Origin of the sequence: Sphingobacterium allocomposti (assembly GCF_008124885.1) — a bacterium.
Classification (GTDB): Bacteria; Bacteroidota; Bacteroidia; order Sphingobacteriales; family Sphingobacteriaceae; genus Sphingobacterium; species Sphingobacterium allocomposti.
The window spans coordinates 1-57671 of record NZ_VNHX01000019.1 but is presented as its reverse complement, the minus strand read 5'-3'; the positions used below and the strand labels follow the sequence as shown (position 1 = coordinate 57671).

Here is a 57671-nt window from a genome sequence, read left to right as displayed (position 1 = left end):
AATCGATGTGCAGCTGGTACGCCGGCTTCCTCGCTTTCGGAAAATCGGAAACCTCCAAAATGGTCCCCACCTTCAAGACTACCTTTTCAAAATCCTGCCACGAAATCAGTTCTTCCATATTATAGCCGGTTCGAGGTGAGATCATTTAATTCTTTCGAAAGGGTGAAGACAACATAATCCCTGTCCCTGCGCAAACGTTTAGCAAGCCTTTGCAGAAGATCTTCTTCCTGACCAGCAGCGTAAGCTAGATCCTCGGGCGTCAGATGATTATATTTACGCTGTAATTTTATCTTCAGCACTTCCCATTCGGTTTCTGATATTTTTAGTGAGCTCATATATCGATTATTAAAACAAATACGTTATTATTGTAGTTATTAAAATAAATAAATATTTTTCATATGAAAAAATCTATACTTACTTTAATTTGTTTGATTGCCGCTATCGGTATTTCGCAGGCACAATTATTCCCTACATTTAAAGTGGGATTAAAGGGCGGATTAGGCTTCTCCAGTCTGCGCTCCGAAGGAAGATTTCTTAACTCAGATACGAAAACAGGGTTCCAATTGGGTGCTTGGGGCCGTGTAGGCATCGCCGGATTCCACGTACAGCCCGAAGTTTACTACGCGAGTAAAAAGGCAGGTATCTCGTTAGAAAATGGAGAAGAAGGAGATGCAACATTTAAAAGTATGGATGTTCCTATCCTGTTGGGAACTAGAATCGGAATAGGCCCTATCGGTGCCCGCATACAGGCCGGACCGGTTTTCTCATTTGCTCAGGATGGTAAAGTAGTCAATCTAAGCGAAGCTACCAACTGGGACGCATATAAAAAGAATTCCACCGGTATCATCGGCGGCATCGGTGCCGACATCAGCAGTTTTACAGTGGATCTGCGTTACGAGCATGGCCTGACCAACCTCAACGAAACAGGCAATCAAAAAATCAGGATGTGGACCATCGGTGTCGGTTTCTCCTTCTTATAAAAAAATACAACTTAATTGCGGCTCGCTAACGAAACGCAAAACACCTTATTACAACGCCTTGCATGGAGTTTCTCCGGCAAGGCTTTTTTTGATTAGAAACGTTCTAAATTGCCTGTTTTTATTGCCGATTGTCAGATTTCTGTTAACAAATAAATAGATTTGCGAATCAAATAAAATATCAAGGATAATGAGTAATTCAAAGCCAGTTTTAAGTTCTTCACTAGGAAGAAAACTAATCATGAGCTTAACGGGAATTTTCCTATGTACATTCCTAGTAGTTCACTTGATTGGTAACTTGCAGTTATTTAAAAATGACGAGGGGTACGCGTTCAATAACTATGCGTATTTCATGACACATTTCACCCCCATTAAGGTAGTTTCTTATCTACTTTATGCCTCTATTATTATCCACGCAATCTACGCTTTGGTATTGACACTAAAGAATAGAGCTGCCCGCCCGATTGGCTATGCGCAATTCGACGGAAAGGCGAATAGTAAATGGAGTTCCCGCAATATGGGGATCTTAGGAACGGTTATTTTGGTTTTCCTCGCAACGCACATGCAGAACTTTTGGTGGAAGTACCATAACGACCAGGTGCCGTACATCGAGTACCGCACAGACCTGGCTACGGGAAAGACGACATCACAGGAACTCGATGCGGCCGACTTCAGGGACTATCAGGTTACTGTGGAAGACAACGTCGAAATTGTGAAAGCGCGCGATTTGTATAAGCAGGTTGATTTTGCTTTCCAGAACCTCGGCCTGGTTATTTTCTACGTCATTGCGATGATAGCCCTTTCGTTTCACCTTATACACGGCTTCAAGTCTGCATTTCAGACCTTGGGTGTGTCGCACAAAAAATATGTACCCTTGATCGAATTCCTGGGTGTTTGGGTATTCGGAGTCATCATTCCTGTGGCTTTCGCACTAATGCCCCTATATTTCTATTTCGTTAAATAATATTTAGGATATATACTCATATCTGTTAAATATAAAGTATTTAAATATGTTAGATTCAAAAGTACCAGCAGGCCCGTTAGCGGAGAAATGGTCAAAACATAAATTTGAAATGAAGTTGGTCAACCCAGCCAACAAACGTAAGTTTACGATAATCGTCGTGGGTACAGGGTTGGCTGGAGCGTCAGCAGCAGCTTCCTTGGCAGAACTAGGCTACAATGTGAAGACCTTCTGCTACCAAGATTCTCCTCGCCGTGCGCACTCCATCGCTGCGCAGGGAGGTATCAACGCCGCGAAAAATTATCAAAATGACGGCGACTCGGTATTCCGTCTATTCTACGATACAATCAAAGGAGGAGATTACCGTGCAAGAGAGGCTAACGTGTACCGTCTGGCAGAGGTGTCTGTCAATATCATCGACCAATGTGTCGCTCAGGGGGTGCCTTTCGCCCGCGAATACGGAGGTCTATTGGACAACCGCTCTTTCGGTGGTGCACAGGTGTCCCGTACGTTTTATGCACGGGGTCAAACAGGACAGCAGCTGCTACTGGGCGCATACTCGGCATTAAACCGTCAAATTAAGAAAGGCAAAGTACAGTCATACACCAGGCACGAAATGTTAGATCTTGTTAAGATCGATGGACACGCGCGTGGTATTATCACGAGAGATTTAGTAACCGGTAAAGTAGAAGCACACGAAGGACACGCGGTATTATTGTGTACCGGAGGCTACGGTAACGTGTTCTTCCTATCTACCAACGCTATGGGCTGTAACGTGACCGCGGCCTGGCGCGCGCATAAACGTGGAGCATTCTTTGCCAACCCATGTTATACACAGATTCACCCGACATGTATTCCTGTTACAGGAGATCACCAGTCGAAACTGACATTGATGTCAGAGTCTCTACGTAACGACGGCCGCGTATGGGTTCCCAAAACACAGGAGCTTGCTGCCAAACTGCGTAAAGGCGAACTGAAGCCTGCCGATATTAAAGAAGAAGACAGGGATTACTTCCTGGAAAGAAAATATCCGTCATTCGGAAACCTTGTACCTCGTGACGTCGCTTCACGTAACGCAAAAGAGATGGTCGACGAGGGTCGTGGTGTTGGTAAATCCGGCGTTGCAGTATTCTTAGACTTCGCCGACGCCATTAAGCGTTTAGGAAAAGATACTGTAGAAGCGAAATACGGAAACCTATTTGATATGTATTATCAAATTACCGACGAGAATCCTTACGAGCAGCCTATGCGTATCTACCCAGCGGTGCACTATACCATGGGCGGTATCTGGGTCGATTATAATCTCATGACGACTGTTCCTGGGCTTTACGCGCTTGGCGAGTGTAACTTCTCCGATCACGGTGCGAACCGTCTGGGCGCTTCAGCCTTAATGCAAGGCTTATCTGACGGATATTTCGTTATTCCTTATACTGTCGGGGATTACCTCGCAAACCTAGGCTCCTTCGCGCCGGTAGACAAAAATCACCCCGCATTCGAGCAGACCCGCAAGGAAGTTGAAGACAGAATCAATACCCTCCTTAGCCTGAAAGGATCAAAAACGGTAGACGATATCCATAAAGAGCTTGGAAAGATCATGTGGGAATATTGTGGTATGGCGAGAACCGCGGAAGGACTGACAAAAGCAAAGGGACTGATTCAGAACCTGAAGAGAGAGTTTTGGTCTGACGTTAAGGTGTTGGGCGAAAATGAAGAGCTTAACATGTCATTGGAAAAAGCAGGCCGCGTAGCTGACTTCCTGGAATTAGGCGAATTGATGGTTGATGACGCCTTGAACCGCGCCGAATCCTGTGGTGGCCACTTCCGCCTTGAATCCCAGACCGAAGAAGGAGAAGCTAAACGCGACGATGAGAACTTCGCTTATGTAGCAGCCTGGGAATTTAAAGGCGAAGACCAGCCTGAAGTTTTACACAAAGAAGAGTTAGTTTTCGAAAACGTTAAATTAACACAAAGAAGTTATAAATAGTAGTAGAGTAAGCAAGCGTGCTTGCTTACTTGTCATTACTTAACAATATTATCATGGCACAACATATGAATTTAACGCTAAAAGTCTGGCGTCAAAAAAATGATAAATCCAAAGGTCAGTTTGTGACAATTCAAGCGAACGACATTGCTGATGACATGTCATTCCTGGAAATGCTTGATGTTGTAAACGAAGACCTCACCCGCAAAGGAGAAGATCCTATTTACTTTGACCACGATTGTCGCGAAGGTATCTGCGGCATGTGTTCGCTAGTGATTAACGGACGCCCCCATGGACCGAAATACGGCATCACGACCTGTCAGCTTCACATGCGCTCGTTCCACGACGGGCAAACCATAGTGATCGAACCTTGGCGTGCAGCGGCATTTCCGGTACTAAAAGACCTGGCCGTAGACCGTACAGCCTTCGACCGTATCCAGCAAGCTGGCGGATATGTAAACGTCAACACAGGTGGCGTACCTGATGCCAACGCTATTCCTGTTCCGAAGCGTATCGCTGATGAGGCCTTTGAATCTGCTACATGTATCGGATGCGGAGCTTGCGTGGCAGCATGTAAAAATGCGTCGGCCATGTTATTTGTGTCCGCGAAGATCTCTCAGTTTGCACTTCTTCCGCAAGGACAGACAGAGCGCTACGAACGGGCACAGGCTATGGTAGACCAAATGGACGCAGAAGGATTCGGTAACTGTACAAATACCGGAGCATGTGAAGCAGAATGTCCAAAAGGTATCAAGCTATCGAACATCGCAAGAATGAACCGTGAATATTTCACAGCGAAATTCTTCCGCGAAGAAGATGTACATACCCACAATTAAATGCAAAAAACGTTATAAAACAAAGAATCCTCGTCAAAACCTGCACGGGGATTTTTTGTTTCTTTAAGTAGCTCTGGTAATCGGGCATACGGGCAAATCTTACACGGCCTATCCGAAGCTATTTGTATTGGATATAAGGCCAAATTTATCTAAGTTTACAGTTTAGGTAGTCAGAGGAATACATGTTAACGAAGATTCGATTCCTGCTTTTAGTTTTAACGCTCTCTTTGGTCGGGACCGCTGTCACGATCCATTTCACGATTTCGGACGAGGATATGCTTGGACTGGACGAAAAAAAGCTCACGAAAAGTATTCACCGGTTTGAAGATAGAATAGACGAGATACTGCAGGACAGTCTCACGCTAAAAACCTTTCAGAACGTCGACAAATATCCTGTACAAATAGCAAAACTTACCGACGACATTGCTAAGGAGTTCATCTTCTTCTATGTATACCGAAACAATCAGCTGGTGCACTGGTCCACCAACATCTATGTTCCGGTCACGGATGTCGGTCTAAGAAATAACACCTCCTACCTTCAATCCGAAAACAGATCGTTCCTCGTAAAGAAAAAACTGCTCGGGAACGGCATATCCGTTGTAGCGATGGTTCCAATCAAGCGAAACTTCGAAACGGTTAATTCCTATCTGACGAACAGCTTTCTTCCAACCATCGACGTCAAAAATGTGGAGATTGCCCAATACGACGATAACGGAAATATCCGAAATATCTACAGCAAGGACAATAACTACCTCTTCTCGATCAAACTGATCAGCGGTAAGAAAGATAACATTTATATCACCTTACAGTTTTTTTGCTGGGTGGCAGCGTTGATATGTATAGTCGTTCTGACTAACAGCGTCTGCCTACATTTTGCAAAGAAAGACCATGCCTGGCTCAGCGTTTTGCTCTTTACCGCCGTCCTGATACTTGTGCGTTACATCGATCTGAAATCGAACTGGCTATCCATCCATTCCAGTTTGGAGTTGTTCGATCCAAAGTATTATGCCTACAACGAGTTTCTTCCAAACATATGGTCTTATCTGATGACCACCGGTAGTATATTTTGGTTAATATGCTTTGTTAGAATAGTGCAAAACTACCTGCCCGTACCCGCCTGGACCCGAAAAAAAAACTGCTCCGTCGTTATCTCAATTCTGGGAATGGCCAGTCTGTACGTTGCCGCGCAGGTGATGTATTATTTTTTAGGCACGTTGCTCACCCACTCCCCTCTTTACGAGAACGATTTCACCAAAATATTGAATCTCGGCCTCTATGGCTGGCTATGCATCATCCTGTTCTGTTTCAACGTCGCTACCTTGGTGCTCTACACCGATAGCATTGTACAGATGGTACGCTATTTTCTGAACAACATTACGCTGATGTTGAACATCGAACTGATCTGTCTCGTGGTCGCATTGATATTCACCGCGATCATAGGATTCAACGTATTTTTCTGTATCCTTTTTGGGATTCTCGTGTTTTTAAGAACCTACAAAACGTATAATTTCTCGACTCCTTATCGCCTGTCAATTTTTATTACAACGGTTCTGCTGCTGTCCTGCATTTCGGTGATATCCTATAACCATTACAACAGCATCAAAAAGATCGACGGCATGAAGCAGTCGATATCGCACCTGCTGGCCGAAGACGATGTAAACGCCGTATCTCTCTTTATAGATCTTGAAAAGAACATCAACGAAGACTATAAGCTGGAGAAACTGCTAAGCCTGAATCGGGAGCGGCCGGATATTGATTATATCACGGACTACATCAAAACACGGTATTTAAGCGGCTACTTATCCAAGTTCGAATTCCAGGCTTATTACTATGACAACGAAGGGCTTCCCTTAGAAGACTACCCCGTAGACAAGGCAGCTGAATACCGCGAAAAGGTTATCAAAAGCGCGATCAAGATTCCCTTCACCAGCAACTTCTACCGCCTACGAAGCGAACTGGGAACGCACGAGTACTTCACCCACCTTTCCGTACCGTATGAAAACGCTCCGGACAAGTCGTATCATATTTATTTAAATTTAAAAAATCTCTCCTACAGCACCCTCCTGCCCTATCCGGACGTGCTGTCCGACAACAAAACATCCAGCTGGCAGCTGGACGCGTTCCGCAACAACTCATATGCGTTATACAAGGGTAATAATCTGGTTACCCAATACGGAACGTATAACTATCCCGAAAACGACATCCAGATTCCGAATGAGCTGAGACAGTATATAAACATTAAAGAGAACGATAGCTTCTTACATCTCGCGTACAGACCAGATCAGTATACGACCATCATATTCAGTAAACAGAAAACAACGCTGTGGGAATACCTTGCCTTAGGTTCAATTGTTTTTATTGTTCTCCTGACATTTTTTGGCTTATTCAACATCACCAACTACCTCGTCACGACATTCTCTGATAAGTCTTTCCGCTGGAACCGCATCCGCTACCATTTCAGGGTGCTTTTCAACAGTGTACAATACAGTACACGGATACAGACGCTCGTTATCATGTCGGTGTTATTGGGTATCTTGATCTCGGGAGCAATTGCATTTATTAGTATAAACCGGCAGCTGGAAGAAACAACCTCCGCAAATAGGCTGAAGGAGATTGCAGAGGTCACAAAAAAACTGGAAAACAATTTAGGGAGCCAAGGCGATGGATTTCAAAGCAAGCTGGTCGGGATGCTGAAAGAGATGGCCCCGTCTACGCTGACGAATTTCAACCTATACGATAAGTCGGGAAAGCTTCTGTACTCCTCCCAGCCTCGGATCTTTGATCTTAAGCTCGTTTCGGAATATATCAATCCGACTGCCCTCAACAAGCTCGCCGTCCTACGGAAGTCTGAGGCATATGAGCAGGAGCAGATTTCGAACTTCCGGTTTTCGTCGGCATATGCGGCCATAAAGAACGAAGAATACAAGACCGTTGCGTATCTAAACATCCCCTATTATACCACGGAGAAAGACGCAACGGCCAGCAAGAACCTGCTTTTGAATACCATCTTAAACATTTATACCTTTATCATTATCCTGTTTGGCTTTATCGCGGTGGCACTGTCCAGCAAAATTACAAAGCCGCTTGATATCGTCAGGCAGAAGCTCGCCGAGACGCAGCTTTCCAACAAGATTAACGAGCCCTTATATTGGGAACGGAATGACGAGATCGGAATGCTGATAAAAGAATATAACTACATGTTGATCAAGCTCGAAGAGAGTGCGAAGCAACTTCGCGATGCCGAGCGGGAAAAGGCATGGCGCGAGATGGCGAAGCAGGTCGCCCACGAAATTAAAAACCCGCTGACACCGATGAAGCTGGGCATTCAGCAGCTGGTGCGCTCCTACAACGAAGGCGACTCGCGGTTTGCCGAACGCTTCCACCGGATATCGAATTCGATCATCGAGCAGATCGACAGCTTGTCGAAAATTGCGACCGAGTTCTCGGCCTTTGCCAAACTTCCGGAAACCAACCTCGTCAAGATCAACCTCGTCGAAGAGATATTGAAGGTGATGAACCTCTTTAACAACTCATCGAACACGTCTATTATCCTAATCAACGAAACCAACGAGAAAAACATCTATATCCTTGGCGACCACGACCAGATATTAAGATCTTTCAATAACCTGTTCAAAAATGCCATCGAGGCAGCTGTGGGCCGAAAAAAAACACGGATTAGTGTAACTTTGAGCTATAAGGACAAAGGTTTTGTCCAGATACATATCCAGGATAATGGATATGGCATCTCCGAGGAGGTAATTCCAAATATATTTAAACCTAATTTTACGACAAAAAGTTCGGGGACGGGGCTCGGATTGGCGTTCGTCAAACAGACCGTAACGGGCATAGGTGGCAAGATTGAATTTATTACCAAAGCGAATACCGGCACCACATTTATTATCACACTGCCGATCTATAGACCCTAGGTGCCCGCTTTGCTTTCCCGTATTTCTAAAAACCATTGATCAAAAAAAAGAGCAACGCCATCAGCGCTGCTCTTATCACATGTTTTCCAAGGTATTACACGTATATACTCTTAAGTTTCGCCTACTTCAGAACAACTCCTCCGCGGCCCATAATAGCGTTGTCGTTATATAATAAGACGGTATACGCCCCTTTACGAAACTTATCCAACGGCCAGAGAAACTGGTATTCCTCTCCATTGTTGCTGAAGTTTATCACATCTTTAAATGTGTATTGCAATTTCTCGCCGTGTACATAAAAGATATTGTTCGCGTCGCCGAATAAATTGCCTACCGGATCAATTATCCGGACGAAGACCTCTTTGTCTCCAACTTTAGCCAAGGTGTTATCTGCAATGGAAAACAAGATCTGTAGCTGCTCTACCCGTCTTGCTCTGGACTCCGTCTCGATCTTGCCTTTCTTTGAGACCGACACGCCGTTAACCTGCATATTTGAAACCTTCAATGCAGAAGCAGCCACCACCTTATCCTTCAACCTGCTATTCTCCTGGGAAAGGACATCGACCTGTTTACCCGTCGACGAAACCTGATCAGAAAGATTTGCATTTTCCCGTTGCAGAAGTTCGTTTCGCATCTTGAGTTCGTTAAGGGCCGTCCGTAAGCCGGACACATCGTCTTTTAGTTTTGCCACCTCTCTTTTTGCAATGAGGATGTCTTCTTCGGTAATAGTCTGCGTTTCCAGCTTCGATCTTAATACACTGATTGCTTCTCTGGCCCGTTGTTCGGAGGCCTCTAACGAGGCATCGGTATCAGCCGCTCTGAGAGCAATAAGGTTATCAAGCTCCGCTTCTATACGGTCTATTTCTGTCTGCAGATCCTGCTTCTGGATAGCCATAGTATAAAGCTTCTCCCCAGAAGATTTAAATTTTACGTAAAAATATATGTTAGTGGCCAGCAGCGCCGCGATTGCTATGATGAAAAAGTAAATTTTCGAATTGTTCCGCTTGGGGGGTTCTTCATGATAAGCTTTCGCCGAATCGTAAGGTTCTACTTTCTCAATATCTTCTTGTTTGTACATTATCCTTTTAAACGTAAGTGCTACAAAGTAACATTATTATTAACAACATGTTACCATAACAAAAACTATTCCAAGTCCGACTCTTACCACAATAGGAGTGCGTTATTCGAAATAATTCAAGGTGGTGAAGCCTCCTCTTTTGAGGTATTCCTCTTTACGCATCAGTTGCAGATCACTATCCACCATTTCACTGACTAGCATAGGCAGCGTATATTTGGGTTCCCATCCCAGTTTTGCCTTTGCCTTTGACGGATCTCCAACGAGCAGGTCGACTTCCGTCGGACGGAAATAGCGTGGATCGATTTTAACCACAGTTTGCCCCAGCTTGACGTTCTCGGCGGGAATATCAAGAGCCGCAAGCCGCTCTTCGTCGCGATCTATGATCACGCCTTTTTCCGCTTCATTTTTTCCACTAAACTCCACTTCGATGCCGAGTTCCGCGAAAGCCATCCGAACAAAATCCCTGACAGTTGTTGTAATGCCCGTCGCGATTACAAAATCTTCCGGCTGCTCCTGCTGAAGGATCAACCACATGGCTTCCACGTAATCTTTTGCATGTCCCCAATCGCGCTTCGCCGAAAGATTTCCCAGATAGAGCTTGTCCTGCAATCCCAGCGCTATCTTGGCCACCGCACGCGTAATTTTCCGGGTCACAAAAGTTTCGCCCCGCACAGGACTTTCGTGATTAAACAGAATGCCGTTGCATGCATACATATTATAAGCTTCTCTATAGTTCACCGTAATCCAGTAACCATATAGCTTAGCTACCGCATAAGGACTGCGCGGATAAAAAGGAGTGGTCTCACGCTGCGGCACCTCCTGCACCAGTCCATACAGCTCCGAAGTAGACGCCTGATAGATTCTCGTTTTTTGTGTCAGCCCCAGCAGACGCACGGCGTCCAAGATACGCAAAGCACCGATTCCATCAGCGTTCGCCGTATACTCGGGCGCGTCAAAGCTGACCTTCACATGCGACTGGGCCGCGAGGTTATAGATTTCGTCCGGCTGAGCTTCCTGTATGATACGGATTAAGTTGCTCGAGTCCGTTAAGTCGCCATAGTGCAAAATAAAATTTCGCTGGCTTAGGTGAGGGTCCTGATATAGGTGATCTATACGGTCTGTGTTAAAAAGCGACGAACGCCTTTTTAGACCGTGAACGATATAACCTTTTCTCAGTAAAAATTCTGCGAGATATGCTCCGTCTTGCCCGGTTATTCCCGTTACAAAAGCGACCTTGGGTTTCCTTGCGTCCATATTTTTGAATATAAGACAAATTTAAAAATATTTGGGAGTTTAACTACATAGCGCTGCATGACAAAATCTGTTATTGAAAAAAGGCTGCATTGCGGGCCTTAAGCTTACAATAGAATAGACAAACCGGAGCAACGTTGTCGGGCTGAGCACTTCGGCAGGCTCGGTACGGTACAGCTATTGTCAAAGACTCAGGACGCGTATCTGGACTTTCAGGCTATAATGGGGCTCTATAAAGCACTACGGCTGTTCTGGAGCGGGTTAAAAAGACTGGTGGGGGGCCAACAGCAAAAAAAGCCACGCAGTTATACACTACAGTGGCTTTTTTATTATACTCCGGTATGGGAGATTTACTGTTCTGCTCTCGTGAAGTTAAATACGAGGTTGCCTGTACCGTTATCCAATGGAATCGGCATGCGCATCACCAGCGATTGACCATCTGAGTACGAAAGGTTCAGGCGATATCCGCTGGTTACATTCGCAGCCTTCTCTCCCGAATATATTTTTTTAAACTGGAACTGCGGATGCACGCCCTCGGTCCTCCCATCATAAACAGACCAGACTATAGTTCTAACGGCACCATCTGCACAGAGCGTACCCGACGCGTTAAATGTAATGCTTCCGCGGTAGTTTCCGCCCGGAAGGTTCCATATGCTTCCAATAAAACATTCCACAGGAGCTTCATCAAAGATATTTTTAACCGTGTAGGCCGAAGGGATGTTCTCCCGATCAACAGAGTTCAACACCCATTTACCTTTTAAGCCGCTTCTCCACTGCGCAGCAGAAGGTCCGCTGCCACCCGCCGACGTAGAAGCTCCATTATTCCCCCCAACCGGCGATTTACGCTGTGCGCCGCACGACGCCAACACGAGCACAAGAGCTACCAACGTGAATACAGACAAGATATGTTTTCGCATAATGTAAAAATTAGTTTTCTATTTTAAGTATATTCGCAAACTTAGATAAATTCATTTTTATGTGCAATATATTTACCTTCGCATATAAAAGGAATTTATGGTCATCTCCCCTACGATTAAGAATTATAGAGGAAATGTTAACTTTGCATTGATGAGTCTACCCAAAAATCATACCATAAGCAAAATTGTTGCGAAAGCTGTTGTGCGGATCGTGGTATTGCTCATAGCGCTTCCCGTCATCGCTTACTTCACCTCTCCAACCATCATGGCGCAGCGGGTTTCTTTTCCTAATTTATGGGCTGTGGCCGCTCCACTTCTGTTGTTACTTACATTTGTTGTACTGCTTACGCTAGTATTACGGCACAAATACGGCAAAATCGAATACAACTGGCTTCTTACATTATCCGGATTGTTCGTCTGCCTGTACCTTGTACTGTTCTACGTAAAAGTCCTCCATATATTTCACTAACAGCCTCCGCTGCCGTCGGAGCAACGATTCCTATGAAGAAAAACAAATACTGGTCTACGCTAAAAAACGGATTCAAAATAATCATCACGGTAGCCGCCCTATACTGGGTATCCAGAAAGATATCGCTGGACGATTTAAAAGAGGTGATGGAAAAAACGAATCCGCTTTATCTTTTTCTGGCGCTGATTTTCTATGCTATATCGCAGTTAGTGGCATCTTCACGATTAAACAGCTTCCTGAAGGTAATCGGTTTAAACCTTACGGAACGCTATAACCTACGGCTTTATCAACTCGGGCTACTCTATAATTTTTTCCTCCCCGGAGGAATCGGCGGGGATGGTTATAAGATTTACTTCTTAAAGAAGAATTATCCAGTAAAGGGCCGACGGGTATTAAGTGCGGTCTTCTTCGACCGTCTCAGCGGTCTGTGGGCGCTATCAGTCATCACAGGATGTCTCATCATCTTTATGCCCCGTCTTGCCATTCCGCCCATTGTCGTCGTCGGTGCACTTGTTATCGGCACGGTGACGTACGTCTATTTTTTACGCCTTTTCTTTAGGGAGTTTTTGTCCAGCTTTGTAATCACCCACATAAAAGCATTGGCTGTCCAGGGATTCCAGACCTTGAGCGCAATTACCATTCTTTATGCACTAAGTTTCGATGGTAAATTTTCGCCCTATTTATTGATTTTCCTGCTGTCGTCGCTCGTAGCCATTGTACCATCCATATTGGGCGGCCTCGGCCTGCGGGAAACCATCATGGACTTTGGCGCCCGCTATTTTCAGCTCGACCCTCACCTGGCCGTTTTAATGAGCTTGATATTTTACACTATATCGCTAGCCGTTGCCTCCACGGGTGTATACTATATTTTTAGAACGCAACGTCTCGGCGCAGATCGGCTACCATCCGTTGCGGAAGTTGAGAAAGAACTAGAAAACGAAGAATAACTATGGCAAATATTATCATTACCGGAGCAAGCAATGGGATTGGATTTGAGTCAGTCCTGGATTTAACTGCAAATAAAGACAATCAGGTTATTGCCCTGGCACGCTCAGCGGATAAACTGCGCAAACTGCACGAAATTGCAACCTCTCTGAACCCCGAAGGCGGAAAACTGTACCCCGCCCAGTTTGACATCGTATACGACAATTACCCGGACTCCCTGGTTCCATTCATACAGTCCAAGTTCGAAACTGTCGACGTTTTAATCAACAATGCGGGGGTGCTGATCAACAAGCCTTTTATGGAAACGTCGCTAGAAGATTTTGCACAGGTATTTCAGACCAATCTGCTCGGGCATGTAAACATGATCAAACATATCGTCCCGATGATGAAAAATGGTGGTCATATTGTAAATATCGGCAGTATGGGCGGTTATCAGGGCTCAGCAAAATTTGCCGGGCTGTCTGCTTACTCAGCAAGTAAAGGCGCTTTGGCAACATTAACAGAATGCCTTGCCGAAGAACTCAAGGATAGGAATATCAAAGTCAACTGCCTTGCGCTGGGTTCCTCCCAGACAGAGATGTTCGAGAAAGCCTTTCCCGGCCTGGAGGCAGGCACGCTCGCATTCGAAATGGGACGCTATGTTGCTGATTTCGCGCAGAATGGGCATAAATATTATAACGGCAAGATCCTACCTGTCGCCGGAACAACACCATAAATCAACCGGAGACGGTAAATGCCCCGGCATGGCTACCGTCGACTCCGCACAGATAGGAACCGTCATGACATTTAAGCCTGTTTTAGTCGACAAAAGCGCTATTCGGCCTCAATAAAAGTGCCGCCATCTGGACAATGCTGTTGTCGGCTACTTCAATCTTAGTATCCAGTCGGCCAGATCACGCATCACGTCGGTATCAAAGGTCTCCTCCAGTTCTGCATATTCGCTGATAGCGCCTGTCCTTGCATTCTGGAAAAGATGGTTGAGTCCTTCGTATACCTGTAATCGGTTCTGACGGTTCGGCGGTAGATTATCCGTCAAACTTTCCATGTTTGCCGCAAAGGGTACCTGAATGTCTTTTGTCCCAAACGCCGCAAAGACCGGTATCTTAATCTTACTTATAAACGGGACGGGGTTGATTCGCATAAAATACCGGTAGGAAGGCATAACCATCATCCTAAACTCGTTTTTCTGGGCCTGCGTGGGCTCCGGAATAATCGATGACATATTTGCCAATAGCTGCCGATAGGCATGTTCATCGCCCAGTTCGCTTTTCACAATAGCGAAGTTTTTCCGATTAATCACCTTTGCCTGTTGCAGCTGCCTTTCATTCATGCCCCCCAAACGTCCGATTTCATACGCCTGCAGCACCATTAAAGAGTCGATGGGAATAGCAGGCCCGGCGAGAAGGGCGATAAAATTTAGCTCCGCCGATTGCTGCCCTGCGATAAGTTTAGCGATCAGCGCACCTTCACTATGGCCAACAATACCGATTTTCTTCGGATTAACTTTGCTCTGCCCCCGCAAAAAGTCTATTGCAGCGATCGCATCTTTGCTGAAATCGCCAATCGTACTTTTCGTATAATTTCCCGTCGACTGCCCCACCCCGCGTTCATCATAGCGTAAGACCACAATACCGCGCTTGGTTAAGTAATCGGCAATCACCTTAAACGGTCTGTGTCCTTCAATGGTCTCGTCCCGATCCTGGGGCCCGCTTCCCGTGACGAGGATGACAGCCGGAAAACGGCCTTTGCCACGTGGTGTTGTAACCGTGCCTGCTAATGTTGTACCGTCGAAACTGTTGGTAAATTCCACATCGAGCGTGTCATACCCATACGGAGGCTCCGGTGTCTGCGGTCTTAGACGTACCTTTTCGACAAACCGCCGTAGCGTCAACGGTGCACGTAGAGGTCCCTGTGCGAAGACACCGTTGATCGTAGAATCGTCCACGCGCCGTCCTGTGTAAGATAAACCCAACGAAGCCGCGGCCAGCCGGAGGGAATCGCCGAAGACCTCCACCTTGCTCAACGGAAGATGTGCTGACGACTGTGCCGGGCTGACCAGTTTGCCCTGCCATGCGCCTCCATCATCCTCCGTCAAATGAAACACGAGAGGAAGCTGCGTACCCTGTACCTCGATACTGCCGCGCCAACTCCCTTTAAAAGACTGTGTAAATCCCAAACAAGACTGAAAAAAAAGCAAAACAATTAATAATATCCGTTCCATGAAATTTAATTATATCCACTAGCGTTAGAGAACGACCGCAACAACCCGTACTTCTCCCCTACGCCATTTCTTAAAAATACAATTATTTTTTAATTAGGCGAGCGACAACTGTCAGCTGTACACTCTGGCGATGATGCGGGGCATGCATCCCGCAGTGGTAGCATACCGCCGTATTGCATATAAAGTCAATTTTATATATGTTTGCAGAATTTAGAATATGAGAAAACTACTGGGCTTTATCCTTACACCGATTTTTTATCTGTGCTTTTCTTTGTCATTAATTGTATTCCACCCTATTCAATGGCTCTGCCTAAAACTGGGCGGGTACCGTGCGCACAAAAAAAGCGTGGACATTTTGAACGGTTTTCTGGTAGCTTGCAACTATACACTTTTCAATCGAACACGTTTTATCGACAACAAAAGGCTCCCCATCGGTCGTCCTATAATTTTTGTTGCAAACCACCAAAGTACGTTTGACATTCCTCCCCTTATATATTTCCTGCGTAGGTTCCATGGAAAATTTATCTCTAAAATAGAATTGGCCCAGGCAGGTATTCCGAGCATATCGTTCAACCTCGTGCACGGAGGCGCTGCTAATATAGACAGGAAAGACGCCAAGCAGTCCATTGCAGAGATACTAAAGCTTGCCAACAATATGAAGATGAAAAACTGGTCGGCCTTTATCTTTCCGGAAGGAACGAGAACGAAAACAGGCAAAATGAAACCATTCTCGGTGGGCGGTATTGCTACCTTACTAAAGAAAAATCCGGAGGCGCTTGTTGTGCCCGTCGCCATCAAAGGCTCTTATCTCATGGTAAAATATGGCATGTTTCCTTTACGCCCCTTTACATCGATGAGCTGGGAAGTCCTGGATCCGATCGACACCACCGGTCTAAACGCCGAAGAGATCGTTAAAAAGGCGGAAGAAGTGATTAGGGTACAGGTAGAAGGGTAATTAATGAACCTTCCTACCCTTCCAGTCGTATTTTCCTACGTTACCCGCTACGCCAATATATACTAAATATACGGCATGGGCAAAAGACAGTAGCGGCAGGTTCCACAGCAACTCCATTCGGCCGGCAAAGCGGCAAAGCGGACGGATAAATAAGTATTCGGCGAATATTTTCAGGGCAAGAGCCGCTGCAAAGAGCCAGTGGACATCAGGAAGGTACACGAAGAAGAGTACCGCTGCGCTTACCAGCGCCAGATTGAATGCCCATATGCTGATACCCAACCATACAACACGCTTATCTTTGTATTTCGTACTTTTCGAGGCCCATCGCTTACGCTGACTGATGAAGGCAGAAACCGTAGGTTTAGCGTCCGTAAAAACGGCCGCTGCAATAGACTTGCAAAACTTAATTCTGTCGGCGTAACGCTCGGCAACCTTATGTAAAAACAGCTCGTCGTCGCCCGACGCTACATTATCTATGCCGCGAAAACCTCCCATTTCATAGAAAACATCCCTACGGTAAGCGAGGTTCGCTCCATTGCAGGTCGTCGGACTGCCATTTCCGATCCCCGCTGCTCCGAGGCCGATTAAATATAAAAACTCAAGGGTCTGCAGTCTTTCGAAATAGCTTTTTTCTTCCGAGTATATGACAGGAGAAGAAACCATATAGGCGCCGGTCCGCTCAAAATAAGAAACAATGGTAAGCAACCATTCCGGCCCCATCCTGCAGTCGGCGTCGGTAGTTACAATCAGCTCGCCCGTCGCCCCGGAGATGGCCCGGCTTATTGCCAGTTTTTTATACGAGTTGAGCTTATCCCCCTCATTAAGTTGAATCAACCTGACACCTCTATCGGCATAAGAAGCAATGATGGCTGCAGTCCGGTCAGTAGAATGATCGTCTACCACAATGATCTCCAACAGATTCTGCGGGTAAGTCTGTGCCAATATCGCCTCTATTGTTCTACCGATATTTTCTTCCTCATTTCGGGCCGCTATCAATACCGATACCTGCGTCTTTACATCTTCCCCGGTCCTTCTGAAATACGGAATAAGGAACCAACCGCGCCGCATATAGAGAACGAGCCCTATATAGATCACCGTCATCAGGATTAAAAATGTATTAAGACTTGTTACCGCCGACATAGTTCACATTAAAAACAAAAACAGCCCCAACGATCGCGGGTAAAATAAGATTGACAAACCAAATACAGGACACGATCGCCATAACAGCAATGTCCTGTGTCGTGATATAGCTGTATAGATTGCTCGCAACAAAACTTCTCACGCTGAAGTCAAAGATATCCAACGAAGGCACGGCCGACTGGATGAAAAATAGGATAAAAATCATCAGCACCATCGACAGGAAAGGCATCTCTGGCAGGAACACCGACATCAATAAGATATACTGCGATGTGAAGATGATGAAGCGTGCCAGCGACAACACAAGCACATGCAGTAGCTCGCGCGCCTTAAAATCTTCCAGAACCGCGAAGAAAGGTTTAATCGTTTTTAAAAACCCAAACTTCCCTACAAGAGCGTCCACCCAGTGGACATTGAAATAAAGCACCAGAAAAGCCGCCGCATATATGATCGCCAACAACCAGATTCCAAATTTTACGGAATCTGGCGTGGGTAAAAAGGTAGACACAAACCATGCAATACTTAACGCACCGAAAACGCTCGTCAACACGAGCTGCGCAAAAAGGCCGACACCCATCGCCACAGCGCCGGAAGCCCGGTTCTGCGGCTTAAGCAACAGCACACGCCCCCCATATTCCCCAATTCGATTTGGCGTAAAAATCGCCCAGGTAAGACCACAAAAGACAGATTTTATGGCTTTCCACCACCCGATGTGCTCTACACGCCGGCTCAGGTATTTCCACTTTACAACCTCGAGTGCCCAATTCATCAGCATCAGCAGCATAACCGCAGCCAACGTTCCGCGGACTACCCAAGGCTGGATGCCCTGCAGCAGCATCTGGAACTCGCGAAGGTTTTTCTGATTATTGACTTTCGTAAAGATAAACCACGTTGCAAGACCTACTATCGCAAGTTTGATCCCGAAGTTTAAGTATTTTTTCTGCTGTTTTGTCAATGGTTTCAAAATCGAAGCACAATGTTACTAATTTTTAACGAAATCTTAACGCAACCTTCTGTGATAAATTCCCACCGATGCCCATTCACAGTTTTTCATATTTAATACAAGCATAAAATCGTAATATTGCACCATGCAGCGAGAGAAAGCAAAGGAAAGAATTATACTGGGCATCGACCCCGGAACAGCCATCCTGGGCTACGGGGTCATTAAACAGACAGGGCAGCAGCTGACATTGGTTTCATTGGGGGTGGTAAAGATGGGGCATCTGGAAGACCATGCGCTCAAACTACAGCGCATATTCAAAAAAACTTCGGCGCTGGTCGAGGAATATAAACCCGACTACGTTGCATTGGAATCCCCTTTCTACGGAAAAAACATACAGGTCATGCTTAAGCTGGGAAGAGCTCAGGGCGTTGCCATGGCCGCCGCACTGAATTATGACATACCCATCGCAGAATACTCTCCGCGCAGAATCAAACAATCTGTTACCGGCAACGGAAATGCCAGCAAAGAGCAGGTCGCAGCCATGCTAAAGACGATCCTGAAATTTAATGAAACACCTGAATTTTTAGATGCAACGGATGGCCTCGCTGTCGCCGTATGCCATGCCTTCCAACAAAACAACGCGGTGGAATCTAAAGGTTATTCAGGGTGGGCTGCTTTTGTCAAAGAGAATCAAAAACGCATCCGCTAAAGTTTAACCTGCCGTATAACGTTCTTCACATTCAGTTCTACAATATCCGTCATTGTACGGCAGTTAAAATAAGCTTCGTTGTTATAAAACTTTGCATACCCCTCGCGCAGGCGAAGTATGTTTCCGGGCGTGGATAGCTCCTGAAGCTGAGACGCATCCCGGAGGTCTTTGATCCGGTGGCGCTCACTCCTAACCCGATGAACTATAGAAGAGCGCTCCTCCTGCTGATATTGAAGAACGGTCTTTTCGTTCAGGTATTCCATTGCCAGTTTCACATACGGCAGGTTTTCCTTAAAATACTGGGGCATATAAACCTTAGGATTGCCTTCGTAGAACTGCTGATCGAAGTCGATTGCACGGATACGGAATTGAAAATCATCAAAATCCGGCGTGATCTGCATCACAAAATTATACGCCCGCATATCGCCCAGCAAGGAGATAATACAACGCTCATTAAATTTCACGAATTCCTTTGCTATGCGGGTCTGGTTGTAATCGGGGGTATGGATACCTCCTTTGCTGAATACATCCCCCGGAATGCCAACAATATGTTCTTCAACCAGCGTGTCACGATCGACCAGATAGTTCACCTGATTGGGGGACAGAATTTCTTCGAGCTCGAGCCCATAAATACGCGAGGCGTCTGCCTTCTTGATATAAAAATAATCATAAACATCGTTTAGCCTGTTGATAATACGGATGCGGAACGGCTTTGTATTGCCGAACGCACAGTACTCGATCCGATCAATTATCTTGTGCTGTACAATTTTCGTATTTCCCGACGCTTTCAAGATCGCGTACACCACTTTCAGCCCGTCGTATAGACGATCCTGCAGATGAGGCGGATACAGCGGCGTCTCCCAGAACGTATCGTTCCCGTATTTATCCATGACGGGTACCGTCTCCGTAAACTCAAGCAGATCCCGATAACATACCGGCAGCTTAGCATCCCGCTGGTAAATACGAAGATATTTGGCCAATCCGGGACCGACCGGATATACCGGCTTTTTCCGCGATATTGTTACATCTTCTATTTGCATATGTTTCCCTTGCCTTCTGTGCGTCACAGCCTAGGGCAACGCTTCTCCTATAAATCTACATTTAATTTTTTAATTACACACAAGCGGATAAAAATCGAGGGGATGCCCCCCCCCAAAAAAGTCAGTCCTGCTGATTATCTTTATGTTGATAAAAAAAAGTCATATGAAAACAGCAGGACTTGACGTACACAAAGATAGTATTTTTTGTGCCGTATTTGATGGAAAACATTACTCGGATGTGGAGGTTTTCGAAACCTTCAGTACAAGCATTCGAAAGCTTGGTGAATACCTTAGAACTTCAGATGTGAAACGTGTCGCCATGGAGAGCACCAGTATCTACTGGATCCCGTTCTGGAATATTCTCAGTGAAATGGGGTTTGATCTGATGCTGGTGAACCCCTTTCTGATCAAGCAGCTTCCCGGCCGCAAAAGCGATGTAAAGGATGCACAGTGGATTGCCCAGCTGCTTCACAAGGATATGCTTGCCGGGAGTTTTGTGCCCGGGGAGCGGATACAGGAACTCAGGAGCTATACCCGGGCTTATGGTAAGCTACAGCAGCGGATAGCGCGCATGCTTACCAAAATGGACAATATCCTCGTACAGGCAGGTATCCGTTTGGGTAGTCTTGTGAGTGATATCGGAGGGAAAAGTATGCTGAGTGTCATTGATGCGCTGATAGCAGGCGAAACTGATCCTGCAAGATTTAGCAAACTGGTCTATGCCAGTAAGAAGAACAAAGAAAACGGAAAGCTGGCATCGGCCCTGACCGGCTGCATGAAGGAACACCACCGCTTCAACCTGCAGATGGCAAAAGCTGAATATGACCTGTTGAATAAGCAGTCGGGCGAATACCTGGAGAAGATCGAAGCCATCTGCAGACGTGATTTTCCACGGCAGAGTGCCCTGCTAAAGACGATTCCCGGGGTAAGCCGTATCAGTTCCGCTGTGATCATCGCCGAGACCGGCGCAGACATGAAAGTTTTTGAAAACAGCGGTAAACTCAGCGGATGGGTCGGATTACGACCAAAGAATGATGAAAGCGCAGGGAAATATAAAAGTACAGCGATCACTAAAGGAAACAGATATCTCAAGCCAATACTGGTACAGGTTGCCTGGGCGGCAAGCCGCTGTAAAGGCTCCTATTTTAAAGATAAATTCAACCGTCTAAGTATAAGAAAATCCTCGAAAAAGGCCCTGATCGCTATTGCACGAAAAATATCCGTTGTTGTATGGAATATCCTAAAAGACCTAACTCCTTATAATCCGGCACTACAGGTGATCTACGAACCAGCCAAACTAGATGTAAGGATACGGTATCACCAAAAGGAAATGGAACGCATAGCGAAACTTAAACCATGACATTTTTTTGCGTAAAGGCCGGGTATCTTTATGGTGGCTAAAAGACCCCGTTTTTAAATTGGCCAATGCAACATGCCTGAAAAGGCTATAAGTACACAAGCATGAGTTAATGCCACACTTTGGTAGACCAAACTCGAAGAGGAAAATCGCAAATCCCAATGCGCAAGGGACTGTTTTATAGTTAATTTATAGAGGAAAGATACGGAAATTTCCGTGCGTAATACGCCGAGGGGCCCAGAGGAAAGCCGGTAAAAATAAAACATTTACAATAATTCGACTTATTTTTGAAAAATATAAAATAACATTCGAAAAATACTTAGTATTTTTACAAAAAAAATAAAAATAAGCAGGTTTGTATAACGGTAGTTCAAAAAGGAAGAAGCTCCCCGGGCGAGGAGCTTCTACGCTAACCAATTATAAACCTATGTTATTTTGAGGGAAGTAACATGCCTTGTTAACAAAACTTTCAACTTTTATCCCGTTTTGTTAATACAAATATAAAATGTTCTCAAAATATCTGCAAACTTTATTTGATTTTTAGTTATTTTACAAAAAAGAGTAAAAATTTTAAACAAAAACACCATTTTTTATGGATAAAAAGTATTCAAATTACGATTTAGACAATTTAGATGTTCAAATTCTATCTATTTTAATGGAAGATGCCTCAATTCCATACACTGAAATAGCAAAAAAGCTAATAGTTTCGGGCGGAACAATCCATGTTCGCATGAAAAAGATGGAAGAACTCGGAATAATTAAAGGGTCGGAGCTAATTATTAACCCGCAAAAAGTCGGATTCGACATCACCGCGTTTCTGGGAATCTATCTCGAAAAAGGATCTCAATACGCTGACGCGGTAAAACAGCTGCGTGAAATCAAAGAGGTTGTCGAACTACATTATTGCACGGGGCAATACAGCATGTTCGCGAAAATCGTATGTCGGGACACCGCCCATTTACGGAAAGTTTTAAATGAAGACATTCAGGCCTTAACAGGAATACAGCGCACCGAGACGATCATTTCCCTGGAAGAAAGTATTAAACGACAAATCACATTGTAAGAGGTGTGAAACAGGAGATGTGAGATTGCAACATGATCTCACATCTCCTATCTATCATTCATAGCTACAGGACGCCTCCCAATAAGTCTATATAGAACATTATCCCTTGTCTGATTTCCGACAAAAAGATGAATTCGTCTGCCATATGAGAACGGGCAGAGTCGCCGGGCCCGACCTTCAATGAGGGCACGGACAGTAACGCCTGATCGCTCATCGTCGGGCTTCCATACGTGCTGGCCCCAAGCCGGATTCCCGACTGTACGAGGGGATGGTCCAGCGGAATCGTGGATGGCGTGAGCCTCGTAGATCTAGGCTTCACGTCGACGTGCACGTGCTCCCGGATGATTGCCAAAACCTCGTCATGGCTATACATTTCCGTCGTCCTTACGTCAACAACGAACTTGCACGACGCGGGCACTACGTTATGCTGCGAGCCGGCATTTATTACCGTGACCGACATCTTAACCGGTCCAAGGTAGGGCGACACCTTCGGAAACTGAAAGCCACGGAACCACCCTATAGCATCCATTGCCTTATAGATAGCATTTTCACCCTCCTCTCTCGCCGCATGTCCTGCCTTGCCGTACGCTTCGCAGTCCAGGACCATAAGGCCTTTCTCCGCGACCGCCAGATTCAACAGCGTAGGTTCGCCGACAATAGCAAAGGCCAACGGTCCGGTATGCCGGATAGCTTCTTCTATACCGTCCTTACCCGAAATTTCCTCCTCCGCCGACGCCAGCAAACACAGGTTATACGACAGATCTTCGGCCTTATGGTAATAAAGAAAGGCGGCGATAAGCGACACCAGGCAACCGCCGGCATCGTTGCTGCCTAAGCCGTACAGTCTGTCTTCCTCAATAACTGCAGCAAAAGGATCCCGGGTGTATCCCGGGTTAGGTTTTACGGTATCATGGTGCGAGTTCAATAAAATAGTGGGCTTGTCCGCATCTGCGTACCTGTTATATGCCCACACGTTGTTTCCGACCCGCTGGTAGGATACCTGTCTTTCATCAAAAAAAAGACACAGCAGATCTGCCGTGTCCTGTTCCTCTCTGCTGAAGGAGGGAATCTGTATAAGCTTCTTGAGCAGACCCAAAGCATCGTCGTAAAGCATGTCGATAGCGGCTTTGTCATTAATCATTATACAGCCCTCCCGCTTTTTTTGCCGATAGTTTAATTCCTTTGATAAAGGCGGAGCTAAAGCCATAGTGCTCCATTTCGTTAAGACCCGCAATGGTACATCCTTTGGGTGATGTAACCTTGTCAATTTCACCTTCCGGATGATTTTGCGTTTGCAACAGCAGGTCCGCAGCTCCCTTGGCCGTTTGAACTGCCATCTTCAGCGCGTCATGGGCATGGAAACCGATTTCAACGCCACCTTGAGATGCTGCCCGGATGGCGCGCAGGAAAAAGGCGATACCACATGCGCATAAGGCTGTCGCCGACGTCATCAGGTCTTCCTGAATGATAACAACTGAGCCTACTGCCTCGAAAAGACGTTCAACGACAGCCACCTTTTCGCCCGGCGCGTCATCGCTGGCGATACAGGTCATGGATTGCCCGATGGCGATAGCCGTATTCGGCATAGCTCTTACCACGATTTTGTCCTGGCCTAAAATTGCCTTCACGTCGGCACAGCTAACACCCGACACCACCGATACAATAACCTGGGTGGGCTGTACGACCGGCTTTAGCTCTTCCATCACTTTCTTCAGCTGCTGCGGCAATATGGCGAGTACGATAATATCGGCGTCGGACGATGCTTCCGGGTTGTTGTCACTCACGCGAAACCCTAATCCGGCCTCTTCCTTTAGCGCGGCAATGCTGCGTCGTGTTAACGTAATATCGTCCGGCTTAAACTGACCTGACGTCACCAGCCCCTTGGCCAGGGAAAAACCAATGTTTCCGCTGCCGATTATTGTTATTTTACTCATCTTAACTGTTTATTTGCCCAATAAGCAAGTGCCAAACTCTCCCTGTTGATAAAGATGTAGGTTTAAAGCATTGCCAATATATACATTTTTGACTCCTTTCCCAATAGCGTGAAAGGCGTTTTCCAGCTTCGGTATCATTCCTTCGTAAATAGTACCGCTGTCTACCAGCTGCTGAAACTCATCTGCGTGAATCGACTTTATAACCGAGTTGGGATCCTCTACATCACGAAGGACACCATTCTTTTCAAAGCAGTAAATTAAACGCGTTTCGAATATTTTCGACAGCGAGACCGCCAATGCCGAAGCAATAGTGTCGGCATTCGTATTCAATAGCTGGCCGAGTCCGTTATGCGTGATGGCCGAGAATACCGGCGTAAAGCCCGCCTCCAAAAATTTCTTTATGCTCAGCAGATTCACCGAGTCTACCAAAATATCCCCTACGTAGCCGTAGTCAATCTCTTTCACCGGCCGTTTTACGGCTTTAATTGTATTGCCGTCGGCCCCACTCAGCCCCACGGCATCACAACCGAACTTCTGGAGCGAAGAAACTACTTTTTTGTTGGTTAAGCCAGCATATACCATCGTCACGACATCCAGCATGGCTTCGTCTGTTATCCGCCGCCCGTTCACCATCTTTGCCTCTATGCCTAACCCCGATGCAACCCTCGTTGCTATCTTGCCTCCGCCATGAACTAAAATCTTCTTTCCCTGCAGGGCCGCAAACTTTTCGAGGAAACTTTGAAGCTGTTCCTCGTCATCAATGACATTTCCGCCTATCTTAATAATATTCAGCACACTTCCCATCGCTATAAGTATCTCTAAAGATTTTCCAACATACGTTTCAAGACGACCTGCGCAGCCCAGACGCGGTTCCCCGCTTCCTTAATTACCAGCGAATTCGGACCATCCAAAATTTCTGAAGACAGTTCCAGGTCACGTCGCACAGGCAGGCAGTGCATAACCTTGGCGTTGTTCGTCATCTGTAGCTTCCGATTGTCCATCATCCAGCTTTGCGCCACCGGATAAACCTGACCATAATCTACATAAGAAGACCAGTTTTTTACATAGACAAAGTCCGCCCCGCTCAATCCCTCTTCCAGATCGTTCGTTATTTTTGCCCCTTTCGTAAAATCCTCACACAGCTCATATCCCATAGGGTGGGCAATCGTAAACTCTACGAGCCCCTGTTCCTGTGCTTTACACATCCACTCTGAAAACGAGTTGGGAACTGCCTGGGGCAGGGCTTTCACGTGAGGCGCCCATGCCAGGACCACCTTAGGCTTCTCCACCGCTTTATGCTCTGTAATAGTTATAAGGTCGGTAAGACTCTGCAACGGGTGCCGTGTCGCACTTTCCAACGAGACAACAGGGACACCGCAGTAGCTGATAAACTTATTAAACAGGTCCTCCGTGTAATCGGCTTCCCTGTCTTTCAGCCCGGGAAAGGAACGAAGTCCGAGGATATCACAATATTCGCCCATCACAGCTGCCGCTTCCCGAATGTGTTCTACTGTCGTTCCATCCATCACTACACCGTCCTGTGTTTCCAATGCCCACCCGTCTTTGTCCATGTTCATCACCATGACGTTCATGCCAAGGTTCATTGCCGCCTTCTGCGTACTTAAACGTGTACGTAGGCTTGGATTCAAAAAAACAAGTCCCAATGTTTTGTTTTTACCTAAGTGCTCAAAGGCGTGAGGCGAACTTTTCAACGACAGCGCCTCCTGAACAACCCCATGTAAATCAGCTACGTCCGCTACGGAAAAAAATTTTTTCATATGTGTCTAATTATTCATTAGTGCTTACATCCAACTGTATTGGTGAATGCTTCGCATTCTGATTTTCGATTGCCCTATGGAATATTCTTGTGTTTTTGTGGCTGGAACACGAGTGATATTTCAAAGTAAAAAGCAAAAGTAAAACGTCCTTATCCCTTCAGCCGCTCATCAAGCGCGGTCAAAAATCTATCCGCTATCTCCTTCGTGATATTGAGCGCCGGCAAGATGCGGATGACGTTCGGCTTTGCCTCGCCCGTGAATATGCGATTCTTAACGAGGAGGTCTTTCTTAACGCTTCCTAATTCTTCAGGAAGCTCGATACCGATCATCAGCCCACGTCCTCTGACTTCCAGCACGCGCTCAAATTTGTTCAGCTCCTGAATAAGGTATTCGCCCACCGCCTTCGCATTATCCAATAGGTTTTCCTGTTTAATAACATCCAATACTGCTATACCGGCGGCACAAGCTAAATGATTTCCGCCAAACGTTGTTCCCAACATACCAAATGACGCTTGAAACGTTGGAGAAATTGCGATTCCCCCGATCGGAAAACCGTTTCCCATACCTTTAGCCATCGTATAGATGTCGGCATCCACACCGGCGTAATCATGTGAAAAGAAATTGCCGGTACGGCCGTATCCGCACTGCACAGAATCGGCGATAAATACAGCACCGTATTGATCACATAAACGACGGATCAGTCGCAAAAACGACACGGAGGCTTCGCGTATTCCTCCTACCCCTTGAATGCCCTCAATGATGACCGACGACACCAGATGGCCATATTCCTCAAAGGCTCTTGTTAAGGCTTCCTCATCGTTAAACGGCAAAAACGACACGTTATCGGTCTCATTGACCGGAGCCACGATATTCCGATTGTCAGTCGCCGCCACAGCTAACGATGTGCGCCCATGGAACGCTTTCGTAAAGGCAATAACCTTTTTTCGCTTATTATGGAAAGACGCCAGTTTCAGCGCGTTCTCGTTTGCTTCAGCACCCGAGTTACAAAGAAAGAGCGTATACGCTTCCTTACCCGACACTTCCCCCAACAGCTGGGCAAATTGCTTCTGAATCGGAATCTCAACCGAATTCGAATAAAAACCAATTCGGTTCAATTGCGACGTCAATGCTTCAACATAATGTGGATGCGTGTGTCCAATAGAAATCACCGCGTGACCACCATACAGATCAAGGTATTCGTTACCTTGGCTATCCCAGACTGTAGACCCCTCCGCTCTAACAATATTGATGGGATTGATTGGATAGACGTTAAATAAATCCATGTAAATTAAATGATTGCTAGCAAAGATAACGAAGAGCGGCTAAAAAACAGCAAGGTGGCCATAGTTAACACCATTAAATATTAAATTAACACCTACATAACACTAAGATCATATCAGCCTTTTACTTTTAAAGCTATTACCTCCATCTGATACAGGACACAATTTTAATATGGCTATTTTATCCCGATATTTATTTCTTCCGATACTCCTGTTGTGTGTGGGCAATCTGCTTTTTGCCCAGAAAAGCACGTCCTATGCGCCGCTGTCGCGGGAATCGATGCGTGAAAATCCGGATATGGCATTTAAGCAGATAAGACGGACGCTCCATGCCGCTTTAGCGGATGACAACGACTGCCAGGCCGCTGTCTGCTACGGGCAGATCGGCGAATTATACTATTTTCAGGCGGCCTATCTACAGGCGCTTGACAACTTTTATCGGGCCGAATCGCTATTTAGAAAACAAAACCAGATAGCGGAACTGGCCGCGATATGGATTAAAATCGGCGAAACGAGGTTTCATAACAAACAATATCCTTCGTCCCTGGAGGCCTTCGAACAGGGGCTTACTTTATATAAGTCGGCCGACGCACAGGAAGGTATCGCCGATGCCCTCGCACATATCGGACAGGTGCACGAGAAAAACGGCAACCTTGAAGAGGCTAAACACTACCAGCATATGGCACTGGCCCAACTGGACGAGAAAAATGATTCGGCCCTTGCCGCCAAAATCCATGAAAATATCGGTAGCATCTATGAAGATAAGCTTCAGCTGGACTCGGCCCGTTTGTACTTCAGCAGAGCGCTGGAAATTGCCATGAAGACAGATGATAAGACGCTCCATATCGAAATCACCAACAATATGGGCGACATCTATCGAAAAACAGGCGAATACAACACCGCCTTACGCTATACGCGCCAGGCGGCCTCTCTAGCAAAACGGATGAACGAGCATTATCAGCTGGCCAGCGCCTACCGCGATCTCGCCAAAATATTTTCCCTGATGGGGCAACACGACAGCGCCTACCACTACAGTGAGGCCGGCAGGAATATACATGCCGATATATTCTCGGAAGATAATGCCAAACAGCTGACGATACTGCAGACCTTATTTGAACTTGAACAGAAAGAAGACGCAATTACACAATACGAACGGGAACGGCGAATACACTTTACCCTATTACTGTTCGGCGCGGCGATTGTCCTGCTCTTATTATTCTTAGGCCTGAGCATCATCAGCCGGCAGCGGTTAAAAATTGCAAACGAACGCAAGCTTAATGAGCAAAACCAGAAGCTCTACGAGACACAGAAGATCGCGATGGAGACCGACCTCTATAACAAGCAGCTGAAAGCTGAAAACCTCCGCAACGAATTAGAGCTCAAAAGCAAAGAGCTGACAAGCCACACCCTCCACCTGATCCAGAAGAATCAACTACTCGAAGAGCTAAAGGAAAAACTCAGCGAAATCGTGAAAAGCGACAAGAGAGATCAGCGTAAAGAACTAAAACAACTTTTGAATCTCCTCCAGCTCAACCACAACCAGGACAAAAACTGGGAAGACTTCCGTGTTGTTTTTGAACGTGTGCACGAACATTTCTTCGATGGCCTAAAGGAACACTGCAGCAAACTAAGTTCGGCCGACCTGCGACTAGCCGCCTTGTTAAAAATGAACCTGAGTTCGGCCGACATATCAACGATGCTTGGCATATCACAAGATAGCCTTCGAATCGCCCGGTACCGGCTGCGAAAAAAGCTCGATCTTCCGGAAGGAAAAAGCTTAAGCGCATTTATCCAGGATCTTTAACTTCCGCTCAACGCAGCGCTGCTTTTACTTAACACAAACTTAATGGCTAAAAGTCAATAAGACAAATCACTCATAAACAATCGTTTATGAAACCCCAAAGACGTTATGTTGCCATGTTGTATATGATCCAAAAGAAGGTGTTAATGTTTTGTTTACGGCAGAAAATTGTGATTGCCGGCAAGGTCTTTAACCTTTGTCGAAGTATTAACTAACGTTATGTGCAACACATCAAACAATTCTTTATGAAACTTATTTACACCATTCTGCTATTATTATGCTGCTCTGCATCTTATGCGCAGACAACAATCCTGAAAGGTAAGGTCATGGATGCTTCCGATCGCTTTTCTTTACCGGGAGCTACCCTCCGTCTAGAGCAAGGCAACCGCCACACGGTCTCGAATGTTACTGGCGATTTCGAGTTTTTGAATCTTCCTGCGGGCACTTATACCCTCAGCGTAAACTATATGGGATATCAAACGTACACCATGCAGATTTCCGTGAACGGTAAGCAAGAGCAATTAGAAGTTCTGCTATCTCCCTCCACCCAGACCATCGGGGAAGTCAGCGTCATGGGAGATATCGCCAAGGGACAGGCCAGAGCCTTAAACCAGCAGAAAAATAACGGCAATATCACCAACATCATCTCGAGCGATCAAGTTGGACGTTTTCCTGACCAGAATATCGGTGATGCATTGAAACGTGTCCCTGGTATCACGATGCAAAACGACCAAGGGGAAGCACGCAACATCATCATACGCGGTCTATCACCCGAACTGAACTCCGTAACCCTGAACGGCGACCGTATTCCATCGGCTGAAGGCGATAACCGGAACGTACAGATGGATCTCATCCCTTCGGATATGATCTCGACGATTGAGGTCAATAAAACCCTAACACCGGATATGGATGCTGACGCTATTGGGGGCTCAGTAAACCTGATTACCCGGGCAGTGCCGAATAAACAACGTATCTCCGCTACCTTAGGCGGTGGATACATGCCAATCCGCGAACAGGGCATCTATAATGGATCACTCGTGTACGGTAATCGATTCGCAGATAACAAACTCGGCGTTGTATTAAGTGGTACCATCCAAACGCAAAATTTCGGTTCTGATAACATCGAGGCTGTTTGGGAAGAAGATGGCGGAAGAACCTTTGTGGAAGAAATGGATATCCGTAAATACGATGTACAGCGTATCCGCCGCAGTTTCTCCTTGGCTACCGATTACGCATTCAACTCCAGACACCGCTTGGAGTTAAATGCGATATATAACTGGCGCGACGATCGCGAGAACCGCTACCGCGCGCGCTACAGAGGAATAGAGTGGAATGAAGACGAGCAGGCTTATGTGGGCGATATTCGTCGGCAAACAAAAGGCGGTATTGGCGACAATAGCAATAAAAACACGCGTCTGGAGCGTCAAAAAGTACTGAACTTTTCCCTACGTGGTGAGCACCTTTTGAGCCCTAAACTCGACATGGATTGGGCCGCTTCTTACTCCAAAGCTTCGGAAGATCGTCCGAATGAGCGCTATATTGAATATGATCAAGGTGACGTAGTCCTCAACCAAGATTTATCCGACCCCCGCAAGCCTTTCATTACAGATACCTACCACGATTATTCACAATTCGGCTTCCGTGAGTTAACCGATAATCAAGACTATACAGAAGAAGATGAGTTTGGCGCGAAAATCAATTTCCGGGTGCCTTTAAGTGTCATCGCCGATCAAAAAGGCAGATTCCGCTTCGGTGCGCGGATACGTCTCAAAAACAAGAAAAGAGATAACATTTTCTACTCTTATACCCCAACGGAAGATTTCGGAGGGATGAACACTTTACCAATGGAAGATTGGTCAAATCTTACCTTTGCTCAAGGAAACCAATATAATCCGGGCGCTTTCGTCGATAAAAAATACCTAGGCGGACTGGATCTTAACAACACTTCCTTGTTTGAGCAAGAAACCGTCCCTGACGAGTACCTAGCAGAGAACTACCATGCCAAGGAGCAGATATATGCAGGCTATGTTCGTTGGGATCAGAACTTCACCGAGAAAACATCCATGATCGTCGGTGCCCGTGTGGAATACACTAAGATCGACTACACCGGTAATTACGTGCAGGACGAGGAAGAACTGCTTGGCCAAATCAACAACAAGAATGATTACATCAATGTGCTACCTAGCTTGACACTGCGTCACGATGTGACCAAAGACTTCATCATCCGCGCGGCAGTAACCACCAGCTTAGCCCGCCCGAATTACTATGCGCTGGCTCCATTCGTTAGCTCCATGCCCGGCGATTTTGAAATTGTAGCCGGTAATCCGGATTTGAAAGCAACTTACGCGACCAACTTCGATTTGATGCTGGAGAATTATTTCCAAAACATCGGTTTGGTTTCCGGCGGTCTCTTCTACAAAAACCTGAGCAACTTTATTTATACTTACAATGACCCAAACTATAGCCACGAGAAATTCGCGGCAGACTTCCCGAACGTAAGCAACCCCATTCCAGCAGGCAGCAGCGGACAATGGTCTTTCGTACAACACCGCAATGGGGACAAAGTAGATGTATACGGCGCGGAGGTAGCGTTTCAACGTCAATTGGATTTTCTTCCAGGAAAATTCCTAAAAGGCTTTGGCATCTACGCAAACTACACCTACACCCATTCGGTAGCGAAAGGCATCACCAGTGAGGATGGCGACGAAAGAGAAGGTCTCGGTTTACCAAAGACAGCACCACACATGCTGAACGGCTCGTTGTCTTGGGAAAACAGCAAATTCTCGGCAAGGGTATCGGCAAACTACACCGCGGCGTACTTGGATGAAATCACAGAATCTTCGTTCTATGATGCATACTACGACCGTCAATTCTTCCTAGACGCTAATGCATCCTATAAGATTACAAAGCAGTTCCGGATTTTCGGTGAAGCAAACAACTTAACGAACCAGCCCCTACGCTACTATCAAGGGAGCAAAGAACGCACTATGCAACTGGAATACTATCGCCCTCGCTTTAACTTAGGAGTGAAATTTGACTTATAATAACTCGATTATTGTACAAGTCAAAAACCAGCAAAGAATCGTCTTTGTTGGTTTTTGACATAAATAAAGCATGATGAAAAAATTACTTTTAGCGATTATAATCTCGCTCAACCTGTTCTTCGTATACGGACAGGTAATTCCGTTTGAATTCGAGAAGCAAACAGGTTACAAAGGCAACAATATTCCCGATTTGACCTATCTGGAAGACAGCTACAGTTTTTTAGTCTTGGGCGATTTCGGCCGTGTAGGCGACTACTACCAACAAGATGTAGCACGCGAACTAGGCCATGCCACCATTGTATTTGACGCTGAATTTATCGTTTCCGTGGGCGATAACTTCTACCCTAATGGCGTAGCAAGCGTAGCGGATTATCACTGGATCTCATCGTTCGAGTCTGTTTATAAAGACCCTAGCCTGTATCGCGATTGGTACGTAGCCCTAGGTAACCACGACTATCGAGGGAATGTACAAGCGCAGATCGACTACTCCAATGTAAGCAGACGATGGAATATGCCCGCGCGATACTATAGCAAAACGTTTGAAATAAACGGCAACGAGAAGATGCTTTTAATTGTTATGGATACCAATCCCTATATTGAGAGCTATCATAACAGCCCTGAAAAATATAACGGCTTAGCAGAACAGGACACTGCGAAACAAACCAAATGGCTCGTCGAACAGCTAAAAACAGACGACCCACAGGTAAAATGGAAGATTGTCGTAGGGCACCACCCGTTGTATTCCGGAGGGAAACGGAAAGATAGTGACGATACCAAACTATTTGAGAAAAGATTTGCTGACTTATTTGACGAATACCGGGTTGATGCCTATATCTGTGGCCATGAACACGATTTACAGATTATCAAGCCTAAAGGCCGCTTTACTACACAATTCCTTTCGGGAGCAGCCAGCGAAGTACGTGAAACAGGGCGTCGAGAAGGAACAATATTTTCTGCCGCCGAACCGGGTTTTATGACGTTTTCTATCCTAGGTAGCAAAATGCTCGTGCAGACTGTCCGCGCCGATAAGATAGGGGCGACCGTATTGTATAAATATGAAGTAACAAAATAACATCACCAAACACATATAACAATGAAGAAACTATTTTTCTGGCCCGCGTTAGTCCTATTAGTGACCTCATGTCAGAGCGGATTAGCACCGGTGGCGGATAACGCCATTCCACCGACCCTCATTACAGAACCAACCGAAAACGACACCGACGACCCTGCGATCTGGATCCATCCGGAAGACGCATCCAAAAGCTTGGTTATCGGCACGGACAAGGAAGTGGGCGGCGGACTTTACGTATACGATTTAGAAGGAAAGGTCGTTACCAAATTTCTAGGCATGCAACGCCCCAACAACGTAGACGTGGCCTATGGGCTATTGATCAATGGCGTGAAAACCGACATAGCGGTGGCCACCGAACGAAAAACCCAAACCATGCGTGTATTTGCACTGCCCCACTTAAAGCCCATAGATAATGGAGGCATTCCCATCTTCGAAGGAGAAGAAGAACGGGACGGCATGGGTATAGCGCTGTATACGAAACAAATTGACTCGGCATCCAACGAGATACATGCCATCGTCGGCAGGAAGTCGGGACCTTCGGGAAGCTATCTATGGCAATATAAACTACAGGCGGACACAGACGGAAGCGTGAAAGCAGAAGTCATCCGCAAATTTGGTGCCTACAGCGGCAAGAAAGAGATAGAAGCCATCGCGGTGGACAACGAGTTGGGTTACGTTTATTACTCGGATGAAACCGCCGGCATACGTAAGTACCATGCCGATCCGGACAAAGGGAATGAGGAACTTGCCTTTTTTGGACAGCATGATGCCAAACGTGATCACGAAGGCATCGCACTCTATAAGAAAGATAGGGAAACGGGGTATATTCTCGTTTCAAACCAGCAGAACAACACGTTCCTGGTATACAAACGGGAAGGCGAAGAAAATGATCCTCATGCACATACCCTCATCGCTGACATCCCGCTGTCGAGCATAGAGTGCGACGGCGCAGATGCCACATCCGTAGCATTAGGCGATAAGTTTCCGATGGGTATGTTTGTTGCCATGAGCAACGGGAAGGTTTTCCAGCTGTACGATTGGCGGTTATTGCAGGATTGGATCGATCAGAATCCTGCTCCTGAAAAAAAATAATGAAGATGTCCGATCCTTCGGATACGTACTGCGGCAAGCGCCACGCTGTCGCCGCGCAATACAGCGGATAATCCCACACAGCCCGTAATAGCCCTTTGGCCACTACGGGCTGTGTTGTTTCCTCAAGTCCTTCAGGATAACGGTAAGCGCACACCAACGACATTCGGTCAATTTCGGTGAGCGTGAAGACTTCAGAACCTCAGTTCGATAAAAATGACCTCGAAGCGGCCCGATGTGTATAGCCTATACGTGTTGGGACGGATACGACCCCGTCAGGGTCGAATTAAAATAGTACCGCGATTCCATCTGCCGAAACCGCGCCGGCCCTACAAAAATAGAAAAGCCGTCCCTTTTGAGGACGGCTATATCATTGACAAGATCTCAATTAATCTTTTTTCTCTTCCGTAGCTGGAGCTTCTGGAGCTTCAGTCGCAGGTGTTTCCTCTGCCACCGGAGTTTCTTCGGCCTTCACTTCTTCGGCCGCTTCTACAGCAGCAGTTTCAGCAGCCTTCTTTTTAGCACCGCCACGACGACGCGTAGACTTCTTCTCTGTTTTCGCTGTTTTACCGTATACTTCGTTATAGTCTACCAATTCAACAAACGCCATCTCAGCGTTGTCTCCTAGACGGTTTTCCAACTTGATAATACGTGTGTAGCCACCTGGACGTGACGCTACCTTTTCCGATATCTCGCGGAACAGAATCGTAACGGCTTCTTTGTCCTTCAAATACGCAAATACGGTACGACGTGAATGCGTCGTATCATTTTTTGATTTCGTGATCAACGGCTCAACATATGTACGCAACGCCTTTGCTTTCGCCAACGTTGTTGTAATACGTTTGTGTTTGATTAATGAAGTCGCCATATTAGCCAACATCGCCTTACGGTGACTGTCAGTGCGGCCTAAGTGATTTACTTTTTTTCCGTGTCTCATTTTTTTGTTGTTTTTTGTGCGTACCGTTCGCGGAAGTTAGAAGTAAGAAGGATGAAGTGAGAAAAATCGCTGACTTCTATTTTCTGACTTACGACTTCGTTCGAGGAATTACGCAACAGGTCGCTTATTTTGTTACTAGTTTTATTCTTCGTCTAATTTATACTTAGCTAAATTCATCCCAAAAGACAATCCTTTTGACTTCACTAGCTCCTGGATTTCGCTCAACGACTTCTTACCGAAGTTACGGAACTTCAACATGTCTGCCACATCGTATGTAACAAGCTCCGCCAACGTACGGATATCCGCAGCTTTCAGGCAGTTCAATGCGCGTACAGAAAGATCTAGATCCACCAACTCTGTTTTCAGAATTTTACGCATATGTAAAATCTCTTCATCAACAACTTTTGTCTCTTCTTTCGTCTGCGATTCCAACAGCATGTTCTCGTCAGAGAACAACATAAAGTGCTGAATCAGAATTTTGGCAGCTTCTTTCAAAGCTTCTTCAGGATGAATAGAGCCATCGGTAGAAATATCAAGCAATAACTTCTCGTAATCCGTTTTTTGCTCAACACGATAGTTCTCGATTGTATATTTTACATTTTTAATAGGCGTGTAGATGGAGTCGACGGCGATTACCCCTACAGGGCCATCAGCAACTTTATTCTCTTCAGCATTTACATAACCGCGTCCTTTGGCTACAGATAATTCCACTTCGATAGTTACGCTGCTATCCATATTGCAGATAACTAAGTCAGGATTTAATACCGTGAAGTTATTCGAGAACTTAGTAATGTCACCGGCTTTGAATTGTTCCTGACCATTGATTACTACAAAGATCTTTTCATTGTCACCCTGTTCACCTGTCTTTTTAAAACGCACCTGTTTCAAGTTCAGGATGATCTCCGTAACATCTTCAACCACACCTTTGATAGTAGAGAATTCGTGCGAAACGCCTGAAAACCTTACCGACGTAATTGCATATCCTTCAAGTGAGGACAATAAAATACGGCGCAAAGCATTACCAATAGTTACACCAAAACCTGGCTCTAATGGACGAAATTCGAAAGTACCATCAAAATCAGTCGATTTTTGCATGATAACTTTATCCGGTCTTTGAAATGCTAAAATTGCCATTTATTTCTTTTTAAAAGTTTTTATTAATAACGTAAAATATAACAGAGATAAGCATGCACTGTTTTAGCACACGCTTATCTCTATTAATTATTATTTAGAGTACAACTCTACGATTAAATTCTCTTTAATGTTTTCAGGAATATCAGCTCTCTCAGGGAAAGAAACAAAGGTTCCTGTTAATTCGTTCGCGTTCCACTCCAACCAACTGAATTTGTTGATCTTTCTGCCTTCTACAGAAGCCGTGATAGCTTCCAACGTTCTTGAACGCTCACGGACAGACACTACATCACCGGGACGTAGGCTATATGATGGGATGTTAACAACTTCGCCGTTAACAGTAATATGCTTATGGGAAACCAACTGGCGCGCTGCTGCACGGGTAGGTGCAATACCTAAACGGTAAACCACATTATCCAAACGAGCTTCCAACAATTTCAGGAAGTTCTCTCCCGTGATACCTTGTTTTGCAGACGCCTTACCAAACAATGTACGGAACTGACGCTCCAACACACCGTATGTATATTTTGCCTTTTGCTTTTCTAACAACTGAACAGCATATTCAGATTGTTTACCTCTTCTTTTTGAGGGACCATGTTGTCCCGGAGGATAATTTTTTTTCTCTAATGCTTTATCTGGACCAAAAATTGGTTCTCTGAATTTACGAGCTATTTTGGACTTAGGTCCGGTATATCTTGCCATTTTTTCGTTCTGTTTGAAGTATCTATCAGCCTATAGCTGACGAATCTTATCTTAAACAATAAATATTATTAAACTCTTCTGCGTTTTGGAGGACGACAACCGTTGTGTGGAAGTGGAGTGATATCCTTAATAGTTGTCACATCGATCCCAACAGTTTGCAATGTACGGATCGCTGACTCACGTCCTGCACCAGGTCCTTTCACAAAAACCTCAACTTTACGCAAACCAAGATCGTAGGCTACTTTACCACAATCGCCAGCTGCTTGAGATGCTGCATATGGAGTGTTCTTCTTAGAACCTCTGAAGCCCATTTTTCCAGCCGAAGACCATGAAATAGTTTGACCTTGATTATTTGTCAACGTAACAATAATGTTGTTAAAGGTAGCGTTGATATGAGCTTGACCTACAGGCTCAATAACGACGATACGCTTCTTAGTAACCTTTTTACTTTTAGCCATTTCTTAATTATTATTTAGTAGCTTTTTTCTTGTTTGCAACTGTTTTACGCTTACCTTTACGGGTACGGGAGTTGTTTTTCGTACGTTGACCACGAACAGGTAAGTGCTTACGGTGACGTAGGCCGCGGTAACAACCAATATCCATCAAGCGTTTAATGTTCAATTGAACTTCAGAACGTAAAGCACCTTCAACTTTGATCTCATCGTTAATGATGTTACGAATAGCTGTCAATTGATCATCATTCCATTCAGACACCTTAACGTCCTCACTGATACCTGCTTTATCCAAGATATAAGCAGCAGTAGCACGACCGATACCGAAAATATAGGTAAGGCCTATAACGCCTCTTTTGTTTTTAGGTAAATCTATACCTGCTATTCTTGCCATATAATACTTTAAGCGATTATGTTAATAACTACCCTTGACGTTGTTTAAACTTAGGGTTCTTTTTGTTGATTACAAAAACCTTTCCTTTGCGACGGATGATCTTGCAGTCCGCGCTACGTTTTTTTATTGATGCTCTTACTTTCATTGTAATAATATTTAAAAGCTAGTTATACCAAGAAAACACACCGTTACTTGTAGCGATATGTAATCCTTCCTTTTGTTAAATCATAAGGAGACATTTCCAATTTCACTTTGTCCCCCGGAAGAATCTTGATGTAATGCATACGCATCTTGCCAGAGATATGAGCAATAATCTCATGACCATTTTCCAATTCTACGCGGAACATAGCGTTTGAAAGCGCTTCTCTAATTATACCGTCTTGTTCTATTGAGGCTTGTTTAGCCATATGCTCTAACTTAATTTACATTTAGCCTGCACAAACAGGAGTGCAAAGATAAATAAAAAATATTGAAACCCAACTACTTTTTATCCAAAACTTTCTCTACGTGCTCGAACGTTAGCAAAACGTCGGGCTCCCCTTTGCGGATGGCTACCATCTGTTCGAAATGCGCAGATAGCTTCCCATCTACGGTACTCACGGTCCACCCGTCGTCCCAAAACTTCACGCCGGCTTTACCTGCATTAATCATTGGCTCTATACAGATAACCAAACCGGTCTCCAATTTCGGACCGGTGCCCCGTCTGCCATAATTTGGCACCTCGGGCTTTTCGTGCAGGTGTAAACCAACACCATGGCCAACCAGCTCTCTGACTATGCCGTAATTATACGGAGCCACATGCTCTTGGATAGCCGACGAGATATCGCCTATCCGCTTTCCTGCCACCGCCTGTTCGATTCCTTTGAACAATGAGGCCTTAGTAACATCCAAAAGCTGCTGGGCCTCCGGCGAAATCTCTCCCACGCCAAACGTATATGCCGAGTCACTGATAAAACCATTTAAGTTGACGCCACCGTCGACAGACACCAAGTCTCCATCCTTGATCACATAATCGCCCGGAAAACCATGAACGATCTGATCGTTAACTGAGATACAGAGCGAAAAAGGAAAACCATGGTAATTTAAAAACGCAGGAGTTCCGCCATGATCGTGAATAAAATCATAGGCTAACTTGTCGAGAGAAAGTGTCGTGATTCCAGGTTTAATTTCTCTGGCAATCTCACCAAGCAATAACGAGAGTACATTAGCAGACTCTCGTATTTGCTCGATTTGTTCTTCGGTTTTATAATAAACTTTAGACATTAATCCGTTTAAATCGCTGATTGATCCATACCTTCTACCGTGGCCGTCGAACGCCCCTTCACTCTTCCCGTTTTCATCAATCCGTCATAATGACGCATCAATAAATGGCTCTCGATCTGCTGAAGCGTATCTAAAACCACACCAACCAAAATCAATAACGATGTACCTCCGTAAAAGTGCGCAAACTGGTTGTTTACACCTAACTTACTTGCCAAGGCCGGCATAATAGCGATAATCGCTATAAAGATGGCACCTGGAAAAGTAATGCGCGAGATCACGTTGTCGATAAATATGTTCGTGTCGTAACCAGGCTTAATGCCGGGAATGAATCCGCCGTTCTTTTTCATATCCTCCGACATCTGTTGGGGATTCACCATGATAGCGGTATAAAAGAACGTGAACGCAATGATCAGCAACGCAAAAGTCACATTGTACGCGACTGACGTATAGTTGCTTAATGAAGTTAAAAACTCAGACTGTAAATTCGGAAAAAACTGAGACAAAGCCATTGGTAAGAACATAATCGCCTGAGCGAAAATGATCGGCATAACGCCCGCAGCATTAACCTTCAACGGAATATACTGACGGACACCACCAACCTGCTTGTTGCCAACGATCTTCTTGGCATATTGCACAGGCACCTTACGGATCCCCTGTACAACCAAAATAGCAAAGATGACGACAAAGAAAAGAGCCACAAACTCCAACAAGAGTGGAATAGGTCCTCCGCCGCTAGGACTCATCCGAGATCCCCACTCTGCTACGATACCGGCCGGCAACTGCGCGATGATACCCGCCATAATGATCAGCGAGATACCGTTACCAATACCTTTATCCGTAATTTTTTCACCAAGCCACATCACAAACAGGGTACCTGCTGTCAATACAATAGCCGAAAGAATAGTAAACATCGGTTCCGCCAACGTTTTGGCTTCGGCCGGAACTTGCGTTTTAACATACGCTACTGCCTGAACCAAGGTAATGGCCAATGTCAGATAACGTGTGATCTGATTCATCTTCTTGCGACCAGATTCACCTTCTTTCTGCATCTTCTGAAATGCAGGAACCGCGATCCCCAATAACTGAACAACGATAGATGCAGAAATGTACGGCATAACGCCTAGCGCAAAAATTGCCGAACGAGAGAATGAACCTCCGGCGAACATATTGATCAGATCTAATATGCTATTGCCCTCACTGTTCTTTGCTCCTAATGCATCTGGGTTGACACCTGGCAATACCACGTGACAACCGATACGGTAGATGAGAAGAAGTAGTAACGTCGTAATAATACGGTTACGTAAATCTTCAATTTTCCATATATTGGTTAAGGTTGTGATTAGTTTCTTCATGTAATATTAAAGTTTTACGATAGAACCACCTGCAGCTTCTATAGCTTTTTGAGCTGAAGCAGAAAACGCATGTGCTTTTACTTCAACTTTAGCAGAAAACTCACCACGACCTAAGATTTTCACTACATCGTTTTTAGAAACTAAACCGTAAGTTTTCAAGATATCGAAATCGATAGCTGTTAAATTGTGTTTCTCAACCAAACCTTGTAGTACGTCCAGGTTTACACCTACATACTCTACACGGTTAATGTTTTTGAAACCAAATTTAGGGACACGGCGCTGCAAAGGCATTTGACCTCCTTCGAAGCCGATCTTAGTGGAATGTCCTGAACGCGAACCTGCACCTTTGTGACCACGTGTCGATGTACCGCCACGGCCGGATCCTTGACCCCTACCAATACGTTTCTTGCCTTTTACAGAACCTTTAGCTGGTTTTAAACTACTTAAATTCATTTTGTTTTAAAATTGTGTTACGCCTTCGCTCTCACTAAACAGGTCGTAACGATGAATAATTAATTAATAAATAGAATAGAAAGATCCGTAGATCCTTCTATTATTATATTAAATAGTTTCGATAGCTACCAAGTGATTCACTTTTCTAACCATACCGATGATGGCAGGCGTAGCTTCGACTTCTACTGAGTGGTTGATACGTTTCAAACCTAAAGCCTCAATAGTTCTCTTTTGGCGCTCGCTTCTGTCGATAACGCTCTTTATCTGGGTGATTTTGATTTTTGCCATGATAATTAACCGTTAAATACTTTGTTCAAATCGACGCCGCGGTTGTGTGCAACAGTGTACGCATCGCGAAGATTAGCTAATGCATCAATTGTAGCCTTCACAACATTGTGAGGGTTCGATGATCCTAATGATTTAGCCAATACGTCCTTAATACCCGCACTTTCCAATACAGCGCGCATTGCACCTCCCGCAAGTACACCAGTACCGTGTACAGCAGGCTGCACCAAAACGCGACCACCGGAAAACTTACCATATTGCTCGTGAGGAACTGTACCGTTGATAACAGGAACTTTGATTAAGTTCTTTTTTGCATCATCGATCCCTTTGGTAATTGCCTCCGTAACCTCTTTGGCTTTACCAAGACCGTAGCCAACGATACCGTTTTCGTCACCAACAACAACGATAGCTGAGAAACTGAAAGTACGACCACCTTTAGTCACTTTCGCTACGCGTTGGATGCTTACTAAGCGATCTTTCAATTCAATTTCGCTTGATTTTACTCTTTTTATATTGCTTAATGCCATGTTCTTATTGATTAAAAGTCTAAACCGCCTTCGCGAGCACCTTCAGCCAATGATTTAACACGGCCATGGTATAAGTACCCATTACGGTCGAAAACTACTTTGCTAATACCTGCTGCTACCGCTTTTTCTGCTACCAGCTTACCTACAGCTTTTGACTGCTCAACCTTTGTACCTGCTGCAGCGAACTCCTTGGAAATAGATGATGCAGACACTAAAGTCTTACCGTTTACATCATCGATAATTTGTGCATAGATACCTTTATTGCTTCTAAAAACTGATAAACGTGGACGCTCAACTGTTCCAGTCAGGTGTTTTCTTATTCCTTTTTTGATTCGCTCTCTGCGAGATGTTTTATTTCCTGCCATGGTTATTATTTTTTAGCTGATTTACCTGCTTTTCTTCTTAACACTTCACCTTCAAACTTGATACCTTTTCCTTTGTAAGGCTCCGGTTTACGGAAGCTACGGATTTTCGCGGCAACCTGACCGATTAATTGTTTGTCCGCAGACTCCAGAATAATCGTCGGGTTCTTTCCTTTTTCAGCAGTTGTTGTTACTTTAATTTCCTTTGGCAATACAAAAACAATCTGGTGAGAGAAACCTAAAGTCAACTCCAATGTATTACCTGTGTTCGTTGCACGGTAACCTACACCGACTAGCTCTTGCGTAGTTTTGTAACCTTCTGTAACGCCTACAACCATGTTGTTAAGTAGGGCGCGGTACAAACCATGTAACGCTTTGTGTTTTTTCTGATCAGTAGGACGTGTAACCAAGATTTGCCCATCTTCTTGCTTAACCGTGATATCACGATCTACCTGTTGTGTTAATTCGCCTTTTGGTCCTTTTACTGTTACCAGATTCTTATCGGATACAGTGATCGTTACTCCCGAAGGAATAGCGATAGGCGCTTTTCCAATTCTTGACATTTCTTTGTGTTTTTACCTAGATTAATAAACGTAACATAAAACCTCACCACCTACGTTGTGTAAGCGAGCTTCTTTATCTGTCATTACTCCTTTGGAAGTCGACAAGATAGCAATGCCCAAGCCATTTAACACGCGAGGGAGGTTGTCCACACTTGCATATTTTCTTAAACCAGGTTTACTCACACGTGTCAAAGTGCGAATAGCCGGAATTTTGCTAATCGGATGGTATTTCAAGGCAATTTTAATGTTACCCTGAGGACCATTCTCTTCAAATTTGTAATTAGCAATGTAACCTTTGTCAAAAAGAACTTTCGTGATCTCTTTTTTAAGGTTCGATGCAGGAATTTCAACAACCCTGTGGTTGGCCTTAATGGCATTCCTTACTCGTGTAAGGTAATCCGCTATTGGATCTGTATTCATTATATGATTAAAATTATGACAATGGTTTCCCGCCCTAACCGAAGAACCGGACCTGTTGTCTGTTAATAAATTACTAGTAGGAAAACTACGCACCTCATGCCATCACATGACATGATTATGCAAGTCTCTCGTCCGTCAAAATAAATAACCTATTATCTTAACGAAAAAACCAGATAAACCCTTTCGGGGTTTATCCGGGCAAAAGTAAATCTTTTTTTTCTGATTACCAAGAAGCTTTTTTCACTCCCGGGATCTTGCCGTCTAATGCCATCTCGCGGAAAGTTACGCGGGAGATACCGAACTGACGCATATATCCTCTTGGACGACCAGTTAGTTTACAACGGTTGTGCAAACGTACCGGGGAAGCATTCTTTGGCAACTTATCCAAAGCTGCGTAGTCACCTGCTGCTTTTAATGCCGCACGTTTCTCTGCATATTTAGCTACCAATTTCTGACGCTTTAGTTCGCGTGCTTTTAATCCTTCTTTAGCCATTGTTGTTTGTGTTTTGATTTTTGAATGGTAAACCGAACTGCTTCAATAACTCCAACGCTTCAACATCGTTGTCTGCAGAAGTTACGAAAGTAATATCCATACCTTGGATCTTGTTGATTTTATCAATGTTGATCTCAGGGAAGATAATTTGTTCTGTAATACCCAAATTATAGTTACCTCTTCCATCAAATCCCTTGTCGTTAATACCACGGAAGTCGCGGATACGAGGCAACGACACAGAAATCAAACGGTCTAAGAACTCGTACATGTTATTGTCACGCAATGTTACACGTGCACCAATCGGCATGCCTTTACGCAATTTGAAGTTCGAAATATCCTTTTTAGATTTCGTAGGAACGGCTTGCTGACCGGTGATCAATGTCAACTCTGAAACAGAGTTATCGATCAATTTCTTATCAGCTGTAGCAGCACCAACACCTTGCGATACAACGATCTTCTCCAGTTTCGGAACTTGCATAACGCTTTTATACTGGAATTTTTCTTTAAGCGCAGTACGGATTTCCTCCGCATATTTCGCTTTTAATCTTGGTACGTAAGTCATTATTTAATTTCCTCCCCTGATTTTTTTGCGTAACGAACAATTTTGCCATCTGCATTAACTTTGCGACCGACACGGGTAGGTTCACCTGTTTTTGGATCGATCAAAGCTAAGTTTGAGATGTGGATTGCAGCTTCTTTTTCGATGATACCACCGTTAGGATTAGCTGCGCTAGGTTTAGTGTGTTTCTTAACGATGTTAGCGCCTTCAACGACTGCTCTGTTAGCATCCACTAAAACTTGCAATACTTTTCCTTGAACACCTTTAGAGTTTCCAGCGATAACTTTCACTAAATCACCTTTTTTAATTTTGATTTTGTGAGTTGTTTGTGTCTTCTGTGCCATAATTATAAAACCTCCGGTGCTAGTGATACAATCTTCATGAACTGCTTCTCGCGTAGCTCACGGGCTACTGGCCCGAAAATACGCGTACCGCGTGGTTCATCGTTATTATTTAATAATACTGCAGCGTTGTCATCAAAACGGATATAAGAACCATCTTTACGACGGATTTCTTTTTTCGTACGTACAACTACCGCTTTAGAAACTGATCCTTTTTTCACGTTTCCAGAAGGTAAAGCGCTTTTTACGGTAACAACAATTTTATCACCGATAGATGCATAACGCTTACGCGTACCGCCCAATACACGGATCACTAAAACCTCTTTAGCTCCTGAGTTGTCGGCCACATTTAATCTTGATTCCTGTTGTACCATTATTTAGCCCTTTCTAAAATTTCAACTAATCTCCAGTTCTTTGTCTTACTCAGCGGACGAGTTTCCATGATTAATACCGTATCGCCGATACCGCAGGTATTTGTTTCGTCATGAGCTTTGAATTTAGTAGTTTTTTTCACGAACTTACCGTAGATGGGGTGCTTCACTTTACGTTCAACAGCCACTACGATAGACTTGTCCATCTTGTTGCTAACTACTAAGCCGATTCTTGTTTTTCTTAATTTTCTTTCCATTTCGACTTTACTTTTTATGCCTCAGCGGCTGTTTCAGATTTAGCAGCAATTCTACGTTTCGATATCTCAGTTGAGATACGGGCGATAGTCTTGCGCGCTGCCTTGATCGCGTTAGGGTTCTCAATAGCAGAAACAGCATGTGCAAATTTCAACTTGTTAAGAGCAGCTTTCTCTTCCTTAAGACGAGCTGTAAGTTCCTCTTGTGATAATTCGATGATTTCTGAATTTTTCATTTTCTTTCAGTGTTGTGTCGGGTTATCAATTCGGTTGATGATAGTCTTGCGGGTAACGGCCACAAGACTTAAACCATTGACATTACCGACGATTTTTATGCTTCTACGTAATCTCTACGTATAACAAACTTAGTTTGAACCGGTAATTTTTGAGCAGCTAAACGCAAAGCTTCTTTAGCAACCTCTAAAGGCACGCCTTCTGCTTCAAATAACATACGGCCTGGGCGTACTACGGCTACCCAGTATTCAGGAGCACCCTTACCTTTACCCATACGTACCTCTGCAGGTTTTTTCGTAACGGGTTTGTCAGGGAAGATACGGATCCACACTTGACCTTCACGCTTCATATAACGTGTCACGGCAATACGTGCAGCCTCAATCTGACGGCTAGTGATCCATGCTGGCTCCAGTGACTTGATACCGAAAGAACCGAAAGCTAATTCCGCTCCACGGGAAGCGTTACCTTTCATGCGTCCTTTCTGCATCTTTCTGAACTTCGTTCTTTTTGGCTGTAACATGTTCGTATTATTAAAATCTGTAAAAACAGATAAAATTCAATCTAATAAATTAATTAACCTTTTCTCGCTCCACCACGGTTATTACCACCACGGTTTCCGCCACGACCACCGCCTTTGCGGTTATCACGGCGCTCGCCGCCTTCGATTCCGCCACGTGTCTTCGTGTTGGAAGTCTGTCCGATGTTCGGAGACAAATCACGTTTACCGTAAACTTCTCCTTTACAGATCCACACTTTCACACCGATCTTACCATATGTAGTCAACGCTTCTGCCAACGCATAATCGATATCTGCGCGCAACGTGTGTAGCGGAGTTCTTCCTTCCTTGTACTGCTCGGTACGCGCCATCTCGGCACCACCTAAACGGCCAGAACACATTACCTTGATACCTTCAGCCCCCATGCGCATCGTAGACGCGATAGCTGTCTTCATGGCACGACGGAATGAAATACGGGCTTCCAATTGTTTTGCAATACCTTCTGCAACCAATTTCGCGTCAAGCTCAGGACGTTTGATCTCAAAGATGTTGATTTGAACGTCTTTTTTTGTCAACTTCTTCAACTCTTCCTTGATCTTGTCAACTTCCTGACCGCCTTTACCGATAACGATACCTGGACGTGCCGTGTGAATTGTAACCGTGATGCGTTTCAAAGTTCTTTCAATAACAACTTTTGCTACACCACCTTTTGCGATACGTACAGAAAGATATTTTCTGATTTTTTCGTCCTCAACTAACTTATCAGAATAGTTGTTGCCTCCGAACCAATTAGAGTCCCATCCTTTGATGATACCTAATCTGCTACCTATTGGATTTGCTTTTTGTCCCATTCTTATAATAAATTAGTTGTTAACGTTGTTTAAACTGTCTACTACCAAAGTTACATGGTTTGAACGTTTACGGATTCTATAACCACGGCCTTGCGGAGCTGGACGTAACCTTTTCAGTTGACGACCTCCGCCTACCGATATCTCTTTTACAAATAAAGCACTGTCTTCCAACGAAGCACCTTCGTTTTTAGCTTCCCAGTTTTTAATAGCTGATAATAATAATTTCTCAACACGGGCAGCTGCTTCTTTTCCTGTGTGTTTCAAGATATAAAGAGCGGTCTCCACTTTCTCGCCACGGATAAGATCCACTACTAGGCGCATTTTACGCGGCGAAGTAGGGCAGTTCAATAACTTGGCAGTAGAAGCTCCTCCTACTTGAGCTTTTTCCTGCTCTTTGCGCTGTCTAATAAGGACAGATTTCTTAAGTTTCTTTGTTGCTTCCATTACCTAATTATTTTTTCTTTTCTGCGTGGCCTTTGAATGTACGCGTAGGCGCGAATTCACCAAGCTTGTGACCAACCATATTTTCTGTTACATAAACAGGGATAAATTTATTCCCGTTGTGCACTGCGAAGGTATGGCCAACAAAATCAGGTGAAATCATTGATCTACGAGACCAAGTCTTAATTACTGACTTCTTGTTTGTTTCATTCATAGAAAGAACTTTTCTTTCTAAGTTGTGATCGATATAAGGACCTTTTTTAATTGAACGAGCCATTATTTTTTCCTTCTCTCAATGATGTAACGATTCGATGTTTTCTTCTTGTAGCGTGTTTTGTAACCTTTAGCCAACACACCTGTACGTGAGCGAGGGTGACCTCCTGAAGCACGACCTTCACCACCACCCATTGGGTGATCTACTGGGTTCATTGCCACACCACGTACGCGAGGGCGACGGCCCAAGTGACGCTTGCGACCTGCTTTACCCAATACCTGGTTAGCACGCTCTGCATTTGATACAGAACCGATCGTTGCAACACACGTTGATAAAATCATACGTGTTTCGCCAGAAGGCAATTTAATGATGGCATACTTACCGTCACGAGCAGACAATTGCGCATATGTTCCTGCGGAACGTGCAATGGAACCTCCTTGACCTGGATTCAATTCAATGTTGTGAATGATAGAACCCAATGGGATGTTTGCCAGTGGCAATGTATTACCAACTTCCGGGGCTACTGTGTCTCCTGCTACCACTGTCTGACCTACTGTTAAACCAGCAGGAGCAATGATATAACGTTTCTCACCATCAGCGTAGTGCAATAAAGCAATACGTGCTGTACGATTTGGATCGTACTCGATAGTGGCAACTGTTGCAGGGACATCTTTTTTATCGCGTTTGAAATCAATTAATCGGTATGATTTTTTGTGTCCCCCACCGATGTAACGCATAGTCATTTTACCGGTATTGTTACGACCGCCTGACTTCTTGATGCTAACTACTAATGATTTCTCAGGAACGTTAGTTGTAACGTCTGAATAATCAGCACCTACTCTGAAACGAGTACCAGGGGTAACCGGTTTGAATCTTTTAACTGCCATTTCTTATTATAGTGTACTGTAAAAGTCAATAGTTTCACCATCTTTCACCGTGATGATGGCTTTTTTATACTTAGGGCTTCTTCCAGAAACGAAACCTGCTTTTGTGTAACGGCTTTTTGCTTTTCCAGCAACGACTGCAGTGTTTACAGCAACTACAGTTACGCCAAACATCTCTTCAACAGCTTGTTTGATCTGAATCTTATTAGCTCTGTGATCTACTTTGAAAGCATAACGGTTTAATTTCTCCGTTAATAACGAAGCTTTCTCAGTCAAAATAGGTTTTTTAATAATTTCCATATTACTTAGCGAATGCTTCCTCCAAAGTTTTAACAGAATCAGTCGTCAACAAAAGCTTTGTAGCGTTCAACACATCGTACGTGTTCAAATCGGAAGCTGCAATTACTTTCGTTTTCTTCAAGTTTCTGCTTGATAAATAAACATTGTTATTGTAAGCTGGCAATACCAATAAGGTTTTTTCGTCAGCTACGTTTAACGCGTTAATTAAAGCCACATAATTCTTGGTTTTGATAGTATCGAAGTTTACTTCGTCCAACACCAAAATATTGTTTTCCTGTGCTTTGTAGCTCAACGCTGATTTACGCGCAACCTGCTTTAATTTTTTATTCAATTTAAAGCTATAGTCGCGGGGTTGAGGTCCGAAGATACGACCACCACCGTTAAACAATGGAGATTTGATAGAACCCGCACGAGCACCACCAGTACCTTTTTGTTTGTGTAATTTACGAGTAGAACCCGCGATTTCATTACGTTGTTTTGATTTGTGAGTTCCTTGGCGCTGGTTCGCTAAGTATTGTTTCACATCCAAATAGATCGCATGGTCGTTTGGCTCTACACCGAATACCGACTCAGGTAGTTGCACCTTGGCACCTGTTTCTTTACCTGATAAATTTAATACGTTAACTTCCATCTCTACTATTTGTCTACGATTACATATGAACCCTTAGCTCCCGGAATGGAACCACTAACAACAATTAGGTTTTGCTCAGCGTACACTTTCAACACTTGTAAGTTTTGAACTTTTACCCTGTCACCACCTGTACGGCCCGCCATGCGCATCCCTTTGAATACACGCGAAGGCCAAGAAGAAGCACCTAATGAACCTGGAGCACGTAGCCTGTTGTGCTGACCGTGAGTCGCACCACCTACACCACCAAATCCGTGACGCTTCATTACACCCTGGAAACCTTTACCTTTGGAAGTACCGACTACGTCTACATACTCACCTTCGGCAAAAATAGTTACATCCACGATGTCTCCTAGTTGTTTCTCATCTTCAAAAGTTTTGAATTCAACTAGCTTACGCTTAGGAGTCACTCCCGCTTTTGCGAAGTGTCCTTTTAAAGGAGCCGTAGTGTTCTTTTCTTTGGCATCATCATAGCCAAGCTGAACAGCTGCATAGCCATCCTTTTCAACCGTACGTATCTGCGTTACCACGCACGGCCCAGCCTCAATTACTGTACAAGGGATATTCTTCCCTTCCGCATCGAACAGGCTGGTCATTCCTACTTTTTTACCAATAATTCCTGACATGTTATAAATTAAATTAATTAAAGTCCATCGAAGCAGTAGGGCTTCGCTCAAGACATACTTTTCCCAATAAGGGACTGCAAAAGTACAAACATTTTTATAACTGTCAAACAATTAGTTAATTATTTTTTTTTATTTATGTTCTCCAAAAGATCGTAACTCGGAAAAACCCTCGACTTCTTCCACGTTAAAGTGTAGTCCATTACACGCGATTACATTATATCTTTACGACTGTTCCGGCAAAAAAATACGGGGAAGGTACGAGCGTAGGCCATGCCCGTACCTTTGTAGTACCTCTCTAGTACCTTTTTAGTACCTTTTCCGTACACTCCCCGTACACTCCCCGTACACTAACTGCACCTTTTTTCGCTTACGCAACGGTTGCGTAAATAGTACTTCATCAGTACTTCAAGGAGTACTTAAAACCTACTGAAGGCATATGAGGTCTGTGGAGTAGAAATTTATCCGATTCGGTTGTGCTGTTCGGGTACGCTCCGAGGCGGCGTCGACTCCTATTCGGGACAGCTTCGGCAGCGCTTCGACTGTCCTTCGGGAGAGCTTCGACTGTCCTTCGACTCGCAGCCGAAGAGCAGTCGAACAGCTGTCGAAGCCCAGTCGAACAAGACTCGAACAGGTCTCGAACAACTCCCGAAGAAATCTCAATACAAATTCCAACAGGAGTTGGCAAAGAAATAAAAACCACCTCCTAAACAGAAAATTGAAAAATTAAAACCTATTTCGAACCCTATTATAATATCAGCGATCGACCAGGGTCTATGCAAGGCTATCAGATTATCAAGAAGAGCGTATCCCCTTAGCTACAGACGACGAGAGGTATAGGTCATGATTTCCGTCCCGTTAGCCATTCTTACAATTTCTTTTGTATTTCTAACTATCAATGTATGACTTCCGAGCTTACTGTATGAAACAAACTCCCCGTCCGGAGCTTGTCTGCAGACGACGAACATATGCCAGCCCGTGTCCGATGGAAGTGAGATAATTACCTTTTTACCAGACTTCAATTCGTTTTCTATAGTTTGAAAAAGACTATCTATCGGAAAGTTTGCATCCCGAGGCATAACAAACCGCTGAGAAAAAGTAAAGCCGTATAGTTCCTTATTGTCAAAGTCGCGGAAAGAACCATCGGCTTTGTTTTTCCATTCATTTTGCAAATCGTAATAATCAAATTTTACGACTTTATAGTACTTTAGAACCATTTCGACAGCTGATGGAATACAGGACAATTGAAAGATTTGATTGTGGTTATTCACGACGGTATCAAAAAAATAACAACTATCAACTTCTTGTGATTGGGCCTTCAAATGAAAAATAACAGGCGTGGATATTAACATGGCTAAACTAAAGAGCAGCTTTTTCATAACCTAGGTAATTTTTGATTATTATTTCAGTCCAGCTTTTACAAAGGACGTCTTTATTTCGCTTTTTTTTACTTCTATATCTATCACTTTTTGTTAGAAAGAAAAGCAACAGGTTCCAATGTGCCGTAAGAGAGGCGTCCTCTCGCTACAAACGAGGGGTGGTGTAAGTCATGATTTCCGTACCGTTAGACTTTCTCACCATTTCTTTTGTATTTCTAACTATTGTTGTATGGCTGCCATATTTGCTGTATGAAACGAATTCTCCATCCAGACTTTCTTTATAGACGACAAAAATAGACCAGCCCGTCTCCACCTGCAGAGCGATAACTACCTTTTTGCCAGATTTTAATTCATTTTCTATAGTTTGAAAAAGACTATCTATCGGAAAATTTGCATCCCGGGGTAAATTAAATTTTTGAGAAAAGGTAATACCATATAGTTCTTTATTGTCAAAGTCACGAAAAGAACCATCAGCTTTGTTTTTCCATTCATTTTGCAAATCGTAATAGTCAAAATAAACTGCTTTACAGTATTTTAAAATCACTTCAACGGCTGAAGGAATCCCTGAATACTGAAAGATCTGATTATGATTGTTTACTACAGCATCAAAAAAATCACAATTATCGACTTTTTGGGTTTGAGCCTTCCCATGAAAAATAACAGATGTAGATATTACCATGGCTACGCTAAAGGAAATCCTTTTCATAATTTAAATTGCTGGTTATCATTATCCTTATCATCAAAGGTAATAAAAAGATGGTATGTTTTACTTGCAAATCATCGAAAAGGAGCTCATGTGTGAAAAGGCTACTTTCTTCTACAGTCCGTTTGGACAATCCTTCTGAATTTATTGAAGGACAGTCTGACCACTTGAATGACTAGCTATAGAAGCATCGGCACATACCATCGTGGGTAAGTGCCGATGTCCGCTCGATCTACCGGATACTCCTGCCCCTCGTGTGGTATTGCCACGCTTCTGACAGGCAGGGCTCACAAAGATGTGCCGACAACGGGAGCATTAAATAGGCTGTCTGTCGTTAGTCGCCCCACTTCTCAGCCAACAGCTTCATATAAAAGCCTCCCACGACACTGCGTGCCTTGAAATTCTCCCGTATTCCGGTTGTTGCATCGTAAAAGTCATTTAGCGGAACGCGGCTTGGCGTCTCCAGCACATGACGGAATAGCGGATCAATGAATTTGTCAAACGTCTCCTGATCATCAGCGAGTGTTGCCGTCCATACGATCCAATCATTCTTTGTATAGTTCTTCCGGCTATCCAATGGTAAACCGTAACGCTTTATCCGCGGAAGGTAATAAGCAATCTCCCGATCAACCACATGCTTCGGGAACAGGCCGAAATCCAGCACTTTATCCCAAACTAAATTATATTTCTGACTCCAAGTGTTCGGGTCGTCGAAAGTTAATGCATAATGGTCGCCGGCGTCTGCCAGAACCATCCATTTCGACACCATGTTTTCTGCAATTTTCCGATATTTTAGGGCGACATCATCCAAGCCTAACATCTCTGCCAGGCGCGCATAGCTTGCTATTCCCATAATGGCCTTGACCGATAGGTTGGCATTGCGGGCAAGATGACCTGCAAAGTCGTCGGTGCACAGCTGGGTTTTCGGATCCAGCCCCTCCGCTACCAGATAATCCGCCCACTGGGTTAAAACCTTCCAATGCTTTTGTGCGTATTTTGCATTTCCTTCCGCGCGGGCTATAGCTGCTGTCAGGATCAGCATATTTCCGGACTCTTCCACCGGCATCGGTTCTCCGTATGTCTGTCCGTTTGCCAATGGATACGTGCCTAAATCGTGCGCGGCCCACGGATGCGGATATTTCCCACTCTCACTAAAGTAAAAAATACCATTCAACATGCCCTGTAATAGGATCGGGTTGTAGATTAGATATAAAGGTGCTGAGGGGTAAGTGACATCTACCGTATTGATGAACCCACCGCTGTTGTTCTCTTTGGAAAGCCAAAGCACCTCCTTTTTCGGACTTTCGACCAAGGTATGGGCGGCGATGCTTTGCCGATAAGCCAAGACAGCCAGATGTACATATTTCTCTCCGCCAGCCTCCTTTGCTTGTCGCTTCAACGTGCTATCAAAATCGGCACACTGTCGCATCAACTTTTTGTATTCCTTGGCCGCGGCATGTAGCTGTGTCTCGAAAGAGCGATTGCCGTTCTTGTTCCACCAAGGACGTAAATTCTCATTAAAATACTGGATGGCCGTAACTTCATCGTATCCTATCGTTAAAAAGCGGTGCACCGATTTAGCGCCCACCTGTCCTAACGAAAATTCAGTATGCAGGGATAACGATTTTCCACGGTACGCGGCCGACCCAGATGATTCCTGTCTGTCGTGTCCGGACACAGACTGTCTGACATTTTTGCCCGACGGAACCGCCACATATAAGTAGCCCCAATCAATGCGCATATCGTCGGCGGCCTTCTGCAAAATCGGCTGCTCAACAGTCCCCGTTTTTAATATGGAAAGTCCGCCATCATTGTAAGCCCATCCCTGCACCTCCTGTTGGTCGGCCATATAGACCGCTATATCCGAAGACACTTCTTGGTGAATCTTGACCGCATGTTGCTTTCCATCCGTCGAAACCACTTGGTATGAGATGTAAGAAACAGGCCTCGATAAGAGATCAAGATTTTCCATCAATAGCGGCGAGGTGAAAGTAACATTCAGAGCGACACCGCCGCATGCAAAGGTATAAATGGTCTGTGTAGCATGGACCTCCACCCCTGTTTGCTTTGCGACCGCAACCGCCTCCCTGTCCGACGGCAGTTTGGTTACCAAATCAAAATCCAGAAAGCGGCCACCGGCCGTATTTTTTAGGTGTATAGCCAACACATTTTTACCCGCGCGCAAAAGTGCTTTGCCTTTGGACGAAATGTCGAAGTATTCAAAGCGATGATTCCAGCCTTCTCTCTCAAAAATCGGTGAACCGTTCAGGTAGACCTCAATATTATCGTCGTGGTGTAATTTCAGATACAGTGGTTCGTCTATATTCACTTGGTCCAGCAAAAATTCCCGTCTTACCCAGATATTATCCGAATCCCAAAATGTCCCTCCTACGACTTTATTATCGGAAATGGGCAACGGTCCTTCCTTCCAGGCAGACGCTTTAAAGTCTAACGCACTCCATCCTTTATCTTGACCGTCCACTGTATAGCTCACCTGCGTTTTACCTTCTTCAGCATGCGGTATTATCGTTTTATAGTGAGGAGCGTCTTTACCCATGAAACGATATAAGGTACCATCCACCTCGATATAGCCGGTCAAGCCATGCGCAACGCCGGTCCAGTGTTCTGTCGCTTTATCCGTCAATACATCACTGGTCGACCAAATACTAAAATTTGGATTATGTGTAATCAGGGGATATGCCGGCGCTTTTCGAGCTTGGTTGTCCTGAGCATAAGCCGTTAATATACATAGCATCGAAGCGAAAAGCCAGAAGCATATGCCTTTTCCTTTCCTAAAATTGTTTGGTTCTATCATACTTTGATTTAATATAGTAACATATAGTTAATAACCGGTACGTAAAGATACAACAAGAAAGCCGCTTACAAGCACCACATAATATTCAAAAAATGGCAAAAATTGTTCATTTTTCCGGTTGCGGATAGACGCAGCCGCAGGACCAATAGCAGTGGTTGGATAAAAATCCTACCGGCCATGTTATCTTTCCCGGCTCCGATTATGCTGATGGCCGACGTAGGGGGAACGGTCTTTAGTGCCGCTTCTCCGCACAGGAAGGATGGTATAAACGATGACGGTAACATAGACTGCCACACGCCCTAAAAAAAGAATCCCCAGCACGTGAGTACCGGGGATCCGTCGTCCGACGTAAATCTGGATATGTTTTAATATTGTCCTGTATTCAGCATGACTAAGGTACAGGCCTCTACCGGTTCTATACCCGCTGCTTCGAGCTTCGCCTTTAGCTCTTCGTTTTCCGCCCCAGGATTGAATATAACCCGCTTCGGTTTGGTTTTCAGGATATAATCGTAATACGGAGCTTGATTCTGAGGCCCCACGTACATGGTGATGGTGTCTATATCGGGATGAATCTCGCCCATTTCCTCAATCTCCACGCCGGCGACCGATCCCTTTTTCCTTCCTACGTTAACAATCGGGTATCCTTTACGCACGAGTTTATTGGCAACCAGGTAAGCATACCGGGCAGGATTTGTACTTGCACCTAAAATAAGCGTCTTTTTCATCAGAATAGTTATAGTTATCTAAGCGTGTTTAAATTTTCAATTGTGTAGATGAGCTCGTAAGCTTTCAACACTTAGTGTCTCTCTCCTTGACAACAGTCCACATCAGTTAACGACAAAATCACCGTTGGCATTGTAAGCATTTTGCCTCAAAATAGGCATTTTTAAGATTTTATACAAGTCGTCCAATTTCACCAAACTTCCGTTAGCCATATTGGATAAGAGGACGATCGTAATATCATCTGTCAGGTCGCGGACATACAGGTTCCGGAAGCCATGCCACCACCCGGTATGATAGACAATCTGTGCCTCTTTGGGGGAAAATGTCCGCCATCCATACCCGTAGCTAAATAGGCTTTTCTTAGCATCATTTCGGGGAACGTATGCCGAATCGAGCATTGCTTTGCTGACAATACGCCCTTCTTTTAAGGCGATATCCAGCAAGAACAAGTCTTGAACGGTGCTATAAATGCCTTTGTCGCCAACGGGGCCGTCAAGATAGTTCTGCACGACGGAGCGGCGCCACACCTTGTCGTGGCCTACGACGTCTGTAGGTATCTTTTCGTATACCGCCTTCGAGAGTACCGCGGTATTTTTCATGCCGGCGGGATCAAATACGGTTTCTTTCATGTATACGCCAAAATCTTTACCTGTAGCCTTTTCGATAACCGAGGCTAAGACCATGAAATTCGAGTTGTTGTAATGAAACCGCCCGTTGGGCACACCATAGCGGGCGGGCTTGTGCTGGATAAGCAGATCCATGGCATCCATATTGCTCATACCTTTCTTTTTATCCTTCCATACGCCCTCCGCGAAATATATGTAGTTGGGCAGCCCACTGCGATGGGTCAACAGCATCTGCAGGGTTATACCGGGGTACGGAAAATCGGGAAAAAAGTCGTTTACGGTCTGATCTAGTTTCAGCGTACCATTTTCAACGAGCTTCAGTATCCCGAGGGCCGTTAAGGGCTTAGATACCGACGCCAACTCAAATTTAGAAGTGATTTTTAAACTGTCTTTCAACAGGTAGTCTGCCCAACCAAAAGAGTTCTGATAGATGATCTTCCCTTTCTTTGCGATAAGCACATTTCCATTAAAGGCCGATTTTTGATGAAGCTTCTGCATAAAAGCATCCACTTCCTTATCTGCGTCTGCAGGATCGTATTGCAACGCTATGCTGTCCTTTTCTTCCTGTCGTTGTTCTAACTGTCTTTGCTTTGCCTCGGGCGAAGAGCAGGCTCCCACCGCTACTACTACACTTATGACGGCGATGCTAAAAAAAAATCGTCTCACTAGTCTACCTCAAATTTACGTTACACATATCTGTTCTGAATTCTCCAAAATAGTATTAATAAACAGAAAAATCAACAAAAAGATCACAGTAAAGTGTTTACCGCATATTTTTTGCCGGAAATATCCGTGATGGAAGTTAGAAATTAGATGGGAGATGGGAGATGTGAGATTTGAGATTTGAGAAGTGAGTATTGAGAAGTGAGTATTGAGAAGTGAGAAATCTCACTCATCTAACTTCACCTCACGACTTTACAAATCCACTACTTTACGGCTTATAGCCATTTGCCAATAGCCATCTGCCATCCGCTATTAGCCTTTCACTTCACGACTTTACAAATCGACAACTTTACGGCTAAACTCTATGGAAAGGCAGCCTTGTGCGGGAGGAAAGGACCGGCATCGGTTCGACTGCGTCAGCGGGCCGCCATAATAGCCGTCAAGAACCGTTCCTTGTCTGAACGAAGTGAG

At 44.8% G+C, this 57671-nt stretch carries 65 protein-coding genes (1 of these 65 running past the window's edge); 17 read left to right on the top strand and 48 right to left on the bottom strand.

Annotated elements, in window-relative coordinates:
• Positions 1-118, bottom strand: the start of a protein-coding gene (locus BC792_RS13530) for a tRNA-binding protein (RefSeq protein WP_148909545.1). It extends 224 nt beyond the left edge of the window; only the first 118 of its 342 coding nucleotides appear in the window; the start codon lies at positions 116-118; its stop codon lies beyond the left edge, outside the window.
• 1 nt (position 119) lies between these two features.
• Entirely contained in the window at positions 120-335 is a 216-nt protein-coding gene (locus tag BC792_RS13525; protein WP_148909544.1) for a hypothetical protein, read from the bottom strand.
• A gap of 63 nt (positions 336-398) precedes the next feature.
• On the opposite strand from BC792_RS13525, the gene BC792_RS13520 reads away from it, so the two are divergent.
• From BC792_RS13520 to BC792_RS13500, 5 genes are all read left to right on the top strand, one after another.
• The gene (locus tag BC792_RS13520; protein WP_148909543.1) at positions 399-980 is read left to right on the top strand and encodes a porin family protein; all 582 of its coding nucleotides are present in this window, start codon (positions 399-401) and stop codon (positions 978-980) included.
• A gap of 187 nt (positions 981-1167) precedes the next feature.
• Entirely contained in the window at positions 1168-1941 is a 774-nt protein-coding gene (locus BC792_RS13515) for a succinate dehydrogenase cytochrome b subunit (RefSeq protein WP_148909542.1), read from the top strand.
• 46 nt (positions 1942-1987) lie between these two features.
• A complete protein-coding gene (locus BC792_RS13510; RefSeq protein ID WP_148909541.1) occupies positions 1988-3922 on the top strand; it encodes a fumarate reductase/succinate dehydrogenase flavoprotein subunit in 1935 nt (644 codons plus the stop codon).
• A gap of 53 nt (positions 3923-3975) precedes the next feature.
• Complete coding sequence (locus tag BC792_RS13505) at positions 3976-4755, top strand: succinate dehydrogenase/fumarate reductase iron-sulfur subunit (RefSeq protein ID WP_211357543.1); 780 nt, start codon at positions 3976-3978, stop codon at positions 4753-4755.
• 182 nt (positions 4756-4937) lie between these two features.
• Entirely contained in the window at positions 4938-8681 is a 3744-nt protein-coding gene (locus BC792_RS13500; protein WP_148909539.1) for an ATP-binding protein, read from the top strand.
• Positions 8682-8802: 121 nt separating this feature from the next.
• Here the strand turns inward: BC792_RS13500 and BC792_RS13495 are convergent, their stop codons facing one another.
• The 3 genes from BC792_RS13495 to BC792_RS13485 form a co-directional block, all read right to left on the bottom strand.
• The gene (locus BC792_RS13495; protein ID WP_148909538.1) at positions 8803-9756 is read right to left on the bottom strand and encodes a PspA/IM30 family protein; all 954 of its coding nucleotides are present in this window, start codon (positions 9754-9756) and stop codon (positions 8803-8805) included.
• A gap of 102 nt (positions 9757-9858) precedes the next feature.
• A complete protein-coding gene (gene gmd / locus BC792_RS13490) occupies positions 9859-11010 on the bottom strand; it encodes a GDP-mannose 4,6-dehydratase (RefSeq protein WP_148909537.1) in 1152 nt (383 codons plus the stop codon).
• Positions 11011-11357: 347 nt separating this feature from the next.
• Positions 11358-11924 carry a hypothetical protein gene (locus BC792_RS13485; RefSeq protein ID WP_148909536.1) on the bottom strand — a complete coding sequence of 189 codons (567 nt, stop codon included), beginning with the start codon at positions 11922-11924 and terminating at the stop codon, positions 11358-11360.
• A 151-nt stretch (positions 11925-12075) separates the two neighbouring features.
• On the opposite strand from BC792_RS13485, the gene BC792_RS13480 reads away from it, so the two are divergent.
• Genes BC792_RS13480 through BC792_RS13470 form a run of 3 tightly spaced genes read left to right on the top strand, consistent with a single transcriptional unit; the run spans position 12076 to position 14053 of the window.
• On the top strand, positions 12076-12393 hold the full coding sequence (locus BC792_RS13480) for a hypothetical protein (RefSeq protein WP_148909535.1): 318 nt from the start codon (positions 12076-12078) through the stop codon (positions 12391-12393).
• A gap of 32 nt (positions 12394-12425) precedes the next feature.
• Entirely contained in the window at positions 12426-13340 is a 915-nt protein-coding gene (locus tag BC792_RS13475; protein WP_148909534.1) for a lysylphosphatidylglycerol synthase transmembrane domain-containing protein, read from the top strand.
• A gap of 2 nt (positions 13341-13342) precedes the next feature.
• A complete protein-coding gene (locus BC792_RS13470; protein ID WP_148909533.1) occupies positions 13343-14053 on the top strand; it encodes an SDR family NAD(P)-dependent oxidoreductase in 711 nt (236 codons plus the stop codon).
• A gap of 147 nt (positions 14054-14200) precedes the next feature.
• Here the strand turns inward: BC792_RS13470 and BC792_RS13465 are convergent, their stop codons facing one another.
• Positions 14201-15559, bottom strand: coding sequence for an alpha/beta hydrolase family protein (locus BC792_RS13465; RefSeq protein WP_148909532.1), 1359 nt, complete (start codon positions 15557-15559; stop codon positions 14201-14203).
• A 217-nt stretch (positions 15560-15776) separates the two neighbouring features.
• Between BC792_RS13465 and BC792_RS13460 the strand changes: the two genes are divergently transcribed.
• Positions 15777-16514, top strand: a complete 738-nt coding sequence (locus tag BC792_RS13460; RefSeq protein ID WP_148909531.1) for a lysophospholipid acyltransferase family protein — start codon at positions 15777-15779, stop codon at positions 16512-16514.
• Here the strand turns inward: BC792_RS13460 and BC792_RS13455 are convergent, their stop codons facing one another.
• Both BC792_RS13455 and BC792_RS13450 read right to left on the bottom strand, forming a co-directional pair.
• Positions 16515-17654: a glycosyltransferase family 2 protein gene (locus BC792_RS13455; RefSeq protein ID WP_246155064.1), complete on the bottom strand. Its 1140-nt coding sequence runs from the start codon at positions 17652-17654 to the stop codon at positions 16515-16517.
• Positions 17632-18615, bottom strand: a complete 984-nt coding sequence (locus tag BC792_RS13450; protein WP_246155061.1) for a lysylphosphatidylglycerol synthase domain-containing protein — start codon at positions 18613-18615, stop codon at positions 17632-17634. The genes BC792_RS13455 and BC792_RS13450 overlap by 23 nt, the downstream gene beginning before the upstream one ends.
• A 124-nt stretch (positions 18616-18739) precedes the next feature.
• Here BC792_RS13450 and ruvC point away from each other — a divergent pair, with 124 nt between their 5' ends.
• Positions 18740-19303 (top strand): crossover junction endodeoxyribonuclease RuvC, encoded by a 564-nt coding sequence (gene ruvC, locus BC792_RS13445; protein WP_148909529.1) that lies wholly within the window; start codon positions 18740-18742, stop codon positions 19301-19303.
• On the opposite strand, the gene BC792_RS13440 is transcribed toward ruvC, so the two are convergent.
• Positions 19300-20343, bottom strand: a complete 1044-nt coding sequence (locus BC792_RS13440) for a hypothetical protein (RefSeq protein ID WP_148909528.1) — start codon at positions 20341-20343, stop codon at positions 19300-19302. The two genes, ruvC and BC792_RS13440, sit on opposite strands and share 4 nt — an antisense overlap.
• 163 nt (positions 20344-20506) lie before the next feature.
• Here BC792_RS13440 and BC792_RS13435 point away from each other — a divergent pair, with 163 nt between their 5' ends.
• Both BC792_RS13435 and BC792_RS13430 read left to right on the top strand, forming a co-directional pair.
• On the top strand, positions 20507-21703 hold the full coding sequence (locus tag BC792_RS13435) for an IS110 family RNA-guided transposase (protein WP_148909527.1): 1197 nt from the start codon (positions 20507-20509) through the stop codon (positions 21701-21703).
• A 589-nt stretch (positions 21704-22292) separates the two neighbouring features.
• Positions 22293-22763: an Lrp/AsnC ligand binding domain-containing protein gene (locus BC792_RS13430; RefSeq protein WP_148909526.1), complete on the top strand. Its 471-nt coding sequence runs from the start codon at positions 22293-22295 to the stop codon at positions 22761-22763.
• A gap of 64 nt (positions 22764-22827) precedes the next feature.
• Here BC792_RS13430 and BC792_RS13425 read toward each other — a convergent pair whose 3' ends face one another.
• The 5 genes from BC792_RS13425 to BC792_RS13405 all read right to left on the bottom strand — a co-directional run bounded on the left by BC792_RS13425 (position 22828) and on the right by BC792_RS13405 (position 27758).
• Entirely contained in the window at positions 22828-23904 is a 1077-nt protein-coding gene (locus tag BC792_RS13425; RefSeq protein ID WP_211357542.1) for a M20 family metallo-hydrolase, read from the bottom strand.
• Positions 23897-24697, bottom strand: coding sequence for a pyrroline-5-carboxylate reductase (gene proC / locus BC792_RS13420; protein ID WP_148909525.1), 801 nt, complete (start codon positions 24695-24697; stop codon positions 23897-23899). The genes BC792_RS13425 and proC overlap by 8 nt, the downstream gene beginning before the upstream one ends.
• Positions 24698-24706: 9 nt before the next feature.
• Positions 24707-25501, bottom strand: coding sequence for an acetylglutamate kinase (argB, locus tag BC792_RS13415; RefSeq protein WP_148909524.1), 795 nt, complete (start codon positions 25499-25501; stop codon positions 24707-24709).
• 14 nt (positions 25502-25515) lie between these two features.
• Positions 25516-26475: a Rossmann-fold NAD(P)-binding domain-containing protein gene (locus tag BC792_RS13410; protein WP_148909523.1), complete on the bottom strand. Its 960-nt coding sequence runs from the start codon at positions 26473-26475 to the stop codon at positions 25516-25518.
• A gap of 149 nt (positions 26476-26624) precedes the next feature.
• The gene (locus tag BC792_RS13405) at positions 26625-27758 is read right to left on the bottom strand and encodes an aspartate aminotransferase family protein (RefSeq protein WP_148909522.1); all 1134 of its coding nucleotides are present in this window, start codon (positions 27756-27758) and stop codon (positions 26625-26627) included.
• A 169-nt stretch (positions 27759-27927) separates the two neighbouring features.
• Between BC792_RS13405 and BC792_RS13400 the strand changes: the two genes are divergently transcribed.
• The 4 genes from BC792_RS13400 to BC792_RS13385 all read left to right on the top strand — a co-directional run bounded on the left by BC792_RS13400 (position 27928) and on the right by BC792_RS13385 (position 34764).
• Positions 27928-29559, top strand: coding sequence for a tetratricopeptide repeat protein (locus BC792_RS13400; RefSeq protein ID WP_148909521.1), 1632 nt, complete (start codon positions 27928-27930; stop codon positions 29557-29559).
• Between the two features lie 242 nt (positions 29560-29801).
• On the top strand, positions 29802-32600 hold the full coding sequence (locus tag BC792_RS13395; protein WP_148909520.1) for a TonB-dependent receptor: 2799 nt from the start codon (positions 29802-29804) through the stop codon (positions 32598-32600).
• Positions 32601-32670: 70 nt separating this feature from the next.
• Entirely contained in the window at positions 32671-33672 is a 1002-nt protein-coding gene (locus tag BC792_RS13390) for a metallophosphoesterase (RefSeq protein WP_211357541.1), read from the top strand.
• A 21-nt stretch (positions 33673-33693) separates the two neighbouring features.
• The gene (locus BC792_RS13385; protein WP_148909519.1) at positions 33694-34764 is read left to right on the top strand and encodes a phytase; all 1071 of its coding nucleotides are present in this window, start codon (positions 33694-33696) and stop codon (positions 34762-34764) included.
• A gap of 385 nt (positions 34765-35149) precedes the next feature.
• On the opposite strand, the gene rplQ is transcribed toward BC792_RS13385, so the two are convergent.
• From rplQ to BC792_RS13225, 32 genes are all read right to left on the bottom strand, one after another.
• Complete coding sequence (gene rplQ, locus BC792_RS13380; protein ID WP_148909518.1) at positions 35150-35698, bottom strand: 50S ribosomal protein L17; 549 nt, start codon at positions 35696-35698, stop codon at positions 35150-35152.
• Positions 35699-35839: 141 nt separating this feature from the next.
• Positions 35840-36832, bottom strand: a complete 993-nt coding sequence (locus BC792_RS13375; RefSeq protein ID WP_148909517.1) for a DNA-directed RNA polymerase subunit alpha — start codon at positions 36830-36832, stop codon at positions 35840-35842.
• A 90-nt stretch (positions 36833-36922) separates the two neighbouring features.
• Positions 36923-37531, bottom strand: a complete 609-nt coding sequence (gene rpsD, locus BC792_RS13370; RefSeq protein ID WP_148909516.1) for a 30S ribosomal protein S4 — start codon at positions 37529-37531, stop codon at positions 36923-36925.
• Positions 37532-37599: 68 nt separating this feature from the next.
• Complete coding sequence (rpsK, locus tag BC792_RS13365) at positions 37600-37989, bottom strand: 30S ribosomal protein S11 (protein WP_148909515.1); 390 nt, start codon at positions 37987-37989, stop codon at positions 37600-37602.
• Between the two features lie 10 nt (positions 37990-37999).
• A complete protein-coding gene (rpsM, locus tag BC792_RS13360) occupies positions 38000-38377 on the bottom strand; it encodes a 30S ribosomal protein S13 (RefSeq protein ID WP_148909514.1) in 378 nt (125 codons plus the stop codon).
• A 28-nt stretch (positions 38378-38405) separates the two neighbouring features.
• On the bottom strand, positions 38406-38522 hold the full coding sequence (ykgO, locus tag BC792_RS13355) for a type B 50S ribosomal protein L36 (protein WP_013665024.1): 117 nt from the start codon (positions 38520-38522) through the stop codon (positions 38406-38408).
• A 43-nt stretch (positions 38523-38565) separates the two neighbouring features.
• Entirely contained in the window at positions 38566-38784 is a 219-nt protein-coding gene (gene infA / locus BC792_RS13350; RefSeq protein ID WP_002997456.1) for a translation initiation factor IF-1, read from the bottom strand.
• Positions 38785-38857: 73 nt separating this feature from the next.
• Positions 38858-39640: a type I methionyl aminopeptidase gene (gene map / locus BC792_RS13345; RefSeq protein ID WP_148909513.1), complete on the bottom strand. Its 783-nt coding sequence runs from the start codon at positions 39638-39640 to the stop codon at positions 38858-38860.
• Positions 39641-39648: 8 nt separating this feature from the next.
• Positions 39649-40992 (bottom strand): preprotein translocase subunit SecY, encoded by a 1344-nt coding sequence (secY, locus tag BC792_RS13340; RefSeq protein ID WP_148909512.1) that lies wholly within the window; start codon positions 40990-40992, stop codon positions 39649-39651.
• 6 nt (positions 40993-40998) lie between these two features.
• Complete coding sequence (rplO, locus tag BC792_RS13335; RefSeq protein ID WP_148909511.1) at positions 40999-41445, bottom strand: 50S ribosomal protein L15; 447 nt, start codon at positions 41443-41445, stop codon at positions 40999-41001.
• Positions 41446-41553: 108 nt separating this feature from the next.
• Positions 41554-41733: a 50S ribosomal protein L30 gene (rpmD, locus tag BC792_RS13330; RefSeq protein ID WP_028071564.1), complete on the bottom strand. Its 180-nt coding sequence runs from the start codon at positions 41731-41733 to the stop codon at positions 41554-41556.
• Positions 41734-41738: 5 nt separating this feature from the next.
• Positions 41739-42257 (bottom strand): 30S ribosomal protein S5, encoded by a 519-nt coding sequence (gene rpsE / locus BC792_RS13325; RefSeq protein WP_148909510.1) that lies wholly within the window; start codon positions 42255-42257, stop codon positions 41739-41741.
• 11 nt (positions 42258-42268) lie between these two features.
• Positions 42269-42622, bottom strand: a complete 354-nt coding sequence (gene rplR, locus BC792_RS13320) for a 50S ribosomal protein L18 (RefSeq protein WP_148909509.1) — start codon at positions 42620-42622, stop codon at positions 42269-42271.
• Between the two features lie 5 nt (positions 42623-42627).
• Positions 42628-43182, bottom strand: coding sequence for a 50S ribosomal protein L6 (rplF, locus tag BC792_RS13315; RefSeq protein ID WP_148909508.1), 555 nt, complete (start codon positions 43180-43182; stop codon positions 42628-42630).
• Positions 43183-43203: 21 nt separating this feature from the next.
• Positions 43204-43602: a 30S ribosomal protein S8 gene (gene rpsH, locus BC792_RS13310; RefSeq protein ID WP_148909507.1), complete on the bottom strand. Its 399-nt coding sequence runs from the start codon at positions 43600-43602 to the stop codon at positions 43204-43206.
• A 223-nt stretch (positions 43603-43825) separates the two neighbouring features.
• On the bottom strand, positions 43826-44095 hold the full coding sequence (gene rpsN, locus BC792_RS13305) for a 30S ribosomal protein S14 (protein WP_148909506.1): 270 nt from the start codon (positions 44093-44095) through the stop codon (positions 43826-43828).
• Positions 44088-44657, bottom strand: a complete 570-nt coding sequence (gene rplE / locus BC792_RS13300) for a 50S ribosomal protein L5 (protein ID WP_148909505.1) — start codon at positions 44655-44657, stop codon at positions 44088-44090. The genes rpsN and rplE overlap by 8 nt, the downstream gene beginning before the upstream one ends.
• Positions 44657-44998 (bottom strand): 50S ribosomal protein L24, encoded by a 342-nt coding sequence (gene rplX, locus BC792_RS13295; protein ID WP_148909504.1) that lies wholly within the window; start codon positions 44996-44998, stop codon positions 44657-44659. Before rplX ends, rplE begins: the two co-directional genes overlap by 1 nt.
• Before the next feature lie 2 nt (positions 44999-45000).
• The gene (gene rplN, locus BC792_RS13290) at positions 45001-45369 is read right to left on the bottom strand and encodes a 50S ribosomal protein L14 (protein ID WP_002997484.1); all 369 of its coding nucleotides are present in this window, start codon (positions 45367-45369) and stop codon (positions 45001-45003) included.
• A complete protein-coding gene (rpsQ, locus tag BC792_RS13285) occupies positions 45369-45623 on the bottom strand; it encodes a 30S ribosomal protein S17 (protein WP_136900226.1) in 255 nt (84 codons plus the stop codon). Before rpsQ ends, rplN begins: the two co-directional genes overlap by 1 nt.
• 14 nt (positions 45624-45637) lie before the next feature.
• On the bottom strand, positions 45638-45856 hold the full coding sequence (gene rpmC, locus BC792_RS13280; RefSeq protein WP_148909503.1) for a 50S ribosomal protein L29: 219 nt from the start codon (positions 45854-45856) through the stop codon (positions 45638-45640).
• 95 nt (positions 45857-45951) lie between these two features.
• Complete coding sequence (gene rplP, locus BC792_RS13275; RefSeq protein ID WP_002997490.1) at positions 45952-46374, bottom strand: 50S ribosomal protein L16; 423 nt, start codon at positions 46372-46374, stop codon at positions 45952-45954.
• Positions 46375-46427: 53 nt separating this feature from the next.
• On the bottom strand, positions 46428-47201 hold the full coding sequence (gene rpsC / locus BC792_RS13270; protein WP_148909502.1) for a 30S ribosomal protein S3: 774 nt from the start codon (positions 47199-47201) through the stop codon (positions 46428-46430).
• 12 nt (positions 47202-47213) lie between these two features.
• Complete coding sequence (gene rplV / locus BC792_RS13265; RefSeq protein ID WP_148909501.1) at positions 47214-47645, bottom strand: 50S ribosomal protein L22; 432 nt, start codon at positions 47643-47645, stop codon at positions 47214-47216.
• A 7-nt stretch (positions 47646-47652) separates the two neighbouring features.
• Positions 47653-47919 carry a 30S ribosomal protein S19 gene (gene rpsS / locus BC792_RS13260; RefSeq protein ID WP_037498931.1) on the bottom strand — a complete coding sequence of 89 codons (267 nt, stop codon included), beginning with the start codon at positions 47917-47919 and terminating at the stop codon, positions 47653-47655.
• Positions 47919-48743 (bottom strand): 50S ribosomal protein L2, encoded by an 825-nt coding sequence (gene rplB / locus BC792_RS13255; RefSeq protein WP_148909500.1) that lies wholly within the window; start codon positions 48741-48743, stop codon positions 47919-47921. The genes rpsS and rplB overlap by 1 nt, the downstream gene beginning before the upstream one ends.
• Positions 48744-48749: 6 nt before the next feature.
• Positions 48750-49040 (bottom strand): 50S ribosomal protein L23, encoded by a 291-nt coding sequence (rplW, locus tag BC792_RS13250; RefSeq protein WP_148909499.1) that lies wholly within the window; start codon positions 49038-49040, stop codon positions 48750-48752.
• 1 nt (position 49041) lies between these two features.
• Positions 49042-49671, bottom strand: a complete 630-nt coding sequence (rplD, locus tag BC792_RS13245) for a 50S ribosomal protein L4 (protein WP_148909498.1) — start codon at positions 49669-49671, stop codon at positions 49042-49044.
• A 5-nt stretch (positions 49672-49676) separates the two neighbouring features.
• A complete protein-coding gene (gene rplC / locus BC792_RS13240; protein ID WP_148909577.1) occupies positions 49677-50294 on the bottom strand; it encodes a 50S ribosomal protein L3 in 618 nt (205 codons plus the stop codon).
• Positions 50295-51109: 815 nt separating this feature from the next.
• Positions 51110-51670: a hypothetical protein gene (locus BC792_RS13235; RefSeq protein ID WP_148909497.1), complete on the bottom strand. Its 561-nt coding sequence runs from the start codon at positions 51668-51670 to the stop codon at positions 51110-51112.
• A 145-nt stretch (positions 51671-51815) separates the two neighbouring features.
• The gene (locus BC792_RS13230) at positions 51816-52376 is read right to left on the bottom strand and encodes a hypothetical protein (protein WP_148909496.1); all 561 of its coding nucleotides are present in this window, start codon (positions 52374-52376) and stop codon (positions 51816-51818) included.
• A gap of 331 nt (positions 52377-52707) precedes the next feature.
• A complete protein-coding gene (locus BC792_RS13225; protein WP_246155059.1) occupies positions 52708-55188 on the bottom strand; it encodes a glutaminase family protein in 2481 nt (826 codons plus the stop codon).
• A gap of 177 nt (positions 55189-55365) precedes the next feature.
• Between BC792_RS13225 and BC792_RS18730 the strand changes: the two genes are divergently transcribed.
• On the top strand, positions 55366-55491 hold the full coding sequence (locus tag BC792_RS18730) for a hypothetical protein (protein WP_262713454.1): 126 nt from the start codon (positions 55366-55368) through the stop codon (positions 55489-55491).
• Positions 55492-55553: 62 nt separating this feature from the next.
• Here BC792_RS18730 and BC792_RS13220 read toward each other — a convergent pair whose 3' ends face one another.
• Positions 55554-55913: a CoA-binding protein gene (locus tag BC792_RS13220; RefSeq protein ID WP_148909495.1), complete on the bottom strand. Its 360-nt coding sequence runs from the start codon at positions 55911-55913 to the stop codon at positions 55554-55556.
• A 102-nt stretch (positions 55914-56015) separates the two neighbouring features.
• Positions 56016-57203 carry a serine hydrolase domain-containing protein gene (locus BC792_RS13215; protein ID WP_148909494.1) on the bottom strand — a complete coding sequence of 396 codons (1188 nt, stop codon included), beginning with the start codon at positions 57201-57203 and terminating at the stop codon, positions 56016-56018.
• Positions 57204-57671 lie beyond the last annotated feature (468 nt).

Coding starts and splice junctions, on each gene's coding strand:
- BC792_RS13525 (WP_148909544.1), bottom strand. CDS start 335: ATGAGCTCACTAAAAATATCAGAAACCGAATGGGAAGTGCTGAAGATA.
- BC792_RS13520 (WP_148909543.1), top strand. CDS start 399: ATGAAAAAATCTATACTTACTTTAATTTGTTTGATTGCCGCTATCGGT.
- BC792_RS13515 (WP_148909542.1), top strand. CDS start 1,168: ATGAGTAATTCAAAGCCAGTTTTAAGTTCTTCACTAGGAAGAAAACTA.
- BC792_RS13510 (WP_148909541.1), top strand. CDS start 1,988: ATGTTAGATTCAAAAGTACCAGCAGGCCCGTTAGCGGAGAAATGGTCA.
- BC792_RS13505 (WP_211357543.1), top strand. CDS start 3,976: ATGGCACAACATATGAATTTAACGCTAAAAGTCTGGCGTCAAAAAAAT.
- BC792_RS13500 (WP_148909539.1), top strand. CDS start 4,938: ATGTTAACGAAGATTCGATTCCTGCTTTTAGTTTTAACGCTCTCTTTG.
- BC792_RS13495 (WP_148909538.1), bottom strand. CDS start 9,756: ATGTACAAACAAGAAGATATTGAGAAAGTAGAACCTTACGATTCGGCG.
- gmd (WP_148909537.1), bottom strand. CDS start 11,010: ATGGACGCAAGGAAACCCAAGGTCGCTTTTGTAACGGGAATAACCGGG.
- BC792_RS13485 (WP_148909536.1), bottom strand. CDS start 11,924: ATGCGAAAACATATCTTGTCTGTATTCACGTTGGTAGCTCTTGTGCTC.
- BC792_RS13480 (WP_148909535.1), top strand. CDS start 12,076: ATGAGTCTACCCAAAAATCATACCATAAGCAAAATTGTTGCGAAAGCT.
- BC792_RS13475 (WP_148909534.1), top strand. CDS start 12,426: ATGAAGAAAAACAAATACTGGTCTACGCTAAAAAACGGATTCAAAATA.
- BC792_RS13470 (WP_148909533.1), top strand. CDS start 13,343: ATGGCAAATATTATCATTACCGGAGCAAGCAATGGGATTGGATTTGAG.
- BC792_RS13465 (WP_148909532.1), bottom strand. CDS start 15,559: ATGGAACGGATATTATTAATTGTTTTGCTTTTTTTTCAGTCTTGTTTG.
- BC792_RS13460 (WP_148909531.1), top strand. CDS start 15,777: ATGAGAAAACTACTGGGCTTTATCCTTACACCGATTTTTTATCTGTGC.
- BC792_RS13455 (WP_246155064.1), bottom strand. CDS start 17,654: ATGTCGGCGGTAACAAGTCTTAATACATTTTTAATCCTGATGACGGTG.
- ruvC (WP_148909529.1), top strand. CDS start 18,740: ATGCAGCGAGAGAAAGCAAAGGAAAGAATTATACTGGGCATCGACCCC.
- BC792_RS13440 (WP_148909528.1), bottom strand. CDS start 20,343: ATGCAAATAGAAGATGTAACAATATCGCGGAAAAAGCCGGTATATCCG.
- BC792_RS13435 (WP_148909527.1), top strand. CDS start 20,507: ATGAAAACAGCAGGACTTGACGTACACAAAGATAGTATTTTTTGTGCC.
- BC792_RS13430 (WP_148909526.1), top strand. CDS start 22,293: ATGGATAAAAAGTATTCAAATTACGATTTAGACAATTTAGATGTTCAA.
- BC792_RS13425 (WP_211357542.1), bottom strand. CDS start 23,904: ATGATTAATGACAAAGCCGCTATCGACATGCTTTACGACGATGCTTTG.
- proC (WP_148909525.1), bottom strand. CDS start 24,697: ATGAGTAAAATAACAATAATCGGCAGCGGAAACATTGGTTTTTCCCTG.
- argB (WP_148909524.1), bottom strand. CDS start 25,501: ATGGGAAGTGTGCTGAATATTATTAAGATAGGCGGAAATGTCATTGAT.
- BC792_RS13410 (WP_148909523.1), bottom strand. CDS start 26,475: ATGAAAAAATTTTTTTCCGTAGCGGACGTAGCTGATTTACATGGGGTT.
- BC792_RS13405 (WP_148909522.1), bottom strand. CDS start 27,758: ATGGATTTATTTAACGTCTATCCAATCAATCCCATCAATATTGTTAGA.
- BC792_RS13400 (WP_148909521.1), top strand. CDS start 27,928: ATGGCTATTTTATCCCGATATTTATTTCTTCCGATACTCCTGTTGTGT.
- BC792_RS13395 (WP_148909520.1), top strand. CDS start 29,802: ATGAAACTTATTTACACCATTCTGCTATTATTATGCTGCTCTGCATCT.
- BC792_RS13390 (WP_211357541.1), top strand. CDS start 32,671: ATGATGAAAAAATTACTTTTAGCGATTATAATCTCGCTCAACCTGTTC.
- BC792_RS13385 (WP_148909519.1), top strand. CDS start 33,694: ATGAAGAAACTATTTTTCTGGCCCGCGTTAGTCCTATTAGTGACCTCA.
- rplQ (WP_148909518.1), bottom strand. CDS start 35,698: ATGAGACACGGAAAAAAAGTAAATCACTTAGGCCGCACTGACAGTCAC.
- BC792_RS13375 (WP_148909517.1), bottom strand. CDS start 36,832: ATGGCAATTTTAGCATTTCAAAGACCGGATAAAGTTATCATGCAAAAA.
- rpsD (WP_148909516.1), bottom strand. CDS start 37,531: ATGGCAAGATATACCGGACCTAAGTCCAAAATAGCTCGTAAATTCAGA.
- rpsK (WP_148909515.1), bottom strand. CDS start 37,989: ATGGCTAAAAGTAAAAAGGTTACTAAGAAGCGTATCGTCGTTATTGAG.
- rpsM (WP_148909514.1), bottom strand. CDS start 38,377: ATGGCAAGAATAGCAGGTATAGATTTACCTAAAAACAAAAGAGGCGTT.
- ykgO (WP_013665024.1), bottom strand. CDS start 38,522: ATGAAAGTAAGAGCATCAATAAAAAAACGTAGCGCGGACTGCAAGATC.
- infA (WP_002997456.1), bottom strand. CDS start 38,784: ATGGCTAAACAAGCCTCAATAGAACAAGACGGTATAATTAGAGAAGCG.
- map (WP_148909513.1), bottom strand. CDS start 39,640: ATGTCTAAAGTTTATTATAAAACCGAAGAACAAATCGAGCAAATACGA.
- secY (WP_148909512.1), bottom strand. CDS start 40,992: ATGAAGAAACTAATCACAACCTTAACCAATATATGGAAAATTGAAGAT.
- rplO (WP_148909511.1), bottom strand. CDS start 41,445: ATGAATTTAAGTAGTTTAAAACCAGCTAAAGGTTCTGTAAAAGGCAAG.
- rpmD (WP_028071564.1), bottom strand. CDS start 41,733: ATGGCAAAAATCAAAATCACCCAGATAAAGAGCGTTATCGACAGAAGC.
- rpsE (WP_148909510.1), bottom strand. CDS start 42,257: ATGGCATTAAGCAATATAAAAAGAGTAAAATCAAGCGAAATTGAATTG.
- rplR (WP_148909509.1), bottom strand. CDS start 42,622: ATGGCAGGAAATAAAACATCTCGCAGAGAGCGAATCAAAAAAGGAATA.
- rplF (WP_148909508.1), bottom strand. CDS start 43,182: ATGTCAAGAATTGGAAAAGCGCCTATCGCTATTCCTTCGGGAGTAACG.
- rpsH (WP_148909507.1), bottom strand. CDS start 43,602: ATGAATACAGATCCAATAGCGGATTACCTTACACGAGTAAGGAATGCC.
- rpsN (WP_148909506.1), bottom strand. CDS start 44,095: ATGGCTAAAGAAGGATTAAAAGCACGCGAACTAAAGCGTCAGAAATTG.
- rplE (WP_148909505.1), bottom strand. CDS start 44,657: ATGACTTACGTACCAAGATTAAAAGCGAAATATGCGGAGGAAATCCGT.
- rplX (WP_148909504.1), bottom strand. CDS start 44,998: ATGGCACAGAAGACACAAACAACTCACAAAATCAAAATTAAAAAAGGT.
- rplN (WP_002997484.1), bottom strand. CDS start 45,369: ATGGTACAACAGGAATCAAGATTAAATGTGGCCGACAACTCAGGAGCT.
- rpsQ (WP_136900226.1), bottom strand. CDS start 45,623: ATGGAAAGAAAATTAAGAAAAACAAGAATCGGCTTAGTAGTTAGCAAC.
- rpmC (WP_148909503.1), bottom strand. CDS start 45,856: ATGAAAAATTCAGAAATCATCGAATTATCACAAGAGGAACTTACAGCT.
- rplP (WP_002997490.1), bottom strand. CDS start 46,374: ATGTTACAGCCAAAAAGAACGAAGTTCAGAAAGATGCAGAAAGGACGC.
- rpsC (WP_148909502.1), bottom strand. CDS start 47,201: ATGGGACAAAAAGCAAATCCAATAGGTAGCAGATTAGGTATCATCAAA.
- rplV (WP_148909501.1), bottom strand. CDS start 47,645: ATGGAAGCAACAAAGAAACTTAAGAAATCTGTCCTTATTAGACAGCGC.
- rpsS (WP_037498931.1), bottom strand. CDS start 47,919: ATGGCTCGTTCAATTAAAAAAGGTCCTTATATCGATCACAACTTAGAA.
- rplB (WP_148909500.1), bottom strand. CDS start 48,743: ATGGCAGTTAAAAGATTCAAACCGGTTACCCCTGGTACTCGTTTCAGA.
- rplW (WP_148909499.1), bottom strand. CDS start 49,040: ATGGAAATTATTAAAAAACCTATTTTGACTGAGAAAGCTTCGTTATTA.
- rplD (WP_148909498.1), bottom strand. CDS start 49,671: ATGGAAGTTAACGTATTAAATTTATCAGGTAAAGAAACAGGTGCCAAG.
- rplC (WP_148909577.1), bottom strand. CDS start 50,294: ATGTCAGGAATTATTGGTAAAAAAGTAGGAATGACCAGCCTGTTCGAT.
- BC792_RS13235 (WP_148909497.1), bottom strand. CDS start 51,670: ATGAAAAAGCTGCTCTTTAGTTTAGCCATGTTAATATCCACGCCTGTT.
- BC792_RS13230 (WP_148909496.1), bottom strand. CDS start 52,376: ATGAAAAGGATTTCCTTTAGCGTAGCCATGGTAATATCTACATCTGTT.
- BC792_RS13225 (WP_246155059.1), bottom strand. CDS start 55,188: ATGATAGAACCAAACAATTTTAGGAAAGGAAAAGGCATATGCTTCTGG.
- BC792_RS18730 (WP_262713454.1), top strand. CDS start 55,366: ATGTTATCTTTCCCGGCTCCGATTATGCTGATGGCCGACGTAGGGGGA.
- BC792_RS13220 (WP_148909495.1), bottom strand. CDS start 55,913: ATGAAAAAGACGCTTATTTTAGGTGCAAGTACAAATCCTGCCCGGTAT.